Origin of the sequence: Raoultibacter timonensis, assembly GCF_900240215.1 — a bacterium.
GTDB classification, from domain to species: Bacteria; Actinomycetota; Coriobacteriia; order Coriobacteriales; family Eggerthellaceae; genus Raoultibacter; species Raoultibacter timonensis.
In genome coordinates this window covers 2,184,191-2,241,861 of sequence record NZ_LT964679.1, presented here as the reverse complement: position 1 = coordinate 2,241,861, position 57,671 = coordinate 2,184,191, and the positions used below count along the sequence as shown (strand labels likewise).

Genomic DNA, 57,671 nt, shown 5'->3' with positions numbered 1-57,671 from the left:
CACGACGTGCCCTACGCCACCTGGATCACTTCGGTGCATGAAAAAGGCAGCCGCATGGAGGCGGGCGACTGGTACGATTCGGCTATTCTCGGCGGTCTCGAGGCGCTGTCTTCGGGTATCACCTGCGTCGCCGACATCACGCCGACCGGCGCCGCCTGCACGGCCACCCAGAAGCTCGGCCTGCGCAGCGTGATCTACCGCGAGGTCGGTGCGCTCGACAAGCACCGCGTCGACTACGCGATGAGGCTCGCCGAACACGATATCGCCCATTGGAAAGAAGAGGTCGATTCGAGCCGTATCACCATCGGCATCGCGCCCTCGGCCCTCTATGTCTGCCACCCCTCGATGTTCGCCCGCGTCGCCGAGCTTGCGACCAAGCACGACATGCCGGTTGCCATGCACCTTGCGGGCAGCCGCGAGGAGTACAACTTCATCAAGTACGGCTCGTCGCCGTTCTCGGTGCACGAAATGGATCAGAAGCGCGGCTACGTGGAGATTCCGCCATGGCTTCCCACGGGCACGACTCCGATCCGCTATGCGCTCAACTGGGGCGCGTTCGATGCGCCCAACGTGCTCGCCATCCACTGCGTCCACATCGATGCGGAGGATATCGAGAAGCTGAAAGAATACAATGTGGCGATCGCCGCCTGCCCGCGCTGCAATGCACAGCTCGGCATGGGCGTCGCTCCGATCAGCGAGTTTCTGCGTGCGGGCCTGCGCCTTGGTCTCGGCACCGATTCGCCTGCGGCTACCGATTCGACCGATATGCTCGCCGAAATGCGCATCGGCATGCTCGTGCAGCGCGCGGTCAACGTGGGCAAGTTCCTCGATTCCCAGACCATGCTCGAGATGGCTACGATCGGCGGAGCGCGCGCCCTCATGCTCGACGATAAGGTCGGTTCGCTCGAGGTGGGCAAAGAAGCCGACGTTATCGCGGTCGACCTGTCCGGTTCGCATCAGACCCCGTCTTCCGATCCGGTTTCCGCCGTGGTGAACACCTGCAGCGGTGCGGACGTGCTCATGACCATGGTCGCCGGCACGATGCTGTACGAGAAGAATCACTGGCATGTGGACGTCGAGGTCGCCAAGAACATCGCTCGCGTGATCGAGATACGTGGAAAACTGAGGATGTAAATGTCGAACAAGCAACAAAAACTCACCGCTCAGCAGAGAAGCGAGCGCATCAAGGCCGCCCAAGAACGCGAGGCGCGAGCCAAAGAAAAGCGCGAGAAATCCGAGAAGCTCAAAAAGACCTTCATCGTGATCGTCGCCGTGATCTTGGTGCTGGCTCTTTCGCTTCCCACCATGGCGCTTATGGTGATGGGCGGCGGTTCGTAGGATCTTCGGCGTACTCGCAGCGGGTTACCCGTCTGTGGAATAATGCTCATGCGCGTTTCCGAGGGTATCGAACCGAGGGTTTGTGCTACTATGATTCGGTTAAAGATCGATGAGGTGCGAGCGTAGCAAGACGAGCTTGTGCCATGAGAATGTATAGGGGTTACCTTGTTTGGTATCAGTGGAATCGAGTTTTTCCTCGTGCTGCTGTTCGGGTTCCTCGTGTTCGGACCCGATAAGCTTCCCGCGATTGCGAAAACGATTGGAAAAGCAATCGGCAAATTCAGAAGCGCTCAAGAGGAGATGAACAAGGTCATCAAGACCGAGGTGTACGATCCTACCTCCGACGAGCCCTTCAAGAACCCGCTCGACGCTCTGTCGAAGATCAGCGAGGTCGGCAAGAAGGACGAGGAGAAGACCGAGAGCTTCTCGGAGCGCAAGGCGAAGTACGACAGAGAGCGTGCGGCGAAGAAGGCTGCCGAAGAGAAGAAGGCGGCCGCAGGCACGACGGCGGCCGCGGCCGGTGCCGCAGTAGCGGCCAAGAAGGCAACCGACGGTGCAAAGGCCGACGAGAAGCCCAAGCCGTCCGCCGACGAGTTGTACGGCAACAAGCCCGCAGCTGCCAAGAAGACCGCAACCTCGACGGCGGCCAAGGCCGATGCAAAGGCCGATGGGACCGAATCCGTTGCGAAGAAGCCCGCAGCAAGGGCTGCGGCGGCAAAGCCAACGGCTGCCAAGTCCACGGCGGCGGCGAAGAACTCGTCTGCCGCAACGTCGACCACCGCCGCGAAAACCACCGCTTCGAAAACGGCTGCGACCGCAAAGCCGGCCGCGTCGAAGACGACTGCCGCCAAGACCGCATCGGCGGCTAAGACTTCGACCGCCGCTACCAAGACCGCTTCTGCCGCTAAACCGGCGGCATCGAGGACGACCGCTGCGAAGGCGACTGCCTCCAAGGCGACTGCCGCAGCAAAGCCGGCAACGTCGAAAACCACGGCTGCGAAATCGGCCGCATCGAAAACGGCGGCCAAACCCGCAGCTTCGAAGACGGCGGCCAGGCCAGCGGCGAAATCCTCCGCAGCCAAGCCCGCTGCAAGCAGCAAACCGACGACTGAGGAAAAGGGGGAATAAGCTATGCCTATCGGTCCGGCGCGTATGCCCCTTTTCGACCATCTGAGCGAACTGCGCATGCGTCTTGTGCGCATCCTCGTTTGCTTGGCTGTGGCAGTGTGCGTTTTCTACCTGGCAACACCGACGATTTCCGAATTCCTGATCGCGCCCATCCGCGATTATCTTCCCACCGATCTTATAGTCATCGATCCGTTCGAGCCGTTTGCGCAGCGTTTCAAACTGGCATTCTGGACTTCGCTCGTGGCTTGCATGCCGGTAATCTTGTGGCAGATACTCGCGTTCTTCCTTCCAGCGCTCAAGCCCAACGAGCGCAAGTGGTTCGTCCCTACGTTCGCTGCGGCCGTCGCCCTGTTCATCTTCGGCACGGTGTTCTGCTACCTCATCATTCTCAACCCCGCATTCGAGTGGCTCACCGAGCAGGCGGTAGGCTGGGAGATCATGGCGCGAGCCAGTTCGTATCTCGATATCATCATCAAGTTCGAGCTCGGCTTCGGCTTTGCATTCGAGCTGCCGCTCATCGTGTTCTACCTCGTTATCTTCGACGTGGTGCCGTACAAGAAGCTCCGTAACAGCTGGCGTACCGTCTACATCGCCCTCATGGTCATCTCGGCCATGGTGACGCCCGACGCCTCGCCCGTTACGATGCTGCTCATGTTCGCCGCCCTCGTCGCGCTGTACGAAGCGAGTTTGTTGATCTCTCGTCTTGTGCTCGGTAAGCGCATCAAGGAGCAGACGGCGGCGTACGAGGCCGCCCAAGCCGAAGAGGCGGAATGGCAAGAGGAATACGCTGCCATGAAGAAGGAGCGCAAGAAAGACAAAGACTAACCTCGTGCGCTCGCGATAGGTTTGACTACGTTGATCGGTGTTGCGCTCGGCATAGGGCGCAACACCGATTACACTTTCAGGTACGAAACACCGCAGAGATGCCGCCGCGGGCGGATCGCTGCGAGAGCGAAAGGTTCATCACGTGCACGAATTAGGCATCATGACCGGCGTCATGGAATCGGTCGAGACCGCTGCCAAGGATGCGGGGGCCGATAAGGTTCTCAAGATCAGCCTTTCGGTCGGAGTTATGACCGAGGCGATCGAGGACGCGCTCCGCTTTGCGTTCGAGGCGCTCTCCGAAAACACCATCTGCGAAGGCGCTGAATTCGAGATCACCATGATTCAGCCCAAGAGCCTCTGCCTCGAGTGCGGCGTCGAATACGAGCACGATCGATTGCACATGCTCTGCCCCGAGTGCGGCAGCTTCGCAACCAAGCTGCTTGCGGGCAAGGAACTGCAGATCGATTCGATCGAGGTTGACATTCCGGATGACGAAGGCGGGGCCGACGATGTCGATGCCCTGGAACAGAAACCCGCTGACAGCGAGAGTGAAGGAGCGTAAAGCATGCAGATAGACATCAAGCAGCCGATTCTCGGCAAAAACGACGAGCTGGCGAAAAAGAACCGCGATCTGTTCGCTCATCACAACGTGTTCGTGCTCGATCTGCTCGCGAGCCCCGGTTCGGGCAAGACCTCCACGATCCTTGCGACGATCGATGCGCTTCGCGACGAGTTCAACATCGCCGTCATCGAGGGCGATATCGCTTCGAGCGTCGATGCCGAGAAGATCAAGGCCCAGGGGATCGCCGCCGTGCAGATCAACACGGGCGGTGCCTGCCACCTCGAAAGCGACATGATCCGTCGAGCGGTCGATGTGCTCGATCTCGAGCGCCTCGACCTTATCATCGTCGAAAACGTGGGCAACCTCGTATGTCCCACCGATTTCGATCTGGGCGAGAACATGAAGGTCATGATCCTTTCGGTTCCCGAGGGCGACGACAAGCCGCTCAAGTACCCGGGTGTGTTCCAGGCATCCGAGGCAGTTATCCTCAACAAGGTCGATACGATGCCCGTATTCGATTTCGATCGCGATGCGTTCTACGCTTCGGTGAACCAACTCAATCCCAATGCACCCATCTTCCCTATAGCCGCAACCAAGGGCGAGGGAGTCGCCGAGTGGGCCGAGTGGCTCGCCGAGCAGATTCGCGCGATTCAGTAGCAGTAACGCGCCGGCAATACGCTCGAAACCTTCGCAGCCTATACTGGATGCATTATGGCGGGCGGCTGTGCGGCTGTCTGTAGCTTGCGGCGTGGAAAGGCGGGAGCATGCAACCTCAGGAAATGTACGAAGCGTGCGTGGCGGCGCTCAGGAAGTACGCCGATAACGCCGGGTTCACCGATGCGGTCATTGGGCTTTCGGGCGGTATCGATTCGGCCGTCGTTGCCGTGATGGCGGTCGATGCCCTCGGCGTCGAGCGCGTGCACGGCGTACTGCTTCCCGGACCGTACTCGAGCGAGCATTCGGTCGAAGACGCCCAAGATCTGGCCGATAACCTCGGCATACGCGCGCAGACCATCTCGATTCTCGAGCCGTTCGAGGCGTTCGAGCGCGTGCTTGCCAAGCCGTGCGGGGGAGAGCTTACGGGGCTCGCCGCCGAGAACACCCAGGCGCGCTGTCGCATGGTGTGCCTGATGGCTCTCTCGAACGCATTCGGATGGATGCTCGTCAACACGGGCAACAAGAGCGAGGCGATGATGGGCTATTCGACGCTGTACGGCGATACCGCCGGGGCGTTTGCGCCGATGGGCGGCATCTACAAGACCGATGTGTACCGCATCGGCAGGTGGCGCAACGGCAAGGCCGCCCGGGACGGGTTGGTTGTACCCATTCCCGAAAGCACGCTCGTGAAGCCGCCGAGTGCTGAACTCGCTCCCGATCAGCAGGATGAGCGAAGCCTCGGCATCGCGTACGCCGATCTCGACGAGATCCTGATCGCCGTGCTCGAACACGGAAGGTCGGTCGACGAGGTTGTTGCGCAGGGGTTTTCCGAGGATGCGGTACGCGATGTGCTCGCAACGGTTGAGCGCTACGCGTTCAAGCGCGCCCTAGAGCCGCCGTATCCGAGCATTTCGTTCTACCGATAGCGCCTCTGGGCCGGATCAGCTGGACGAAGCGGTCTTGTCGGCATCGTCCTTCTGCTGTTCCGTCTGCGCATCTTCCGAAGCCAGCTCTTCGACGAGGGCTTTTCCGACGATCATGCCGAACGCCGCGTTCGAGGCAAGGCCGTTCGCGCTTTCGGCAGCGCACGATCCGCAACAGTATACGTTCGCAACGGGCAGCGAGGTCGCATTGACGAGCTGCCCCGCGTCGTTGGTTTTCAAGCCTCCGAGCGTCTTGTATCTGACGGGGAACTGCTTGATGGCGTAATACGGCCCGCCGACTTCCTCAAGAGCCGATTCGCGGCCGAACGCCCCGTCCTTCTTCGCTTCGACGGCTTTTTCGTACTCTTCGAAGGTGCCCTCGAGCGTCTCGGTCTGCACGCTTATGGCTGAGGCGAGATCTTCGAGTGAATCGAACGGCCCCACGATGCGTTTTGCGTACTTGCTCGATACCGAGGCAACGCTTCGGGAGAGGAGGCCTTCGGAGAGCTGCTTGCCGAACACCGTCCACCAGAAGCCGAATCCGAGCGATACGCATTCGGTGGCTGCTTTCCCTACCTGATCTTCTCGGGCGAAACGGACGCCCTGGGGCGAAAGGTTCACGGTCGGCCCGAATACGCCCCAGGCGGAAACCGGGGGGATGTCGCCGGTGAGCAACGCGGGCTGGCTCATATCGGCCGTCTGACCGCCGAGGGTCGCGCCGAGGGCGATGCCGTCGCCGGTGGATGATACGGTCAAGCATCCGATCGTCGTTTGGTCGGGCGTGTTATCGCTGATCATCTGCTGGTTCGAGCAGAACCCTCCCGATGCCAGGACGATTTTACGCGCCTTTACGTCGAGTACCGTACCTGCTTTGTCGGAGTAGAAGCGCATGCCTACGGGGTTGTTCGCGCTATCGAGGATGAACGCGGTTGCGCGCATGCCGAGGGTGAACGACACCCCTTTGCCCGAGAGTCCCTCCTTGATGGGGGCCATAACGCTTTCCATGTCGCCGATGCCCTTTTTCGGAAGCAGGATCGATTCGGTCGTCGCGCTCTTCGCGTACTCTTTCGGATCGGCGAACTTGGCGTGGTAGTCGTTTGCGGCGCGATCGATCCATTCGGTTTGCGCCATGACGAGGCTCTGCTTGAAGTGGAGGTCGTCGGTGTTGCCTTCTTCTTCGAGCTGCGCCTTGCGTTCCTTCCAGGCGTCTTCGGCCGTTTTCGTTATACCCGCCCCTTGCTGGACGGACGTGCCCGAAACGTAGAACAGGCCGTTCGCTTCGTAGCTTTCGCCGCCGAGCAAGTCGCGCTTTTCCACCACGAGGACCGAGCGCTTCTGTTCGATGGGATCCATGGCAGCCGAGAGACCGGCGATGCCGCTGCCGACGACGAGCACGTCGACCGTTTCCGAAAACGATATTGCGGGGGAGCCGACGACGTTTTCGCCCTGCGTCGGGTCAGCCGTTTTGGGAGCGACGATCTCGGTTTCGCATCCGAACAGGGCTCCGCCGATCGCCAGGGTGGCGGCAGACGCTCCGGCAAGCTTGAAAAAGTCGCGTCGTTCCATTGAGGCGATCGTGTTCCTTTCGGATGCAAGCCGAACAGCGCTTCGGCGATACGTGTACGAGGATCACCGAGTATAGGGCCCTGCGGGCGGGTTTGTCACCACCCGTTTTGCCGAACGTCGCAATGTCTCCATCAAAGCCTCGGCATACGGGATGAACGGTTGGCGGACGGCATGGGCGGGATCGCGGGCGCCTCGTTCAGCTGTTGCTCTGCTCGGGGCGAGGGGTGCCGCGCTGTGCCAGGCAAAAACGAGGTCTTCGGTGCCCGTCGTATTCCGTACATAGTTACAGTTTGAATATACTCTTGCCAGAGTATGGCGAAAAGCCCCTCATCTCACCTACTATACCCGTATGGAAGATTTTCTTATAAACAGTAAAAAGCTCACTGCCGCCGATTGGCTGTTCGATGCCGCCGTCGCGCTCGGTGCGTTCGCGTTCGGCTGCGCACAGCTTCTTTTGACGCTGTCGTCGGTCGTTATGCCCGATGAGCTTTTCCGCCAATTGCTCGGCATACCGAACTCCATGCCGCAGACGGGGGCGTACGTTGCCGTAGGCTTGACTACGCTGCCGCTTGTGGCGCGGCGCAAATCGCCTTGGCTCGTTTTCATCTTCGTGATGATAGCCTTTCTCGGAACGCAGAGCGTTTTGAACGGATATACGCTTGCCGTGCTCGGCCCGATCATCGCACTGTTCACGATAGCCCATGAGCGCGATCGCACTGAGGCCATCGTTGCCACCGTGCTCGCGGTTGCCTCGCTGCTCTTCATTGCGCCGCCGACGAAGAGCGAAAGCCTGGCCGATCTTATGCGGCTGCAGAACGTCACGTACATGGTAGCTGCCGCGCTCGGCGGTTTCGCTCTGCGCACCCATCAGGAATACGTGCTCGAAACCGAGCAGCGCGCCATCGCGGCGGAGAAGAGCCGCGAGGAAGAGGCTGCCCGCCGTGTCGAGGCGGAGCGCGTCCGCATCGCCCGCGAAATCCACGACATTACGGCTCACTCGCTGTCGGCGGTGAGCATTCAGGCTGCGGCGGCCGATCGCCTTATCGACAAGGATCCGAAAGCCGCCAAAGAGGCCATCGGCACGATCCGCGCAACCTCGAAGGACGCCCTCGAGGAGATACGTAGCATGATCGGCGTGCTTCGTAGCGGCGATGCCCAGGCCGAAACGGCTCCGACCGTGGGAACCGAGCGTATGGCCGATATCGTCTCGTACCTCGAGGATGCGGGCATCGAGGTGGACTACGACGATTCGGGCTTCGATCGCGAACGGGTTCCCGCCTATATCGATGTGGCGCTGTTCGGTATCGCCCGCGAAGCCGCAACCAACATCGTGAAACATGCGCAGGCAAGCCACGCTTCGATCCGTCTCGCCGTCGACGGCGAGACGGTGCGGCTTTCCGTCGAGGACGACGGGTGCGGGCGCAGCGACGAGGGTGCAACCGACGGGCACGGCATCGAGGGTATGAACGAGCGGGTGAGCCTGCTCGATGGCACGATAACCGCGCACAACCGCGCGGGCAAGGGATTTGCCGTGCGCGTGGGCATCCCTTTGACCGAAGCTGGGAGGAATCATGGCTGAAGAACTCATCGGGGGCTCCGACCTCTACAACGATAAATACCGGGAGATGCAGGAGCGCTTGCGCCAGCGCAGCGAAGAGGCTGCGCGCATGGCCGACGAGGCGCTCAGCCGCGGACCCGAGCTGCGCGTGGTGATCGCCGACGATCAGGATCTCGTGCGAAACGGGTTCAAGCTCATCCTCTCGTCGTTCGAGAACCTCAAGGTGGTGGGGGAGGCGAGCAACGGGCGCGAGGCGGTCGAGCGCGTGCGCGAGACGAAGCCCGACGTGGTGCTCATGGATATACGCATGCCGATCGAGAACGGCATCGAGGCGACGGCGGAAATCACCGCCGATCCCGAGCTGGCCGATACGCACGTCCTGATCTTGACGACCTTCGATATCGACGAATACGTGTACGACGCGCTTTCCGCCGGGGCGAGCGGGTTCATGCTCAAAGATTCCGAGCCCGACGATATAGCCGATGCCATCGAGGTGGTCGCCCAAGGCGATGCCCTCATCCAGCCTTCGATTACGCGTAGGCTCGTGGAAACGTTCGTCGAATCGCGCACGCGCAGGGTTCATTCCGAGACGTCGCTTTCGGTGCTCACCGAGCGCGAGCGGGAAATCCTCGCTCTTGTGGCGCGGGGCCTCACGAACGACGATATCGCGTCCGATCTCGTTATCTCTCCGGCAACGGTCAAAACCCATGTGGCTCGCATCATGTCGAAGCTCGGCGCACACGATCGCGCGCAGCTCGTGGTGCTCGCTTACGAGAACGGGCTTGTGGTGCCGGGGTCGTGAAGCTGGGGTACGATGTGTAGAGTCCTTGTGAAACCTAAGTCAAAGAGACTTAGGTTTTCTCAAATTGGGTTGCATTCCCTGCCGTTGGTGGTAATATACCGCATTGTTTAGCACTCGTTACTCAAGAGTGCTAGCACTCAGCTCAAACGAGTGGTTAAATAGAGCAACGTGACGTGATTCAGAAAGAGCCGATCGAAAGGAAGGCATAGATATGAATCTTAAACCATTGGGTGACCGCGTGATCATCAAGCCGGATGAGGCGGAGACCACGACTGCGTCGGGTCTGTACATTGCGTCGGAGGCCAAGGAGAAGCCGACGACCGGTGTTGTGCTCGCCGTAGGCGATGGCAAGCTCGACAAGGACGGCAAGCATCTGCCGATGCCCGTCGAAGTCGGCGACAAGGTTATCTATGGGAAGTTCGGCGGCACCGAGGTTACCGTCGACGGCGAGGACGTTTTGATCCTGCGTGCCGACGACCTGTATGCGGTCTTCGCATAAGCCTAGTTTTTCTGTATCCCTGTCAAACATACCGCCTTTTCGCCGCATCGATGCGGAAAGCGCGGGTTGCAGTAAGTAAATGAGAGGAAATGAGCACTATGGCAAAAGATATCAAGTTCGAAGCCGATGCGCGCAGCGCACTTGCGGCCGGCGTTTCCAAGTTGGCCGATGCCGTTAAGGTAACCCTCGGCCCCAAGGGCCGCTACGTCGCCCTCGAGAAGTCCTACGGCGCGCCCGTCATCACCAACGACGGCGTGACCGTCGCCAAGGAAGTCGAGCTGGAGGATCCGGTAGAGAACATGGGCGCCCAGCTCGTCCGCGAAGTTGCCGTTAAGACCAACGACGTTGCGGGCGACGGCACCACCACCGCAACGCTGCTCGCCGACGTCATCGTTTCCGAGGGTCTGCGAAACGTGACCGCCGGTGCCGATGCGCTCGGTATCCGCCGCGGCATCCAGAAGGCAACCGACGCCGTTGTCGAGGAGATCAAGAACACCGCAACCGAGGTTTCCGGCAAGGATCAGATCGCCAACGTCGGCACCATTTCCGCAGGCGATGCCGAGATCGGCGAGAAGATCGCCGAGGCTATGGACGCTGTCGGCAAGGACGGCGCGATCTCGGTCGAGGAGAGCCAGACGTTCGGTCTCGAGATGGACATCGTCGAGGGCATGCAGTACGACCGCGGCTACATCTCTCCCTACATGGCTACCGACATGGAGAAGATGGAAGCCGTTCTGAAGGACCCCTACATCCTTTTGACCGACCAGAAGGTCAGCAACATCCAAGACATGGTTCCGCTGCTCGAAGAGGTCATGAAGTCCGGTCGCCCGCTGTTCCTCGTCGCCGAAGACGTTGAGGGCGAGGCTCTGGCCACCATCCTCCTGAACAAGCTGCGCGGCACCTTCAACTGCGTTGCCATCAAAGCCCCCGGCTTCGGCGATCGCCGCAAGCGCATCCTCGAGGACATCGCCGCCGTCACCGGTGCGCAGGTCATCGACAAGGACTTCGGCATGACCATGGCCGATGCCACCATCGACATGATGGGCCATGCCAAGACCGTCAAGGTCACCAAGGACACCGCGCTCATCGTCGACGGTGCTGGCGACAAGAAGGCCATCGAGGATCGCATCCACCAGATCAAGGCCGAGCTCGATCGCGTCGATTCCGATTTCGACCGCGAAAAGCTCCAGGAGCGCTTGGCCAAGCTCTCCGGCGGCGTTGCGGTGCTCAAGGTCGGCGCTGCTACCGAAAGCGAGCTCAAGGAGAAGAAGAGCCGCATCGAGGATGCCCTGCAGGCAACCCGCGCTGCGGTTGAAGAGGGCATCGTCGCCGGCGGCGGCGTGGCTCTCGTGAACGCCATCCCCGCGCTCGACAAGGTCGAGACCGCCGACAAGGACGAAGAGGTCGGCGTCGGCATCGTGCGCAAGGCGCTCGAGGCTCCGATGCGCGCCATCGCTCAGAACGCCGGTTTCGAAGGCAGCGTTGTCGTCGAGCACGTGAAGAGCATGAAGGTCGGCGAAGGCCTGAACTGCGCTACGGGCGAGTACGGCAACATGATCGAGATGGGCGTCAACGATCCGGTGAAGGTTACCCGCACCGCGCTGCAGTCCGCTGCTTCCGTGGGTGCGCTCATCCTCATTACCGAGGCGACCATCAACGAGATTCCGAAAGACGGCCCCGATTTGTCCGCGCTCGCAGGCGCTGCCGGCGGCATGGGCGGGATGATGTAAGCGCTCGCTTACCGTTTTTACCGTAAAGCTTCAAACTCGGAAATTGGGCGGCCTTCGGGCCGCCCTTTTTTGAAGCGTCGAGGCATTGGGGCGTCGGTCGATGTGTACGGAAGCGCGGCGCCGCCGGATCCTGCGAAAAGCGCAAGAGCCCCTCGACGGGCAGCGCAGCGGTCTGCGCAGCGGATCGGGAGGTTTCGTGCAGCTTTTTTCGATTATGCGCTCTGCGAAAGGCAATTCGAGCGCCGAAAGAGCTTTTCTGATCGCAGATCCAATCAGCAACAGAGACCCGATGATGTATCGTCTCTCTGACCAGGCGTTATCGAGAGCATTCGGCGGGGCGGCGATCGGTGGGGTACCGTTCGGGCTGCTCGTCGTCGCATAAACGAAAAAAACTGCACTCAAGTCGCAGTTCAGCGAACGGGAATACAGCACCTAAACGGTTCCGCTCGTTTCGCCTTCTACGATCTGCGTGGGCGGGTTCGAACGCGCTACGTACCGTTTCGTACCGTTCTGTACCGCCTCATCCCCCTCGTTTACCCTCATATATGAATAATTCGAAAATAAGTATTGATCTGGCTTAATGTAGTGAAAAGACGTACTTTGTGAATAATGTATGACGAACAACGGTTTGCCCGATCGCATCGCTATCATGGGCAACGGACAATACGTTGTACGATACCCAGGAGGATCACATGTCTCAAGAAGCACGCAACCTGCCGGATCAATTCCGCCACTGCTCGAACCTCATGCGCCGCATGTACCACCAGAGCGGCCCCATGAACACCCGCCACGGACAGGGCAAGCTCATGCACTACCTGCTTGCCTTGGACGGCGCAACCCAGAAGGACCTCGCCAAGGAGATGCGCATGTATCCCGCGTCGCTCGCCGACGTTGTGCGTCAGGCCGAGTGCAACGGGTTCGTCACGGTTGCCCCGAACGCCGACGACTCCCGTTCTACGGGAGTGTTTCTGACCGACGAAGGTCGCGCCATCGCCGAGAAGCGGGCGGCGGCCAACGACCGTGTTGCCGAGGAAATCTTCGCTGATTTCACCGACGAAGAGCGCATGCAGCTTGAAGGCCTGCTCGCCAAGCTTTCGGATTCCCTCGAAAAGAAGGCAACCCAGGAAGACGATGAGGACCGTCGCTGCAACCATCGCAGCCGCCGCAGCCGTCGTTACGACGGTCATCGCAAGTGCGGTGGGCGTCGCATGCGCAAGAACGACCAGTTCGTTTCTCGCGGATAGGGCGGCGTGCCGTCGAATCGAATGCACGCAGTGAGAGCCGACCGAATCCGGTCGGCTCTTTTGCGTGTCGGGCACAGCGAGGGCCGCGGGAGGTTTGGAAGGTTCGGCGAACTCCGTTGTGCCGAGCTTGCGAAGCGTCGAACCAAGCGAACAGCGTTTCAGTCTGCGTAGTTGGCAAGAAACGGCGTTTCCTGGGCCAGATACGGGGTGCAGAGGTTCGTGTTGACGATCCATTCGTTGCAGGCCGGTTCGAAGAACTTGTCGATGTAGCAGAAGTGGTACGGGGTCGTCATGTACTTGCCCAAGAACGATCCCGGTTCGTCGAAATCGCACTCGAAAGCGTAGGCCCACGAATCGGACCCCGCCGACTCGACGATCTTTGCGAACTTGCAGTTGCGCAGTCCGGGAACATGCTCGGTCATGCCGTTCATATTGGCTTCCATCTTGGCAACCATGTCGGGGTTCGCGTCTTCGAGAAGGCTGAAGATGAGCACGCGGTGGCATTTCGAAACGCTTTTCTCCTGCAAGGTCAGCGTCCCGTCCCCGTAGGCGGCGAATTCGAAGCCCGCAACCACGGCGGTGTTCTCGAACAGCGTGTACAGATCATTCCAGGAAGGTTGGGCTTTCGCCTGGTCGTACTCGGCTTGGTTCTTGAATCCCAACTCGCAGAAGTAGTCGCCGCCGGGCATGGGCGGCTCGAGCACCGGTGCCGCGAGGTTGACGGTCGTAATCGCGCCTGCTGAGGCTTTAACGTCTGCGTCGAATGCCTCTTTCGCGGAAGCATCTGCCCCCTCGGCGAACGTGGCCATGAATACTGCGCTAAACATTGTTGAGCACCTCCATATACTCTTCGCTTGCGAAATACGAGCGATCGCGGGAAACCACGCGTTTCCTGACTGCGGCGCACCATTCGACGTAAGCGGGGTTGTATCGCGTTGCCGACGACATCGCCCAGCAGGCCACGGCGATGTCGTCGAGGGCCCATACGACCTGTACGGTGTTGGAATCGTTGTCGAGCCACATGGGGGGCGCGACCGTTGAGCTGACGAGCACCATGCCGGCGTCCTCCGCCATGGGGCGGTACGTTTTCATATAGTCGTCGAGGAATGACTTGCCGTCTCCCGGTTTCGGCATAAACGTATCGACGACGTACAGCTTTTCTTCCTGCGCCATCTCTGCTTGGCCCCCTTCGTCTTCCTCGGTTGCTTGCGCCCCGTTGGCGGGCTCGGGCGGCGAAGCCGTTTGTTGGGAGCAGCCGGCCATCGCGCCGAGCGATGCGACTCCTGCGGCGGCCCCAACCGCCATGAACGCTCTTCGGGAAATATCCGAACGCATATCGATCATAACCATCCCCTTTCCGATGATTGCGCCGACGCCGCATCGCGCGGGTGCCGACGGCGCTCGCTTTGGGCGAGCGATCCTGTAGCGGCGAACCGCTCGGTATGCATCGGATACGACGTGCCGCTTCCTTTCTGCTTGACAAATGCCGCCCGATACAACTAGGCTACATGGAGGTTTCTCCCAAAACCCAGCAGCCCACACGAAGCAGATTCGACTCGGTTCACCATACCTGCGGGTAGTGAGGCGGTCTGTCTCACGAAAGTGGCTAAACTGCCTTTTTCTGTCATCCGTAAGGTATGATTCGGGGGGAGGGCGTGGAGGGAAGGGCATGCAAGTAGACTTAAAGGCGGGGAAAATAGGGAAGAGGCAAGTTGCGAAAACGGCGCTTCTCGATGCGGTTATTTGGTTCTGGTTTCATCAGGTATCCTACCAGAGCCTGTTTACCCAGCAGGTGGATTGCCTCCCGGCGTTCGGGGTGTTCGGCCTTCTCGTAACGCTGGCGACAGGGGCGGGCATTATGCTCGCGCGCTGGGATCGGATACCGTTCGCGTTTCGGGTAACCGTCCCCGTCCTTGCCCTCGCTTCGACGGTGGCGCTTTTGCTCATCAGCCGGTTCTCGCTATCGGGCACGGTGTACGAGATGGTCGCCTTCCTGTTCTTCTCGGTCGCATGCTTCGGGTGCCAGCTCCTGCGCGTCGAAAACCTTGCGAAATGCGATGACGTGAAGACCCTTACTGCGGCGCTGGTCGGTTCGTTGCTTTTGTACTACGTGCTCAGCTTCGCGCTGCTGATCCTTCCCCGCATGGTGTACGACGCATTCGCGATTCTTGCCCCGCTTGTTCTGCTGATCGGGGCACGAAAGCCGCTGCGGGAAACCGAACGCGTCGGCAAGATTTCTAAAAAGACGTTTTTCCTCACCCCGAACCTCCTCGTGGTGATATTCGGGATAGCGGGGGGCTTCGTGTTCTCCAGCGGGAGCATATCCTCCGCCACGACGCTCGCCGATCTCTTGACGGCGCCGTCCCCATCGTTTCTCCTGATGCTTCTTCTCTATATGGAGTTGGGGGTAATCGTATCGTTCGGTTTGCGCTTCAGGAAGGCGATGTACTTCGTCGTGATGAACGTCGCGTGGGCGGTTGGATCGATGCTGGGAAGCCTTGTGTTTCAGCTTACACCCGCCGTGCCCGACTCGCTGTCGGTCGTCTTGTCGGTTGCCATCGTTGCGAGCTTCTTTGTATTCCAGAACACGTGGCTCAACGGGCCGAAATACATCGTCGAATCGAAAACGGTGGCTTCGGAGGATTTCGCTCGCGCCCAGGGTTTGTCGAATCGCGAGACGGAGGTCGTCCTGTTGCTTCTCGAAGGCAGAAGCCTGCGCTACATTCAAAACGAGCTCTACATTTCGGAGGGAACGGCGCGAACCCACGTGAAGCGGATATACGCCAAACTCGGGGTTCATTCGAAGCAGGAGCTCATCGATTATTTCAAAGCCAACGTGTGAGGCGGCGGGGAACGTGAAAAAGGCCGGCCCCAAAGAAGCCGGCCTCGGATGGCGAGAGGCTGCGGGCGCTGCCCGAACCGCAGCTGCGGTTCGGGCAGCCGACGAAGCTAGAGCCCGAGCGCGTGGTGGACGGCAACCCATCCCATAACGCCGCCCGATCCCAAGCTGATGCCGCCGCCGACGTAGCGACCGCCGGAAACGCCCGACGAGCAGTTGCCCACCGCGTAGAGTCCCGATATGGGCTCTCCGAGCGCATTGACGACCTGGGCGTTCTCGTTGATGGTGAGGCCGCCTGCGGTGCCGCAGGTTCCGGGAACGTAGATCGCGCCGTAGAACGGGGGCGTTGCCACCGGTGCCAGGCACGGGTTCGCGAGATCGGTGCGCATGCCCGCCATGACCGCGGTGGTGTTCAGATCGAGCTGTTTTTCACCTCGATGGTACACAGGGTCGATGCCCTGCTCGGCGTTCTCGTTGAAAGCTGCCAACTCGGCGGCGAGCCCGGCTGCGTCGACCCCGAGTTTCTCGGCAAGCTCTTCGAGCGTGTCCGCTTGAACGAAGTGGGCAGGAAACTCGCCGTCGGATCCATCGCTGCCGTACGTCTCGTCGAAATAGCCGCCGTCCATCGATCCGACCGTGTGCCCCGGGAGGGAGTAGGTGTTCCAGCATGCCGAGTCGCAGATGAAGTACGAGGGTATGTTGAGATGCTCCATTTCGCCGTTGTCGTAATAGGCGAAGGCCTTGTTGTAGGTGTCGTATGCGGTTGCCTCGTTGCCGATGCGGTGGCCTTTTCTGTTGACGACAACCGCGCCGGGAAGGCCTCGGTACATAGCCCAGTCGGTTCCCGCGATCTCCTGGGCGATCTCGTTGTTGGCGATCAGCTCTTTGGGGTCCTGTCCCGTCGTGAGAATGGCGGGAGCGCCCCAGCAGGAATCCATGTACGAAAGGTCGGCGCCTACTGCTTGGCCCATCTTGTGGCCGTCGCCCGTGTTCGTGGTGCAGGCGTTGGTGGCGAGTATTTTGAAGGGCAGATGCTTTGCGCGCATGTCTGCGTTGTGGTCGAAGCCGCCGGTGGCGAGGATGACGTGGTTGGCTTTGATGGCGATTTCGTCGCGCCCCGACGTCGCTCTGACGCCGATCACCGCACCGTTTTCGTCCGTGACGAGCGTGGTTGCGGGCGTTTCCATCATGATCTCTACGCCGGCATCGGTAAGCGCCGCCTTGAGCTGCTCCCACATTTGCGCGGCAACGAGGGCACCCGAAGAATCGGAGGCTCCCAGGCTCGCGCGGCCGAACGGGATCCATCCCGGAAGCGGCTCGTAGTAATCGCCGAACAGAGTCGAGGGCGTCCATGTCCATCCGAGCGCCTCGCCCGTCCATTTGAGAAAGTCGTTGCCGTTGTCAAGGAAACTGTTGATAACGGTTTCGTCCGCGCGCCCCTCGCTTGCGTTGAGGTAGTACTCGACAACCGCTTCCTTCGTATCGTTCACACCGGCTTCTTTTGCTGCATCGGACAGGGGGACGGCCATGCCGCCACCCGAGGTGGCCGCCGTACCTCCCCAGAACTGCCCCTTTTCGAGCAGGCAGACGGATTCCGAGCCGAGCTTTGCGGCGGCCAGTGCGGCAAAAGCACCTGTTCCCGAGCCGACTACGAGGATGTCCGCTTCTTTGTCCCAGGTGATATCTGCGCCTGACGGTGCGGCTTGCTCTTGCTGGTTGCTCGCGCATCCCGCAAGTACGCCGGCGGTGCCCAAGGCCATGCCGGACAGGGCTGCTGCTTTGAGAAAATCTCGACGTGCGATCGTTTCTTTACCCATGCTCTCCTCGCTTTCGTTTGCCGACGCATCGCGTCGGCCCCTTCCTCCTTGACGCCCTCGCCGAGGCTCGTGCGCATTGGGCGCACTCCGCATACCGATGCGCCTTTCCTCGATCGTTCGCAGGGCATGAGTGCACTGTACGCTGGGATTTCGAGAAGGTCTGTCTCACGAAAACGGCTATATGGGGCGAATGTGTCATCCGAAACGGATGAATCGAGCCCTTTTGCGAAAGTGTTCCCGGCCAAACCAGCCCGGGGCATTGCCGGGTACGCTCCGCTCGCAGGGTTTCGGACTCCGAGCTCCGATCGCTGGGTACGGCCTGATGCTCCGGCCCGAAATGCCGCGCGTTCGAGACGCTAGCTCGGGTTCACGAGGTTTCTGATCGTCACGAAGATGCCGACGAGCATCTCAACGATGGACATGCCAACGAGGAAGCCGCCGAGGAAATCCATCGTCTCGCTTGTTGAGGGGTCGGCCACCGATTGGCCGACGGTGAGGGTTACGAAGCCGAGCATGATAATGAGCACGCCAACAAGCACGCGCTTTTCGCGCTGCAGCTGCTCGACGGTGTTGAGCGCTTGGCGCACCACTTCTTCCGAGAGGGCGCTTTCGCGATCGCTTTCAATATCGTGGCCGTTGAGAAGCTCGCTCAACGTAACGCCGAGACGCTCGCAGAGGGGTTCCATGATCGAGCTGTCGGGCAGGCAGCGTCCCGTTTCCCATTTCGATACTGCTTTTCCCGTTATGCCGAGCTCTCCCGCAAGCTGCTCTTGCGTGATTCCGAGCGTCTTGCGCTTGAGGGCTACGAATCGGCCCGTTGTTCGTGCGTCCATGCACTTCCTCCTTGCTGTGATTCCATGATCATAGGCGGATGTGCGCGGCAATGCCATCCCCGCGAAGTAGAATATGGTAGAGAAGATTCGTTTTTTCGAACACGTCGTTGATGGGAGCTTCACGTGCCGATTATCCGGTTGTCGTCGTTGGGGGATTCGCGCCTCGATGCATATGCGCGGCTTACCGAAGCGCAGTTGCGCAATCGGCTCGAGCCCGAGAAGGGCATTTTCATCGCGGAGTCGATCAAAGTGATCGACCGAGCGCTCGCTGCGGCCTACGAGCCGATCTCGTTTCTCATGGAGGAGAAATGGCTTGATGCGTCGACGGGCGTTATCGACCGCGTTCAATCCGATGTGCCGGTGTTCGTGCTGCCTGCCGATGAGCTCAAACGTCTGACGGGTTTCGAGCTTACGCGGGGGATCCTTGCTGCGATGCGCAGGCCCGTGCTGCCGAGCGTCGAGAACCTGCTGGCTGATGCGCATCGCGTGGCCGTGCTCGAAGGCGTCGTCGACCATACCAACGTGGGGGCGATTTTCCGCTCGGCGGCAGCGCTTGGCATCGATGCGGTGCTCGTGACGCCGAGCTGCTGCGATCCTTTGTACCGACGTGCTGTGCGGGTTTCGATGGGAACGGTGTTTCAAGTTCCTTGGACCCGCATAGGAAGCACGGTGGAAGATTGGCCCGAAGCGGGGTTGGCTCTGCTGCGGAGCCTCGGGTTCGCCACGGCGGCATTCGCTCTGACCGACGAATCCCTTTCGATCGATGATGAGCGTCTTCATGCTTGCGATCGGTTGGCTATGGTGTTCGGTACCGAAGGCGACGGGCTTGCGCAATCGACTATCGCGCGTTGCGACTATACGGTCAAGATTCCCATGGCCCACGGAGTCGACTCGCTCAACGTCGCCGCCGCTTCGGCTGTGGCGTTTTGGGAACTGCGCGAGCGCTGATCGTCGCTTGCTGCTTCATGGCGTCCTCTTCGGGTGGCGCCGAGCGCGGGTTTTCTGCGGTTCGTCAACGGCCATGAGCTTGCTGCACGTAGATTCGATGGTTCTGCTAGAATACTCAGCCATGGAAATCATCTTACATATTTTGGAACACTCGGTGATCGACACGCTGCGGCTTGTACCGTTTCTGTTCGTTACCTATCTTGCTATGGAGGCGCTCGAGCATAAAGCGGGCGATAGGGCCGAAGCCGCCATCCGAAAGGCGGGGGCCGCGGGACCTGCGATCGGCGCAGTGCTCGGCGTGTTTCCCCAGTGCGGGTTTTCCGCTGCTGCCGCGACGCTGTATGCCGGGCGGGTGATCACGCTTGGAACGCTCATCGCCGTGTTCCTTTCGACTTCGGATGAGATGCTGCCCATCTTCATTGCCGAGCAGGTCGATCCCGCCGTTATCCTGAAAATCCTCGGAGCGAAGCTGCTTATCGGTTTGGTCATGGGCTTTCTCGTCGACGGGGCGCTGCGCATCGCCCGCCGCCGCGGTGCCGATGCGATGAGCATTCACGAGCTGTGCGAACGCGATCACTGCCACTGCCATGGCGGCGATGGCGGAATTCTCAAAAGCGCTATCAAGCATACGCTGCAGGTTACGCTGTTCATCTTCATCATCACGCTTGTGCTCGAAGCCGTTATCGAAGGCGTCGGCGAAGATGTGCTCGCCGAGTTCCTCGGTGCGAACCCGGGCCTTTCGGTGTTCGCCTCGGCGCTCGTAGGCCTCATTCCCAACTGTGCGGCATCCGTCGTCATCACCGAGCTGTACCTCGAGGGCACGCTGGCGGCTGGAGCCATGATGGCGGGGCTGCTCGTTTCGGCGGGCGTCGGTTTGCTCGTGCTGTTCCGCACGAACCGTTCCATTAAGCAGAACATCGCAATCCTCGCGCTTCTCTACGGCATCGGCGTGGTGTGGGGGCTTGTCATTTCGGCGGTTGGAATAACGTTCTAGGCGGCAGTGGCTTGCCATGGGCAAACGAATTGCTATAGTGGGCAGTAATCGATCAAGGCGAAACAGGAGGAGCCATGGCGAAGCTTGAAGCTGGTATGACGCGCGATGAGGCGCTCGAACTTTTGAAGGAGCACAACAAGGATCCGTTCCATATCGAACACGGCGAGACGGTTGAGCAGACCATGATGTACTTTGCGCGCGAGTACGATCCTGAAAACGAGGAGTTTTGGGGCATCGTCGGTTTACTGCACGACCTCGATTGGGAAGAGCACGACAACGAGCCCGAGCTGCATACCATCTACGCCGCGCAGGATATCGAGGCTGCCGGCGGCACCCCCGAGCTCATACGCGCTATCCAGTCGCATACGTCGGATTTCAACACCGATCTGCCCAAGCCGGAACTCATGATGGAGAAGATTCTGTTCGCGACGGAGGAACTCACGGGGCTCATCGGAGCTGCCATCGTCATGCGTCCCTCGAAAAGCGTCATGGATTTCGAGGTGAAGTCGCTCAAGAAGAAGTTCAAGGACAAGCGTTTTGCGGCGGGAGTCAGCCGCGAGGTGATTCGCAGCGGAGCCGAGATGCTCGGTTGGGAGCTCGACGAGCTGTTCGATCGCACCATCACGGCCATGCAGTCGTTCGCACCCGACAAGGACACGTTCGTTCCCGCCGAATAAGCGCCGCCCCGTTTGGCTGCCGGGCCCCCGCATGCGGGGGCCTTCTTGCTTTCGGGCTGCAATCGGGGTTTCATCAGAAATATGCGGGTGATGCAATCAGGCTTCCCATCTGGTACAATTCGCTAGTTGTATAGACGAGGAGGTATTCGATTGGACGGGATGACCGATACACTCATCAGCGTTACCGGCGCGATCAGCGAAGCGATGTACACCTACGTGCTCGTGTTCATGCTCGTGGGAGCCGGGGTGTATTTCACCATACGGACCAAGGGCGTTCAGTTCCGCTATATCAAGGACATGTTCACGGTACTGACCGAGCAGAAGCACGTGGGCGGTACCAGGAGCGTCTCGTCGTTCCAGGCTCTCATGGTTTCGACGGCGAGCCGCGTCGGCACCGGCAACATAGCAGGTATCGCCACGGCGGTTGCTACCGGCGGACCGGGGGCGGTTTTCTGGATGTGGCTCATGGCTCTCATCGGGTCGGCTTCGGCGTTTATCGAATCGACGCTTGCGCAGATGTTCAAAATCAAGGGCCCGGGCGGGGAATTTCGCGGCGGACCCGCTTATTATATCGAGCAGGCGCTCGGAAAGCGCTGGCTCGGCGTGCTGTTCAGTATCCTGCTCATCATCTGCTTTGCGTACGGGTTCAATGCGCTGCAGTCTTTCAACATGAGCTCGTCGCTCGAATACTACATCCCCGGCTACTCCGAATCGCAGGCGCCGCTGGCGCTCGCAATCGTGCTCGTCGTGTTCACCGCGTTCGTCATCTTCGGCGGTGCGCACCGCATCAGCTTCATGACATCGATCATCGTGCCTATCATGGCGATTGCCTACATCGCCCTTTCGGTATGGATCACGGCCACGCATATCGATGCGATCCCCGCGGTGTTCTCGCTCATCTTCGAATCGGCGTTCAACTTCCAATCGATCTTCGGCGGCTTTGCCGGGTCGGTTGTCGTGATTGGCATCAAGCGCGGGCTTTTCTCGAACGAGGCCGGCATGGGCTCTGCTCCCAACGCTGCCGCTGCGGCGTCGGTATCGCATCCCTGCAAACAGGGTCTCGTGCAGACCCTTTCGGTGTTTATCGATACGCTCGTAATCTGCTCATGTACCGCGATGATGGTGCTCGTGTTCTTCGTCGGAGGAGAGCCGGGCGATCTCAACGGCATGCCGCTCGTGCAACAGGCCATCAACTATTCGGTCGGCGAATTGGGCATCCATTTCATCACGTTCTCGATTTTCGCCTTCGCTTTCTCCAGCCTGATCGGCAATTATTTCTATGCTGAGAGCAATATCAAATTCATCAAAGACAACAAGATCGTCTTGTTCGTGTTTCGCATCACGTGCCTTGTCGCCATCTTCATGGGTGCGCAGTCGAGTTTCGATCTCGCTTGGAACGTTGCGGATATCGTGATGGGCGCCATGGCGTTCGTGAACATCATCTCCATCGTCCTGCTCGGCAAGTGGGCGCTTCGCGCGCTCGATGATTACACGGCGCAGCGCAAGCAGCATAAAGATCCGGTTTTCGTGGCCTCGAGCATTCCCGGTTTGCCTCCGACGCAGTGCTGGCACGAAACCGCCGAAGAGCTTGCCGAACACGACCGCGCTTTGCGTGTAGGCGAAGAAGAGGCCTAAGCGGGCGAAACCGCGCAAACCGCAACGTCTTCTGGTGCAGCGCCCCGAGCCGCTTTGGTTCGGGGCGCGTCTCTGCCCCGCTATCGCCATCGCAGATAGTCGTGTCGCCTTCGTTTGGGCGAATGGGCTTTCGCGCGCGGCGGCGCGGCGGCGGTCTCCGGTGACACGCGTTGCATCCGGCGGAGCGCTTTCCTGCGCTTCGAGCGGACGATTGCCGCCACTGCCAAAACGGCGAGTGCGATGAGCGCGGAAGCGCCGATCGCAAAGACCGCGGTTCCGTCTCCCGTCCTCGGCGCTGCCGGGCGCCCGTTCGCGCCCGCTTGAGGCACGGTGTGCTCAACGATGTTGCTGGTGTTTTCGAGAACGCCGCTCGATCTTGCGCGGTCGGCGGCGCTGAGCGCGAACGAGGCCTGGTTCTCTATCGATCGAACCGTCTGGGGAGCATCGACCGTTACGGCGAACGACAGCTCGAGCGTTGCCCCGGCTTCGATGCGCGGCACGAGCCATTCGATACGGCGATTGTTTTCGCCCAACGTACCGCCATCGGAAGCCGACTGCGGCACGTACGATGATCCTTCGGGTACGGGATCGCGAACGAGCACGTTTTCGGCGATCGCATCGCCGACGTTCGAGACGGTAAGCACGTAATCGATCTCGTCGTCGTTTCGCACGCTTTCGCCTGCTGGCGGTACGGATGACTTCACGACGTTCACGATGGGGCCGAAGGGCGATGCGGTGTTGACCGAGTGCACGGTGCGGGCGGTGGCGCGGTCGGGGTCGGGCAAAGTCGGATCGCCTGCGGTAACCGAGTCGGACGATGCCGAATAGAGCGCCTCGTTGACGATCCATTCAGGCGGGTTTTCACCGACACGAACCGAAAATCCGACCGACCGTTCGGTATCGGGTGCGACATCGGTAAGCACCCATTCGACATAGCCGTCGCGTTTTTCCGTGGCGATAACGAATGCGCCTCCCTCGCTTGCCGAGTCGAACAGATACGAGGCCCCTTCGGGGATGTAATCGCGAATCCGCACAGTCGGCGTTGTTGTCGCGCCGGTGTTCTTGACGGTAATCAGATACGCTATCTCGCTGCCTGCTTCTACGGCGGATCCCGATGCGGGATTGGCGGTCTTGTAGGCGGTCGTCTTGTATCCCTGTATCGGCTCGGGGTCGTGCGAGGGAAAGGCTACGGAAACTTCGTGTTCGACCGACGCGTCTCCCGTGTTGTCTGCCGAAGCCGTGGCGCTATTGCTCACGGTATCCCCAGGCTCCGCCTCCTCGTCGATCAGCGTTTCGTAGCGTATCGTCAGCTGGTCGGCGCTTGTCAGATCGAAGTCCGTTTCAACGGAAAAGCCCGTGAGCGTTTCGTTGCTGTCTGCCCGGTAGACGATTTGCGCGGAATCTATCGGTTCGTTGTCGCCGTTGCTTACGACAACCGACCCCTTGGCTATCGATGCCGATTCGGTCGATTCGAGCGCGTCGGTCACGCCGATGCTTCGTGCGGGCCCTGTTTCGTCGGTGTTGAAGATGGAGAGTTCATAGCGGGCCGTGCGGCCGGGGGAGTAGGTTTCACGATCGGACGTCTTCTCTATTTCGAGCGCGGTATCGTCGGGGTCTGCGCAGGTGATCGAGCAGCTTGCTTGTGCTCTCGGGGCGTCGTCCGCTTCGGTCCAGGCGGTATTGCTTACGGCCTTCGATGGGGTTTTCGCATTGAATCTCGCTTTGTACGAAACGATGATTTTCGACGAATCGGGAAGATCGGCGTTGGTGGTGATAACGAATCCGCTATGTCCGCCCACCCCGTTGTCGGCCCATGCGACGTCCCACCCGGAAAGGGTGCGACCACGTTCGTCTTTCAACGAAATCGAATCGTCGAGGATCGCAACGGCCCGAGCCCTGTCGGCGAGCAGATCGTCGCCGATGCGCACGTTGTGCGCGGTCTCCCCAGTCCGCAATTCGGCTACCTCGATCGTGTACTCTGCCACGTCGCCCACGTGGTAAAAACCGATATCAGCGGATTTCGATATGCCCAGAACGGGACCGGCGACCGAAACGGTTTCCGTATCGGTCGCGGGAAGGTTCTCGTCGCTTGTGGCCGTTATGCTGTTCGTGGCCGTTTTTGAAGCGAGCGCTTGATCGGTGATCAGGGCTTGGTATTCGATTCGGAAGGAGCGTTCGCGTTCGATATCGAGGGGATTGAGCGCAGCCGCTTCGATGACTGTGCCGCCGTTGTTGCAATCCCATATACGATGGTTTTGGCTATTGACAAGCGCCTTTCCTGTTTCGATCTTCCAGTTCTGCGAGCCGACGTTTTGGGCTATGCCGATTTGATCGGTGATGACGGCGCCGTCCTGATCGCTGACCACGATGGAATTGCGAAGCAGCTCCATGCCCGGTGTTTCGAGAACGTCCTCGAAAACCACGTTGCGGGCGACGGTTCCCCGTGCCTGGTTGGAGGCGTCGATGCGATACGTTACGATATCGCCTACTTGGTACGCGAGGGAAGGAGCCTGCTTGGCAACACTGAGGCGCGGCGAGTTTACCCATACGCGGGCAGCCGGCTCGGCCGTTACGGGTCCGGATGCGTTTTGCGCAAAAACTACGGCGCTGTTCAGGATCTCGCACCCATTTGCTTCTTCTGAGGGGATGCATTCGAAAACAAGCTTAACCGGCGTGTCGGCAGGCAGGTAGTTCAGCGACAGGGAGGATTCAAGCCGGTTTTCCGATGCCTCGACGGTGCCCGAGATCGTACGTTGCTCGGCTTCTCCATGCACTTCGTCGTCGCCGTGGACGGGATAGGGGGTTTGCGCTGATTCCCCATCGAGGTTGATTCCCTCGACGCGTACCGCGTCAGGCCCATCGACGATGGTGAGCCCCTCGGGCAGAGGAAGGCTTTCGAGCGTAAGGTCGCGCGCGATGGTCCCCTTTGGTTCGGCTGCTATCTTCACCTCGAAAACGACAGGATCGTCCACGCGGCGCTCGTAGGCGCTTCCGGTCAACGGGGAGACCAGCGCCTCTTCGGAGATGACCAGGCGGGGCGAGTTGATGAACACCTCGGCATCGTCAGACGTGGGGATAAGGGGGCATCCCGTGCTGCCATCGGGGATGTTTTGCGCATGGGCGTATACCGTATTGACCACCTCGGTTCCGTTTCCCTGCTCGCTCGCGATGGCGCGATACGATATATCGACGGTTTCTCCGAAGTCGAGCTCGTCAAGGGAAGCGGTCCAGCCCTCAGCCGTTTCGCTGACGGATGCATTTTCGCCTTCGGCTATCGCAACCGAGCCGGGTACGAGTTCGAGCCCTTCGGGAAGCGGATCCGAAACAGCCACCGTTTTGGCCCTTGCGTTCTTTTGCGTTTGGGTAAGCGTTGCGCGAAAGGTCACCTCGCTTCCGACGGGAAACTCATACTCGTTCGCGGTTGCAGGATCGGCTTCGACGTGCTTGTCGATATCGAGCTCGGGCGGCGCGAGCTCGGTTACAACCTCTTCGGTGGGTTGCTCGGTTCCGTTGATGATGGCCTTTGCGCTGTTGGCGAACCGCAGGGTGCCGTCGTCGGGATAGTCGATCACCTCGGTTTCGATTTCGAGATAGTACGTTTCGCCCATCATGCTCATCCCACTTTCGCAGAATTCTTTTGCGAACTCGAAGGAGACGGTCCTCGTGTTGTCGTCGAATGCAGCTGTACCTGCTTGAGGGAGTTCCTTGCCGCTTTCATCGAGCAGGCGTGCGCTTTCGAACCGAAGCGTGCCCGGTAACGTATCGACGATCGACATCGATTCGTAGCGGATGAAACTCGTTGCGCCGAGGTCGTTCACCTGTTGAGCGATGCGGTATGTGATCGTGTCGCCCAGACGGACATCGTGCGTTTTGTCGGCGATCTTCGTCGGAGCCGGCGGTTTAACCGAGGTGAGGGTCATGAAGTTGGTTGCGTACCACATACTACCGTTCATGACGGCCCCGTCGCCCGCGATGCCTGCCGTGCCGGACCACGAAGCGGTTTTGACTGCGTATGCTTTGGTTTCGATCGAATTCGACAGCTCGTTGTCGACGGCGAAGCAGACCGATCTCCAGTAGTACGTTTGCTCTCCGATCGTATCGGAGAAATCGATAGAGTCACCGTTTGAGTCGTATACGTCGGGGCAGCCGATAAACGTGGTGTAGCCATTTCCGTATTCGTCGGTCTTGTCGTAGAGCAGGCTGCCGGCGATGACGTCGTAGGGGGTCTTTCCCCCCTCGTAGTTGTAGAGCAGCGAGGCGTCCGGCGCTTCGTTGCTCACGTAGCGGGCGGACACTTTTTCGCTCGGCAAGGCGAACCCCTCCCCTCGGTTGAGCGATGTGGCTGTCACGTATATCGTGCCGAGTTCGATCGGCAACCCGGTTTGGGCTTCGAAGAACTCATAGTGCGCATCGAGCTCGTCGGTGCCGACGAAGAAGATTCCGTGGCTGAAGCACTTGGGTATCTGCACGAGCGGATGGCCGTTGTAGTGCGCTTGGTAGTCTCCCTGTTCGGCCACCGTGTTGCCGTCGCGAACCGTGTAGGTTGCTTTGATGGATACGGGAACGCTGAAGCTCGGATCGGCGATGTCCTTCATATCGCCAACGTAGTCATAGACGATGCTCACGCTGGCTCCATTGGCTGCGGAGGCTGTCTTGTCGCAGAGAAATCCGAAGCCCGGAATGCCTTCGGTTCTGCCGTAGACGTTCTCGATGGGTATCTGCATGGCGCGATAGGGCGAGTAATCTCGGTTTGGGTCGCGCTTCGCGGTGCTGTCGGTGAGGGCGATCATCGAACCGCCTGATGTAGTGAAATCAGGGATGGCGATATCGTTTTCGAGATCGAGCAGGTTGATGTACTTTCCCTCGTCGAAGAAAGTCGTTCTGTCGACCGAGACCACCCCGCTTGCCTGGAGCAGGTTTTCCTGCGGCGAAGCAGAGGCGACGGGTGGGTTTCCCGCGAGCCCCGCTGCGCAGATGAGCAGCGATACGAAGAATACGAGTATGCGGATCGGGTTTGCGGACATCGGCTTCCTCCTTGGTTCGCCGCGCACCTCGGCTGTAAGACGCGCGATACAGCAAGCCTACCGCGCGCGTCTTGCGCGGCGGTCTGAGGGATGAAGCGGGAACCTTGCACCGTTGAACATGAGGAATCCGGACAGTCTTACACGCATCGTCCTTTCGAGTGAGTTTTCCGCGATGCCTTTTGCGTCGGATTCGAATTAAACTGAGAATGATTTACCTCGATCCCGTCGTTTTGCCGGTGTCCGAAATATGTCGGATAATTCTCATTGACCGCATTAGAACTCGCGGCTAGAATAGATACTCGCATTTCGCGAAGGTACCCTATGGTTCCGCACGCTACGCGAGTGAAGATGGTGGGCCGTTAGCTCAGCTGGTAGAGCAGGGGACTTTTAATCCCAAGGTCGCGGGTTCGACTCCCTCACGGCCCACCATCTTCACTAGGCAAGCATATGCCGCGAAGGGCGACCCGTGTTTCCTTCGTTTCGGGAAACACTGTATACACTGGCCCATCGTCCAACGGCAGGACTCTGGTTTTTGGTACCAGCTATCTAGGTTCGAATCCTGGTGGGCCAGCCACGCAATCGATAATCGCCCGTAAGGGCGATTTTGCGTATAAGCCGATAGTCGATCGAATCGGGTCTCTATCCTAAAGTGCTTGGAGGGCTTCAGGATGGATGAGCGCCCGTTTCCAGGGGATTCTCTATGGGGGACTGCGTACGATCGCCGAATGACTATGGGTTTCCGTGTGCAGCCTATGTGTGCGCCCATAATGCGTGCTTGCATGGCTGCCTGCGTTTTTGATATCATCTACGTTTGTCGCTTAATGACCTATTTGCTTTAAGGAGCACTTTTGACCAAAGAAGATGTTATCGAGCTTGAGGGGACGGTCCTCGAGGCGTTGCCGAACGCAATGTTTAGGGTTGAACTCGAGAACGGGCACAAGATATTGGCTCATATTTCCGGCAAGATGCGTATGCACTATATCAAAATCCTGCCGGGGGATAAAGTAACCGTCGAGCTCTCGGTGTACGATCTTAATCGCGGACGCATCACCTATAGGTACAAATAAGCGGTTTCCTCCCGCGCATCGGGTTTCCGAATGTGCGGTTTTTGTGTGCTTGAGGCTAAGCATGCGTTGTTCTCGCGGTCGAAATCGTTCGGCGCGGGCTTATGGAGCAAACAATCACCTGCGGCTGGGTGTGGCTATACAGTAAAGAAGATAAGGGTCGCTTTAGACCTGCACAAACCGAAAGGAATTTATTATGAAGGTACGTCCTTCGGTCAAGAAAATGTGCGACAAATGCAAGATTATCCGACGCCACGGCAAGGTTCTCGTCATCTGCGAAAACCCGCGCCACAAGCAGCGTCAGGGCTAGGAAGAAAGAGGAGAAATAACCTATGGCACGTCTTGTTGGTGTCGACCTTCCTCGCGATAAGCGCATTGAAGTCGGCTTGACCTACATTTACGGCATTGGCCCCACCACCGCCAAGAAGATCATCGCAGATACCGGTGTCGATCCCGACATCCGCGTGAAGGATCTCAGCGAAGATGATCTGACCAAGCTGCGCGACTACATCCAGGACAACCTCAAGGTCGAAGGCGACCTGCATCGCGAGGTTTCCCAGAACATCAAACGCCTCATGGAGATCGGTTGCTACCGCGGCCTGCGTCATCGTCGCGGCCTGCCCGTGCGCGGTCAGCGCACGCACACCAATGCGCGTACGCGCAAAGGTCCCAGGAAGCAAATCGGCGGAAAGAAGAAGTGAGGTAACTAAGTGGCAGCAAAGAAGAACGTGCGCACGCGCCTCAAGCGTTCCGAACGTAAGAACATCGCCGTCGGCTCTGCGCATATCAAATCTACGTTTAACAACACCATCGTGAGCATCACCGATCCTCAGGGTAATGTGATCTCGTGGCAGTCCGCCGGTACGGTCGGGTTCAAGGGCTCTCGTAAGTCCACCCCGTTCGCAGCGCAGATGGCTGCGGAAGCGGCAGCGAAGACCGCCATGGAGCACGGCCTGCGCAAGGTTTCCGTGTTCGTTAAGGGTCCGGGTTCCGGTCGCGAGACCGCTATTCGCTCGCTTCAGGCTGCTGGCCTCGAAATCGCCAGCATTCAAGATTGCACGCCTATCCCGCACAACGGTTGCCGTCCGCGCAAGCGTCGTCGCGTTTAACTGAAAGGATCTACACATGGCTCGATACACAGGGGCGGACTGCAGATTGTGCCGCCGCGAAGGGACGAAGCTGTTCCTTAAAGGCGATCGCTGCTATACGGACAAATGTGCCTTGGAGCGTCGCAACTATGCGCCGGGCGAAGCCGGCAAGAAGCGCGTGAAGGAAAGCGAATATCGCACTCAGTTGCGCGAAAAGCAGAAGACCAAGCGTATTTACGGTGTGCTCGAGAAGCAGTTCCGTGGCTACTACGATCTCGCCAACCGCCAGCAGGGCGTTACCGGCGAGAACCTGCTTCGCATCCTCGAAAGCCGTCTGGACAACGTGGTGTACCGTCTCGGGTTCGCCAAGTCCCGCGCCGAGGCTCGCCAGCAGGTCCGTCACGGACACATCGTCGTCAACGGCAAGCGCGTCGACATCCCGTCGTACCGCGTTCGCCCGGGCGATCTCGTCGCCGTAGCTCCGAAAGCCAAAGATATGCTGGTCATCAAGAGTGCGCTCATCTCCAATGAGCGTGTGCAAGTCCCCGCATGGCTGGAAGTCGACATCGAGAAGCTGCAGGGTAGTGTGCTCTCCCTCCCGCAGCGCGATCAGATCGATCTCGACATTCGCGAACAGCTTATTGTCGAACTTTACTCGAAATAACATTGCGGCATAATTGAAGGAGGCTTACACAATATGACAGAGTTCATGAGGCCGACGGTAACAACGGAAGAGATCAACGAGACCGTTGCTCGTTTCGTTGTCGAGCCGCTTGAGCGTGGTTACGGTTACACATTGGGTAACTGCATGCGTCGAGTGCTCCTTTCCTCGCTGGACGGTGCGAAAGCAACCGCGATCCAGATCGAGGGGGTGCAACACGAGTTCACCACCGCTGAAGGCGTGATCGAAGATATTACCGACATCGTGCTGAATGTGAAAGGCCTGGTGTTTTCCGCACTTTCCGATGACATCGAAGAGGCGACTGCTCACGTATTGGCTGAAGGACCGTGTACGGTCACCGGTGCGGATCTCGATATCCCCACCGAATTCACGCTGATCAACCCCGAGCACGTCATCGCTACTGTTGCCGACGGCGGTCAGCTCGATATGACCATCCGCATCGGCGTCGGCCGCGGCTACGTTTCGGCTGAGCGCAACAAGCGCACCGAAGATCCTATCGGCGTCATCCATGTCGACTCGCTGTTCTCGCCGGTTCGTCGCTGCACGTTGAACGTGACCGACACCCGCGTGGGCCAGCGCACCGACTACGACAAGTTGGTGCTGGAGGTTGAGACCGACGGTTCCATCGCCCCCACCGAGGCGATCTGCCGTGCGGCCAACATCATCAACCAGTATATGGGCGCGTTCTTGAGCCTCTCCGATACGCTCGAAGAAGAGGAAGGCGAGGTTGCCTCGATCTTCGCTCCCGAAGGCCAGGAGAGCAACGCGGAGCTCGACAAGCAGATCGAGGATCTGGACCTTTCGGTTCGCTCCTACAACTGCCTGAAGCGTGCGGGAATCCACTCCGTGCGCCAGCTCGTCGAGTTCTCCGAGAACGACCTTTTGAATATCAGGAACTTTGGTGCGAAATCCATTGAAGAGGTCAAAGACAAGCTGATCTCGATGGATCTCAATTTGAAGCTATAGGAGTTAGATAACGATGAGACACTATAAGAAAGGTCGCAAGCTCGGTACCGACGCGAGCCATACCAAGGCAATGAAGAAGAGCCTGGTTGGTGCGTTGTTCCTGAACGACCGCATCAAGACGGTCGATGCGCGCGCCAAGGAGATCCGCGGCGACGTCGACAAGATCATCACCTGGGCGAAGAAGGGCGATCTTCATTCCCGCCGTCTCGCCATTGCGGCACTCGGCGACAAAGAGCTTGTTCGCGAGATCTTCGAGAAGGTTTCGCAGGGCATGTTTGCCGATCGCCAGGGCGGTTACACCCGCATCATGAAGCTCGGCAACCGCAAGGGCGACAATGCTCCCATGGTCATCATCGAGCTCGTGACCGAGCCCGTCGCCAAGGCCAAGAAGGACGATGCCAAGCCGGCTGCGAAGAAGTCCGCTGCCAAGAAGGCCGCTCCGAAGAAGGCCGACGAGGCCGAGGAAGCCAAAGAGGCTGCCGAAGAGCTCGAGCAGATCGAGGAAGCGGTGAAGGAGGAAGCCGAGACTTCCGTCGAGGCCGCCGACGAAGCCGGCGACGAGAAGGCTGCCGTCGAGGCCGCTGAGACCGCCGCCGAGGCTGCCGAAGCCAAAGAGGAGACTCAGGAAGCCGAGGCTGCTGCCGAGAAGAAGGCAGACGAGGCCAAGTAGGCGCCTGAGCTTGCAAGCGGCACATAGTTGAATCGAACGGGGGCTACGGCCCCCGTTTTTACGCTCGGAAACGAGTGCATCCGAAGCGGTGCATCATCATGCCATACTCGTTCATCCACATGTAGCAGCGTTACGAAAAGCCTGCCCGCAGAAGCCTGCCGCAAAGGATGCGAAAACAGCTTCAAGAGCAACGCAGGAGTTCCGAGTGCTCGCGATGGACGATTGAGGGGTTCGTCGGTCCCGTCAAAAAACCGGCATCCCAATACGTATCGTTGGGATGCCGGTGAAAAGAAGACGCCCTTATCGAGGGAACTGCCTAGAACGTCTCAAGGGCGTTGAGAACTGCGCGACGACCCGATGTGTAGGCAAAGGACGTACCGGTCGATGGTTTGGCGATGTTGTCCCTGCCCTGGATGCTGCAAAGCATCTGTCCGGTGCCGTACAATCCGGGGATGGGCGTTTCGCTCCAATCGAGCACTTCGAGGTTTTCGTTGGCGATCAAACCGCCGTAGCTGTGCGCGTACCTGAGGTTCATCTTGATGATGTAGTAGGGCCCTTCTCCAATGGAGGAGGCGATGGGGCGGTTGAACGCAGAATCGATACCGGCGGGGGCGTCTGCGTTGTACGATTCGATCGTCGCCTTCAAACCCTCGCTGTTTATTCCGGCTTCGGAGGCAACTTCGTCTACCGTGTCGGCGGTAACGATAAAGGGCAAGTCTTCACTTGCAAGCCACTTCTCCCAGGTATCGGGGGTGAATACGCCTCCCACTTCCCTGGTTCCCAGGGCATAGAAGACGTCGAACGATGCTTTGTCCAAGAAGAGGTAGGCGGTGGAATCGGGAAGGGATCGATACGCATTGACCTGCGCCGGCGCTGGGCCCATTTCGTTCATTATCCTGTTGCCGTCAGGTCCGATGATGATTCCTGCGGCATCCCTGAACGAACCCAATACAACGGAATACAATTGCGTGCCGGTTCCGGGCGAGAGCTCGAGGCCTCCGCCTTCGATAGACAGGTTGTCGAGGTACCGAAGCATGGCTCCACCGTACAGGGCAAGTCCCATTGCTTTGCCGTCCGAGGACTCCGAGCCGTAAAAATGACGTTTTTGAGCGACTCGTAGGGAAGCATGTCACGTCGCGCGCCAAAGCCTCCCGCAGCAAGAACGACGGCTTTGGCGTTGATGCGGTATTCGGTTCCATCCGCGGCTTCGGCGATAACGCCTACAACGGTACCGTTTTCCTTTATAAGCTCGGTAGCGGTCGTTTCGAGCAGCAACTCGACGGGGGATTCTTCGATTTTTTCCGTCAGGGTTTTAGCGATGCCCGGGCCGCCCCCGATGGGATAGCAGATTCGCGCAACGGGATACGGGGGGAAGAATTGTACCTCGTCTGAGAACTTGACTCCCATATCGGACATCAGCCAGTCGTAGGTTGCCCCGTTGTTCTCGGAGTACATTTTTGCCGTGGCAAGTACGTACGGGTCGTCGAGGTCTTTGGCGTAGCTCTCCAAAATCAACTCGGCATTGTCTTCAACGCCTGCGTCTTTTTGCTTTTGCGATCCGCCGATATTGGTGGCGGTAGCGCCCAGCGAGGCTCCGCCGGTCATCGGCATTGCCTCGAGCAAAACAACGCTGGCTCCTTTTTCGGATGCCGTGCAGGCCGCGCTTAGCCCTGCGGCACCTGCTCCAACGATGACGATATCGGCAGTCTTCTCCTGGTTTTTCGCTTCCGTGCCTTCCGAACCGTTCGAATCCGCAGATGCGGTGGTGGGTTCGGCGCTCGGGCTGCACCCGGCCAAACCTGCTAAAGCTGCGGCTCCGCCGGCGATAACGGCGGTTGATAAGAATTTCCTGCGATCCATTTCCATGGCGATCTCCCATCCCTTTTAACCTTGAAGCCATCTATGCGGTTTCCTGTTTGTGCCGCCTGGCATGTCGGTGGCATTGCTGTGTGCTTGTCTGGTCCAACTCGTTGGCAGCACGATTACCCCCTTTCTGCAGGTAAGAGAATAGGGGTCTCGAGATGATCGGTCTAGAAAGCGGGGCTACAGGTGTAGTCTCGGCTACAGCGTCCGATCGTGTCTGTGCTAGAGCGTGTTTTGATTGCTGACGGCTTGATCCTTCTTGTACGCCTCAAGGCGTTTTACGTCGGGAACGTTGTAGGCATTGTTGATCCTGCGGATGAGACCTTGGTTTTTGAGGGATCGCATGCACTTCGTCACCGTAATGCGATTCGCATTGACGAAATCCGCCAGCAGCTGGTGGCTGAGCGGAAACGCGATGAGCTTTCCTCCTTCGAAGTCTTTTCCATATCGGTAAGAGAGTTCAAGGATGGTGTCGCCGATCCGCCAAACGACGGATTCGTTTTTCCGATTGCTGTAGAGCTTTTTTATCGAAAGCATTTTTCTTGCGGCAACGCGGGCCGCATACTGGGAAACTTCTTTATCTCGTTCGAAAAGGTCTGAGAAATCCGCTGCGGAAATGAAGAGGGCCCGGGTTTTGATCTGGGCCTGAAACCCTGTTGGAAAGGGGATGCCCAGCAAAAGCGACGTTTCGCCGAGCAGTGTTTCCTTGTCTACGATCAATCCGAAAACCTTTTCACCGTTTTCCGTGAAGTCGACAGCGAAAACAAGCCCTTCGATAATGTAGTAGCAACCTCCTATCGAAGTATTGTGTTCGACCAGCATTTCGCCTGGAGCGAATTCTCGCTCGTCCCCAACGAGGAGAATGCTCTGAGGCACTGGCGGTGCATCGTAGAATAAACTGGAAAAGTGGGCTCCCATGGCTTCCGCCTTCTCTCGGTTCAAGTACTTGCCATTCTAGCGTATCGGGAGCATGCGGCGAAGCGCGGTAAAGCCGTCGTAGCTGTCGCCGAAGCGCTCGGGCGAGTGCGATTCGGGTGGATGCCGACGAGTTCGCGCTCTCGCATGCGGCTATTCAGGATAGCCGGCCGCTTGTCGACGCCGATGCGGGCTACCCCCGTTGATTCAGGTCGCCGCCGTGCGTGCTGTCGACGGATTTCCTTTGCTCACGACAAGCAAAGAAGCCCCGCGCAAGCTTCCGAAAGGGGCTTGCGCGGGGCTCGGTGCGCATATGGGTTCGGGCTGTTTCGGATTGCTAGATGCTACGGGCTACGATGTTGCCGGCATGTATGGCGCTTTGAATGTTCTTGGGTGCGTCGCATCCTACGGCATATGCCTCGATGCCGGTCGCGGCGATATCGTCGACAAGCGCGGTATTGCCTACCATGTCCCAGCACTCGATAACCGTTCCGCAGACGATTTCCTTGTCGAGGCCGCAATCCCGCATCGTGATCCTGAGGCCGCTATCGGTAACCTCGGTCGCATCGGCTTCGTTGTAGACCTTGACGCCCTTTGCGTACAGGTGGGGTAACGTGAACCTTCTCACCCAAGGCGATTGCTCGATGTCGAGAACGTCTTTGGCGCCGGGGTTCACGATGTCGACATGCTTTCCTTGCGCAATAAGAAACGATGCGATATCCACTGCCTGCAGGTTGCCGCCCACGATCACAACATCGTCGTCGATCTCGTTAAGATCGATAGAGCCTACGTCCATGACGTTAACGGAGGCGCTCGAAGAAAGCTTGCTTTCCCTTGAACCGCCGACGGCTACCAAGACGACATCGGGACCCTCGCTTTTCACGAAGTCCACGTCGACCGTCTGGCCGGTGACGGTCTGGACGCTTGCGATCTCAAGTTGGCGTGCTAGGTAGTCCTTGAGGTCGCCCATCCGCTCGTGGGTCCCCTTGTAGGCCTGCGCCGTTCCCAGCAGGCCGCCCAGAGAGTCCTTCTGTTCGTAGAGGGTGACGGTGTGGCCTCGAAGCGCTGCAATGCGCGCCGCCTCCATGCCCGCAGGGCCTCCGCCTACGACCATAACGTTCTTGCTTTTCTCGGCAGGCTCGAGCGCGTAGCCTTCCGGCATTTCTTCGGTGTAGGCAAACTGCGTTGTTGCATTCACGCGGCACATTTCCGCTTCGCCCAGTGGTTTCGCATGGCAATGGAAGCATTTCGTGCACGGGGCTATCTCGTCCCGACGGCCTTCCTCGAGTTTTTTGGGCAGTTCGGGGTCTACGACGAGCATGCGGTTCATGAAGACGAGATCGACGTCACCGTTTGCAACCGCGGCATTGATCAGATCGGGGGCAAGCCTCGCATCCATATTGCCCGCGCAGCCCACGGGGATGTCGACGACCTCCTTGATTTTCTTGGCGAGGGGAATGAATCCGCCGACGCCCGAGTGGCTGCCGTCCATCAGGCCTTCGAAGTGCTTCGCGTAATCGAACTGCGTGCCGAAACCCGTTGCCCCATCCATCTTGTAGCCCGTGTGGTTGCAATCGGGTCCGTAGCAGGTAACCTCTTGGCCGGGCACGCCTACGCGGACCTGGATGAAATCGGCGCCGGATTTTTCCAATTCCTGAGCCAGGTATTGCGCCTCTTCCAAAACGATGAATCCGTCGTTGTCTCCCAGGTTCGAATCCATCTCTTCTACGGCGTTAATCAGCGTCAGGATGGTGAAGTCTTCACCGCATTGGCTCCTGATCTCCTCGATGATCTCCTTGAAGAGACGGACGCGATTCTCGTTGTTCTGGGCTCCGTATTCGTCTTCTCTGAAATTGCGGCTCCTCGAGAGGAACTGGTTCAAGACGTCGGTGGTCGCGCCCTTCATTTCGACGCAGTCGAAGCCGGCGTTCTTCAGCCTGAGGGCGGCTTCCCCGCAGTCCTTCACGAGAGCCTTGATTTCCTCATTGGTGTAATCGTTGACCTGCGTTATGGGGGACAGCGGGGTGCCGAGGCCGAACTGGACGCCAACGTATGCATCGGCTTGATGGATCCGGTCGGCGATTTTCTGAGCTTCGAGAACGCCTTGTTCGCTGGGTTTTGAGCCGTTCGTGAGGCCGAAGGGGCTCAATGTTCCGGTTTCGAGAATGATGAGCGCGGTGCCTCCGTCGGCGATGAGACCGTAGTAGTCGATCGCGTTCTGGCTCATTTCCGTAGCGCCCTTCGGCATTGTGTCGGAGCCTGCTGCTGATTTTACGATGCGGTTCTTGAGGTTCATGCTCCCGATCGTGATGGGGCTGAAGATTGCCGACACGTCGCCCGAATAGCTATCGTACGAATCGTCTTGCGGGTTGAGTTCGACTACGGTGGACGGCGAAGGTACCGCCGAAGGGGCATTCGCCGCGTTTCCGCTCTCCGCCGAATTCGATGGTGCGGGGCTGCATCCCGTGAGGGACAGAGCCGATGCCGCCGTTGCGCCGATGGCCGCCAAGGCTGCGCCTCCCACAAAGCTCCGTCTCGAAATGCCCGTGGTTCCGATTGCCTCTTTTGAGGGCTTTTCCATCTGTGGACCTCCCTTGTACCCTGTATCATTGTTTTGCAGCGCTGCAGAAACGATGATATTGGTTGGGTTCGTGCGCGCTACCGCATGAATCAGGGGAAAATCGTCTCGCTTCTTGGATCACATCATTGATGTGATGCCTGAAATCAAAAGATCGAAGCGTTTGGCGCTTTGCGACATATAATGGTTGTCGGTTATCGGCCGGGATACGGGGATGGGCCGGTTTGCTATAGCGAAGAGGAGCAGCGTGGTAGTGGTCGCGAGAAACAAAAAGCAAGGCGGGGGGTTCCTATCGGGCTTTTCGCTGCTTGCCTGCTTTGCCATTGCGTTCTATCGGCTTGTCTATTGGAGTACCAACTCCGGGTCTTTCGCCCCGACGAACGACTTTCTGAACTTTACCGAAATGGCCGCGCAGGCTGTTGCCATGCTCGCACTGATCGTGCTCGACTATCGTTTCGCGTATACCGAGCGAACGGTCAATGCCTTCATCGTCGTTGCCGCCGCCGCGCAGCTCGGCGGAAGCGGATTGCTCTTTGCGCCGTACTATTTGGGGGATTTCGAATCCCAGGCGGTTGCAGTTTTCGGCGCCGTGTTCCGCGGGGCGGGAAGCGCCGTGCTGCTTTTGGGCTTGGGGCGCCTTTTGTGTTCGATCGAGCCGAAGCGCTCGGCGCTCATCATTGCGGGCGGGTATACGATTTTCGGTGTTATCTCGCTCGCTCTCTCGCTCGCGCCGCGCGACGTTATCGCGTTTGCGGCGCTCGTGTTCCCGATCGCATCGGGGTTTTGCTTGGTGTGGTGCAGCGAGAAAAACGCCGTTAACGTCGGCGAAAAGCAGATGGTTGATGCGGCGATGCTGCGAAGAATTCCCCTCGACACCGTGATCCTTTTGTTCCTCTGCGCCCTTGCGGGCGTTGTCAGCGGGGCTTTTACGCCGCCGAGCCTCATTGACCAGAGGGCTTTCAACGTGTTTTGGATGATCATCTACTTCGCTGTTTTCGTGGTCTATTGCGTTTGGGTATTCCGGTTCAAGCGCAACGATCCCGACGCCCTTTGGCCTTTCCTGGTACTCGTTATCTTCAGCGGCCTGTTTTTCTATTCTTCGTTCTCGGCAATCAACTCGGAGCTTGCTACGAGCTTCATGAGCGCAACCCGACGGACGCTCATGCTGTTCTGCTGGGTGTTCATGGCGGCTTCGATCTATCGGCAAAAGCTTCCGGCGCTGCTGTTTTTCGGCGCCGGCAACCTGGTGTTCTCGCAGCTTCCCGCCATGGTCGGCTACCTGATCGGGATATTCCACCCGATGCTCGACAGCTACGAGACATCGCTCGTCAACATAGCGATAACCGCGGCTATGGCGCTGGTTCTTGTAGTGGCGATCATCGTAGTGGTGATGAGGGCCAGGGTTTCGCAGGTTGTTTCGCCGGGCCAAGCGAGCTCGATCGATCCGACGGAGCGTGCGATTGCCGTCATTGCCGAGCAGTACGCGCTTTCTCCGAGGGAGTCGGAAATAGCCTTGCTGGTTGTCAAGGGCTACACGCTGCCGATGATAGGCGAGAAGCTCTTCATATCGACCGATACCGTTCGATCCCACTCCAAAGGGCTGTACAAGAAGCTCGGTATTCACAAAAAGCAGGAGCTTATAGCGCTTGTCGAGCGGCACGTATAGGAGTGCGCCAATCGGGGCATGGGGCATCGCGGGGACCGAGAGGTTGGTGCTGACTGGGTCTAAACGGGGGCGCGGCTTGCGCGGGCCGCTCGTTTAAAAGCACAAAAATCGCCGTTGTGAAGCTTTCTGTGCCCGATTCCCCCGCCTTCACATTTTTTGTCCTTTAAAAGACCAGATCAGAAGCTTGCTGATACAGTGATCTCAACCGTTACGCTCCAAAGCGGTTCCGCGCGTCTTCTGAGGCGGACAAAATGCTTCACATCGGCTTTTTTTGTCCGCTCGACAGTGTTTTGGCTGCATTGCGGCGGGTTGACGATGGGCTCGGAATTCGAAAAACGACGTGCATTTCGGGGGCTGGGCTGGCGGACGGCGGGCCATTGCGGCTTGCCTGCATGCTCCCGGGGCCGACGCCGACGGACGCTCGACCCGTCCAATCCTATAGACGAGCGCTGTCGTCGATGAAAACCGAGATGCCTGGGCTATACTTTGAGCAACGGCAACGGCAACGGCAACGGCAACGGCAACGGCAACGGCAACGGCAACGGCAACGGCAACGGCGGTAGGCCATGAACGAACCCGAATCGGATGGTATCGATCCTCTCTACATCTCGGATATCGAGACGTACGACCTGCTCTGCATCAACGAACCGGGACGGGAGCTGTTCGGCGTCAGCTCCGATGAGGATATAGCCAACTTCAGGTGCTATGAGTTCTTGCAGTATCACGATTCCCTGACGGGCCTTCTCAACCGCAACCGCTATATCCAGGATCTTGACGGCTTGGACGAGCGAAACCAACCGATCGGCGTTATCTTCCTCGACATCAACGGCATGAAGGAAGTCAACGATCGGGACGGCCATGCGGTGGGCGATCGGTTGCTTATCGAATGCGCGAATGCAATGCGCTCGGTGCTCGCCGACTTGTTCTCGCTGTACCGCATCGGCGGCGATGAGCTTGTCGCCATCGCCGTGGGTATCGCCGAAGACGATTTTTCCCGTTTGTCGACTGAGCTCGGCCGAACGTTCGAGGACGGTTCGCTTTGCCGCGCGGCCATCGGTGCACGCTGGGAGGAGCATCCCGAGAGCATTTCGGAGATGCTGTTCGATGCCGATGAGGCGATGTGCTGCGACAAGCGCACGTTCTATCGCGCGGCAACGCGCGGCTCCCACGGTGTGGGATGCGATCGGGTTGAAGGCGGACGGCGCGAAGAGGGTTTTAGCGTGCCGCTCCGCCGCAGCGATGCGGTTTGCTTTGATTGAGTGCTCGTGGATGGATACGGGGTGACGGCTTCATGTTCAAGATAGGGGAGTTTTCTCGGTTATCGCGCGTTTCGGTGCGCATGTTGCGCCATTACGACAAGCTCGGGCTGCTCGCTCCCGATGCAATCGATCCCGAGAACGGCTACCGTCTCTATTCCGTCGGGCAGCTGCGTCGTGCGAACAAGATCACGACGCTGCGCGATATGGGTTTTCTCGCTGAGGATATCAAGCGTTTGGTAGAGCTTGATGACGAGGGGTTCGTGTGCGAGCTCGATCTGCACGAAGAACGCATTCTCTCGGATATCGAACGGGGGGAACGGCGGCTTGCCGACGTGCGCAGCCTTCGCGATGCCGTGGTCGACGGATCGGCCGGCCTCGATTTCGAAGTGTCGCTCAAAGCGGTGCCGTCCTACGAGGTGATCGCGCTGCGCATGGCGCTTTCCTCCTACGACGAAGAGCGCCGTGCCTGGGAGGCGCTCGGTTCGTTCGTGAAGGAGCACGACGTGCCCGTATCCGACCCCTATGTCGAGTTCTGCGAGTTCGACAGCCAAAGCGAAGCGGACGAGGAAGGCGTGACGGTCGAGGTGGCGGTGGCGGTCGACGAGCTGCGCGAAGGCGAGGGTCCCGTCCGCTTTTACCGAACCGACGCCTTGCCCCAGGTAGCTTCGATTATGGTGTACGGTCCCTACGAGAACATCGCCCCGGTGTATACCGCGTTCGCTCAGTGGCTCGAGGGGCATCCCTTGTACGAGATGGCGGGCAATACCCGAGAGATCGCCCATCGGGGATGCTGGAACACCGAGGATCCGAGCGAGTATGTGACGGAATTCCAGATTCCGGTGCACCGCAGATCATCCGAGGGCTGATCGGTTACCGCTCGGCCGCGCGGTGCCCAGCGCGTTTTTCCGCTTTCGGCGGACGACGCGCCTTCAGCCGTTTTGCCGCCATGCGTCCGCATCGGTTGTGCGGGCGGCGAAATTACCCGTTGACCCTGACACGGTGTCAGCCTGTACGCTCCCGATACCACGAGAAAGGAGCGTTTCATGAGCACCATAGAACTCAATCCCATTGGCACCGTATCCGAGCGAGACGGCCTGTCGGCCATCGAGGTTGCCGAGGCGTATCGCCCTGGGCTTCGGGGGCTCGACGGATTCAGCCATCTCATCATCGTATGGTGGGCGAGCGGCGCCGACGAGCCCGAGTACCGTATGTTCCTCGATGCGGGCATGCCGTACCGCAAGGTGGAATCGCCGCTTGGCATCTTTGCCACCCGCTCACCCGTCCGCCCCAACCCGCTGTGCATCAGCGTTGTCGACGTTGCGGGAATCGATACCGAAGCGGGCATTATCCGCACACCGTATCTTGATGCCGAGCTTGGAACCCCCGTGATCGACATCAAGCCCTACACGCCGAGCATCGATCGCGTGGATGCTCCCGCAGTTCCCGATTGGTGCGCGCACTGGCCGAGGGACGTCGAGACGTCGGGCGATTTCGATTGGGGGGATGAGTTTCGCTTCTGATCGGCTGAGCGAACGCGGCGGCGATGGGGACTGTGAGGCTGCCGTGCCCGCCGGGCGAGTCGAGGCACCTCGCCCGCAGCGCCGATTCTGCGACGACGACTTCGTTATCCCAGATCGCATGTCCCCCAAAACGGGCCAATCTCGGTTTTCGCGAGGTAGCCCCGTTGCGGGGGATGTATGCCCCTTTCGGTTTTTCATAGAGTGCGCTCAGGAGGACGGGCTATCGGAGTCCGCTTGGGAAATCCTCTTGCACGTACGTCCGATGCATCGATGCGGCCCGAAAAGCATTGAAGTCGCATGCGGTCATCGGAATCGTGGAAACATCAGGAAGGGAGCTAGAACATGGAGATGGATCGTCGTAATTTCCTCAAGGGCGCGGGCGTGACCGCGGTCGGGGCCATGGCGGCCGCAACGCTCGGGGCCTGCGCGCCGAGCGCGGATGCCGGCAAGAAGGACGCGAGCGCGCCCGTATCGGCCGACGGCGAGGAATACCTGACCGCTGAAACGATGAAGAAGAAGTGGTCGTTCGAGATTCCGCCCGAGCCGATTGCCGAGAGCGACATCGCCGAAACCATCGAGGCCGATGTGATCGTGGTGGGAGCCGGCACGGCGGGTCTTATGACGGCGAACAGCGCCGCGGAAGAGGGCAAGAACGTCGTCGTCGTATCCGCTTCGACCAAGCCCACTTCGCGCGGCGGCTCGAACAACGCGGTGTACTGCAAGGCGTTCGAGGAGCAGGGCTACGAGAAGGTTCCCGTGTCGCAGTACCAGAAAGAGATCTTCTGCCAGATGCACAAGGTCGATCAGCGCAAGTGGTACCAGCACTACAACAACTCCGAAACGGCCATGAACTGGACGATCGACCTCATGGAAAAGGCGGGCTACTCGATCGACATCGAAATCGGCACGCCCGACGAGGAGGACAGCCTCTACCTGCAGCGCACGGCTGCCGTCGGTTGGAACCTCAACGGCCAAGAGCCTCCCGAGGAGGGCATGGAGGTCGTAACCGGCAAGATGCAGCCGCTTCTGGTGTACGAGCTCGCCCGGCATCTCACCGAGGATCTGAGCGGGACGATCTACTACAAGAACGTGGCCGAGCAGCTTGTTCGCGAAGACGAGAACACGGGCCGCGTAACCGCCGTCATCTGCAGGCGCGAAGACGGCACCTACGCCAAGTACGTCGGCAAGAACGCCATCGTGCTCGCCACGGGCGACTTCTCGGGCGATCGCGACATGATGCGCTGCTTCTGCCCTGAGACGGCCGACTTCGTGGACCCGAAGGTGTACGACAGCGAGCCGGACTACGACCAGGGCTTCAAGTACGGCGGCATCTACAAGGGTCAGGGCCAGAAGATGGGTCTTTGGGTCGGCGCCGCATGGCAGAAGAGCTTCCCGAACTGCACGATGGGCTCGTATTGGGCGCCCGGACCCCGCAACCTTTACACGAACCATCTCGGCCTGCTGCTCGACCGCGACGGCAACCGCTACATGAACGAGGACTGCATCGGCCCTATGGCCGCCGAGAACATCACGCTGCTTCCCGAGAAGAAGGCCTATGCCATCTGGGATGCGGGCTATGCGAAGCACGAAGCGGTTTCGGGCGACTGGACGGTCGATTCGATGATGACGGGCGAAGAGGCCATCGCCGCAGCGGTTGCCGGTTGGACCAAGACCGCCGAGGGCAACGGCCAGACCTACGTCATGGGCGATACGATCGAGGAGGTCATCGAGAAGCTCGGCCTTCCGAAAGAGACCATCGAGACGGTGAACCGCTACAACGAGCTTGCTGAAGCGGGCGTGGACGAGGACTTCCACAAGGATCCGCAGCATCTGCACCCGATCGCCGAGGGTCCGTTCTTCGGCGAGATGTGCGAAACGTTCGGGTTCCTTACGGTGCTCGGCGGCTTGAACACCAATGTGAACATGCAGGTATGCGATGCCGACGACAAGCCGATCCCCGGATTGTACAACGTGGGAACGATGGTGGGCGATATGTTCTCCGGGACCTACACGTTCATGATCGAGGGCGCGAACTACGGCATGACCTGCGTGACGTTCGGCTACCTCACTGGCAAGTACATCGCCGAGAACGAATAGCTTAGGCGCATTCGACGCCTTCCGTAGAGCCCCGACGCTTGCTTGCTGAAAGCGTCGGGGCTTGCGTACGTTGGCGCGGGTGCGGTTGGCGTTCGGGATACGGGTCGTTTTCAGGGCGGATGCGTGGCGGGTTTCGCGCCTCCGCTGTGCTGTAGCCTTAGCTCAGCTGTTCGATGGTGAAAAGCGAGGTGCGGTCTTCGAGGCGACTGTCGTCCATGAGCTTTTGATAGCGCTCCTCGATATCCTCAACGGGGGCTATGCGGTATCGGTGCGATTCGGTCGTGCCGTCATAGAACGTCGCCGTGATGGTGAGAACCGATTCGCCTACCATCTCGGCGGCCTTGGTTTGTACGAGAACGCCTAGTTGGTTCATCGCCTCGTTGTAGGCATCCATTTCGTCTTGGGTGAACCCCTCGTTCGGATTCTCGTCCGGGTTCTCTGCAAGGGCTTCATCCATGCGCTCAAGATGCTCGTCGAGCACTGCGGCCGACTCGACAAGATCACCTTCGACGGGAACGTTGGCCACGATGTAAATGAAGCCCTTGTCGGCGTTTTTCAGATCGTCGGGACCGACGGTAAAGCGGTAGCGCGTGAAATCTTCGGGGGGCGTGCTCCAATCCCGCGCGGGATCGAAATTGAAGTACACGCCTTCTCCTTCGAGCTCGTAGGTGAGCGAGGCGATGCCCGAGCCTTCGCAGGCGAGGTCGAAATATATCGAGCAGATGTAACCCTTCTTCATGTCCGTGTCGTGAATGAAATCGTTCTCGTAGGGGCTTGCATTCTCCCAGGCTAACTCGTCGAACGAGTACCAGCCGCCCCAGCTGGCGAAGTTGCCGAGAGCGAGCTTTACGTTGCCTGCGTTTTCGGTTGCTATGCCCGCAGCATAAGCGGTCAACGCGAACGATTTCTCATCGCTGCCGAGCATGCGATCGACGGCGGGCGTGAAAAAGAGGCATCCGAATACGATGGCGCCGATGCAGGCAGCCGCCGCGATGCGCCACGCGGGTCTTGTCGGGAGGCGCTTGCGCGTCGAGTGCGCTGCGGATGATTGGCTGCATGCCGAGCGCTCCTCGAGAATCGCCCGGTTAAGGCTTTCGCGGGCGTTATCGGGCAATTCGACTTCGTTCATGTGCTTGCGGTAGTCATCGAAAAGGTTGCGGTTCATGATTCGCTCCTTTCTGCTTCGTGGTGATGATGGCGGCTTGTTCGTTTGCGCCGAGGTTTTCCCGCAGCTGCTTGCGCCCGCGATGGAGGCGGGTACGCACCGTTGCAGGAAGAATGCCCAAGATATCCGCGATCGCTTCGGTCGAATACCCCTCGACATCGTGAAGGTGAACGACGATGCGAAGCTTTTCCGGCAGATGCGCAAGCGCCGCCCAGACGGGATGCTCGAAGAGCGCCTCGAGACCGGGATCGCAGACGGCGGACTCTGCAAACGACGCAACGTCATCGGTGGATTCAACGCGCCGTCTCCAGGCGCTGCGATGGTATTCTCTGCATCGGTTGGCGGTGACATGCAAAAGCCATGCCTTCATATGCTCGTCGTCGTGGAATTCGACGGTGCTCTTGAGCAGGCTGAGAAAGACATCCTGCACGACATCCTGCGCATCGGCGGCGTTGCGCAGGTGCGCGAGCGCGAGCCGATAGACGCTGCCCGCCAGGGTGTCGAGCGCATGCTTCATGAATTGTTCCGAACGCAATTGGTCGGTCATTGAAATCACCTCCTTGCATAATACATGCGGGAAAGCCCCGATTCGTTTCATCGGGGCGGGTTTTCTTGCGGGCACGTGGGACGATTTGCCAGTGCGGCAGTTGGTGGGCGTGCCGCCCGCGGTGCCGCAGCCGATCGTCGCATTGCTTTTCGCGTCCGCGCGGCAGTTAGCCGGAGCGCGGGCGGCACGGCATTGTGCCAGGCGGGTTGTACCGGGCTCCTACTCGCCGAGCGTTGCAGCGCGCTCGTGCGTCATCGCGATGAGTTCCTGCTTGGAGTGCACGAGGAACTTTTGATAGATTCTGCCCGCATGGGTTTTGATCGTCTCTTCCGCCAGGCAGAGCTCTTCGCCGATGGCCTTGCGGCTGTATCCTTTGACAAGCAGCGCATAGACCTCGGTTTCGCGTGCCGAAAGCCCGTGCTCGCTTGCGAGCACCTGTACGGCGAGCGCCTCGTTGGTTCCCGAGTCCGCCTTGTGATCCGAGCCGGGGCTGACGGCGCCCCAGCCGCGGCGCAGGTTCTGATTGCTCGTCATGTACAGCGCCGCGAGCACGAGTACGAACGCAACCGTTACGGCGAGCGCGGTCTGGTCGGGGGCGACGGCCTCGAACACGGTGCCGACGAGCTGGCCGGCCAAGAGGCACGCGGTGCTCGTGCCGACGATCCAGACGGGAGGCTGGTTCAGCCCCTTTGCGAGGTATGCGCACAGCGAGCAGCTGATGAGGTATTGGAAGCAGTATCCGACGTCGAGTACCGCCGCTCCCATCTCCACCATGCTCGGTGCGATGCCGAGCAGGAAGAATCCTGTGGCCATGAGCGGGAATCCGATGCGGTAAAACAGCAGATCGAAATCGCTTTTCAGCATAATCGAGCAGAAGAACACGAGTCCGATGGCTGCAAAGAATCCCAGCGAAACGAGCAGCGCAGAATTCTCGAAGGAATTTACGAGCAGGCTGTGCATGACACCGAGTGCGAGGCCCTGAAACGCCGAGGTAACGAGAAACTTCGTCGGCAGCTTCACTTCGGTTTTCATGCCGTGGCTGTACACGGCTTTGCGTGGTACCGCATCGAAGCTTTTCATGAGGCAGTACACCATCGGAATAGGCACGGCGACGATGGCGATTTTACCTGCCGCCAAGGGCAGCAACGAGAAGAAGTAAGCTCCTGCAGTACCGATGAGCAGTGCGAATACCAGGTGAAACAATGCTTGCTTGGGACCGATGTGGCCGAGAATGCGGCTTGCTTCGAGGTTGACGTTCGCGGTGCCGCAGCCGATGAGAATCGATCCGAGCAGATAGAGGATGACGGCGATGTCGTGATGGGTGTACGCGAACTCGGGATAGCATGTGAACAGCAATGCGCCGAAGGAAAGAACGGCACCGAGCGTAAAGGGGAACCAGCGGCGCATGCTCACCGCATTGATGCGTTTGTACAGAATGCTCCAGATGAGATAGGTGGCAACGCTCGCTACGAGCAGGACCGTTCCTTTCGGGAGCGGGAAGCCGCTGAGCGGTGACGGCTCGAGAAACAGGTACGGGCTTTGAAAGAGCAGCGTCGTCTGCATCCAGTACAGCCCGAACGCGATGCTGAGAAAAGGGTTCTTGGCGACGCTGCGTTTGACGCTTTCGAGCAAGCGTTGCCGTTCTTCCGCCTGGTTGATAACCGCAGGCGTGCGTTTCCCCATCGCGATGACCTCCCATGCCAAACCACCGAAAGGGTAAGTATAGCGCTTTGCATTGCGAATGGCGCGAACGGGAGTGCCGTTCGGCTACGAGACGGATCGAGGCGTTGTTGACCGCCTGTTTCTTTTGCCATGCAACCGTTTCATCTCCGTTGCCGCCCGTACGCCTACCGACCTGCGATAAGGCATACAATCGAATCAACAAAAACGAAGCGTTGCCGCAGATGGCGACGTAGCTCGAAGAGAATCCGACGAAAGGAGCGGGATCATGACCAAAGCAGGATTGGCCGATGCCGAAAAGATGCTCACGATGGACGACGACGTTGAGCGCAGGCGCGCCGCGGAAGAGCTTGAGCGCATGGAGGAGAGCATAAAGTTCGAAGCCGAGGCTTCCGTTGAATCCGCGGATGCGGTATGCGACGAAGCCGCTTCCGTCGAGGCGGCTGAAACCGCGGCGAAGGCCGAGGAGCTGAGGGAAGCAACCGAGCAGGAATTTGGCGACTAGCTCGTATGAACGATAGGCAAACCCCGTAGTGAACCAGAAGGAGATCATCATGGCTGATATGGATACGATGGTGAAGGATACCGCCACCAAGGCGGAGGACACCGCACACGATATGAAGAATGCCGCGAAAGACGCAGCTACCGATGCGAAGAACGCGGTGAAGGACACCGCACACGATGCTCGCAACGGCGTAAAGGATGCAGCGACCGACGCGAAGTCCGAAGCGCCCGAGGCGATGGATCAGGTCAAAGAGAGTGCAAGCGAGATGGCCGAGAACGTCAAGCACGCGGCTGAATCTGCCGCCGAGACGGTCAAGGGCGCAGCGCAGGATGCCGGCGAGGCCGTTCAGGACGCCTTCGAGAAGATCAAGGCGAAGTTCTAAGCCGAGATCGATTCCTCGAGATCCAAGGGCGCCTTTCGGGGCGCCCTTTTCTGCGGCGGGGAGAATTCCATCGGGAACCCCTCGATTCCTGAGCCGGTACGTTTTTGCATCTCGGTTGCGTTGAGGCGTTCGGGTCACCCGATTCCACTGCTTGGCGAGCGGTTGGAAAGCGGTTATGTCATACTGCTTGCATGCAGTTCAGCGTGAGCATCTACATACCCGGTACAACGCCTATCCATCGACTTGACGCGCGCGTCAAGCTTGTCTTGCTGCTCGCGTATTCGGTCACGCTGTTCTTCGTGCAAACGTGGGCGGGTCTGGGCGTATGCATGGCCGCTTGCCTCGCAGCCATGTTGGTTGCGAAAATTCCGCCTGCCCGCATGTTCTCATTGCTCGTTCCCGTGTACGTTATCCTTGCGTTCACGCTTGTCTTCAATAGCTTCGCGTTCGATATCGCCCACGTTGCAACGGGTTTCGGTGCAGGCGATGTTTCGGCTGGTGTGCTTGCGGGCATTTCACCGGTGCCGCTGATCGGTTCGTTCGGGTTCGTGCCCGAGGGGTTCGCTCGCGGTGCGTTCTATGCGCTGCGCATCGTGTTCCTTGTACTCGCAAGCTTCGTCGTGTGCTTTACAACCACCTCGAATGATCTGACCGATGCGCTCAACGACTTCCTCAAGCCCCTGCGGGCGTTTCGCGTGCCCACGCAGGATATCGCCATGATGGTTTCGATCGCCCTCAGATTCATTCCCGTGACTGCTGAGGAGTTTTCTCAGGTGCGTTCGGCGCAATGGGCTCGCGGCGCGGCGTTTTCCGACGGCACGGTAATGGAACGGTTGCGCGCATGGCAAACCGTGCTCATTCCCCTATTCGTGGGGCTGTTCCGTCGCGCTGACAACCTGGCTGTCGCGATGGAAGCGCGGTGCTACGGCATGGGCGATGTGCGAACCGAGCTCGATCCCCGGGAGTTTTCGGGGGCTTCTGTTGCGGTGCTGATCGCCGGTTTGGCCGCATGCGCGGCGCTCGCGGCGTTTCTGTAGCGACGCCTTGCCGCTGCCGTGGAACTTGTGAGCGAAATCGCCGATCATGTGCCGCCTTTCGAAGGTATTTAGTATCATGGCATCGTTTGCTAGGTTGCGGTATCGCATTTGCACGGCGAACCGTCACCCATACCAATACCAATGAGGAGGCAGTGCACATGAGCATCATCATCGATGTATTCGGCCGCGAAGTGCTCGATTCACGCGGTAACCCGACGGTGGAGGTCGAGGTCGTACTCGAGGACGGCTCGTTCGGACGGGCGGCGGTTCCCTCGGGCGCTTCGACGGGCGCATTCGAGGCCGTCGAGCTGCGCGACGGGGATTCCGAGCGCTATCTCGGCAAGGGCACGCTCAATGCCGTTGCTCATGTCAACGAGGAGATCGCCGATGCGCTCATCGGCATGGAAGCCGACGATCAGCGCCTCGTCGACGAGACGATGCTGTCAATCGACGGAACCGACAACAAGGGTAACCTCGGTGCCAACGCGATCCTCGGAGCATCGCTCGCCGTTGCCAAGGCTGCGGCCGAGGCGGCGGAGCTGCCCCTGTACAAATACGTCGGCGGCGTGAACGCGAGCCTGCTTCCGACGCCTATGATGAACATCTTGAACGGCGGCGTGCATGCCGACAACAACGTGGACTTCCAGGAGTTCATGATCATGCCGGTAGGCGCCCCCTCCTTCGCCGAGGCGCTGCGCTGGTGCGCCGAGATCTACCACACGCTCAAGAAGGTCCTGCACGACGCCGGCCTCGGCGGCGGCGTGGGCGATGAGGGCGGGTTCGCTCCCAACTTCAAGACCAACGAAGAGCCGCTCGAGTACATCGTGCGCGCCTGCGAAGCAGCCGGCTACGCGCCCGGCACCGACATCATGTTCGCGATGGACCCCGCTTCCACCGAGTTCTACAACGCAGAGAGCGGTAGGTACGTGCTGGCCGGCGAGGGGCGCGAGCTCACGAGTGCCGAAATGGTCGATTATTGGGAGGCGCTCGTCGACAAATATCCGATCATCTCGCTCGAGGACGGCATGGCCGAGGAGGATTGGGACGGTTGGAAAGCGCTTACCGAGCGTATCGGCGATCGCGTTCAGCTCGTGGGCGACGATCTGTTCGTTACCAACTCCAAGCGTCTGGCGAAGGGCATCGAGATGGGCTGCGCGAACGCCATCCTCATCAAGGTGAACCAGATCGGCAGTCTCACCGAGACGCTCGAGGCCATCCAGATGGCGAAGCAGGCCGGTTACGCCTGCGTCATGAGCCACCGTTCGGGCGAGACCGAGGACACGACGATCGCCGATTTGGCGGTTGCCTGCAACGTCGGCCAGATCAAGACCGGCGCACCCTGCCGCTCGGATCGCGTGGCGAAGTACAACCAGCTCATCCGCATCGAAGAAGAGCTCGATGCCGCTGGAACCTACGCCGGCATGGGCGCGTTCTACAACATCAAGCGCTAAGGCATCAGGCTGAGGAAGCGCACGATACAGAGCTACGCCGTCTTCGAAGGCGGCATTCGGCGAAGCCCCCGCTTGCGCACTGCGCGGGGGCTTCGCCCTGTGACGGCGCAGGGTCTGCGGAAGGCATGCAGCGCGCAGGGCCTGCGGAAGTCGCGCAGCGCGAGGTGTCGGCGAAAGGGCGCAGCATGATCAGCGTGCACTGCCTTGACGTGAGTGCGCTCGACCCTCGCGACCCCGATCTACTCGCAAGGGTTGATGCGCAGCGCCGCGAGCGCATCGAGCGGTTCGCGAAGGACGAGGACAAACGGCTTTGCCTCGGTGCCGGCCTCCTTCTGGTAGAGCACATCGGCTCGGCTTCGGTTGAGCGAGACGAGCGGGGTAAGCCGTTTCGTGCGGGAGGCCCCCCGTTTTCCCTGTCCCATAGCAAAACCATGGCACTGCTCGCCGTAGGGTCGATGGGGGCGGTCGGCTGCGATGTGGAGCATTGCCGTTCGCTGGACTACTTGATGATCGCGCAGCGCGCGTTCGCCGCAGAGGAGCTTCGGCAGATCGAGCGGGCGACGGATCCGTTCGAGATGTTCTTTCGAATATGGACGCTTCGTGAAAGCTACCTCAAGGCAACGGGGCAGGGCATCGCCGGCGATCCGTCGTCGGTGTGCTTCGAGGTTGCCGAAAAAGCTACGCTCATCAGGCCTGTTGCGGACAATTGGAAGTTCAGGGAGTTTTCGGACGTTGCGGGATACCGGATCGCCGTATGTGGAGAAGAACCGATAGGCGACGTGGAGATCGATGTAATGGGATAAAATAAGTATGCTATTACATAATCGACGAAAGGGCCGCCATGATCACGTTTCCCGAACGCTTTCGGACACTCGCCCAAATCCAGCCTGACAAGGTTGCGTTGGTATGCGGAGACGAGCGGATCACCTATCGCGAACTCGACGACCTTTCCGACCGGTTCGCCGGGGCAGTGGCGGCACGGGGCGCGGGGCGCGAGAAGATATACCCGATCATGCTGCCCCGAGGGATCGACTACCTGGCCGCAGCCATCGGCGTTCAGAAGGCGGGTGCCGCCTTCGCGCCGCTCTCGCTCGAATACCCAGCCGACCGCGTGACCTACATCGTCGGCGATTGCGGCAGCGATCTGCTGATCGACCAGGGCTTCGTCGATGCGGCACGCGATCACGAACCCCTGCGCGACTGCCCCGTAATCGATCCTCGCGACGCCGCCATGGTCACCTACACCTCCGGATCGACGGGCAACCCCAAAGGCATTCTGCACGAGCACGACGGGTTCACCCGGGCGATCGTCGCGGAGCTCCCGATTTCTTGCGAAGCCGGCGGCATCGAGCTGAGCGTCACTCCGTTCAACTTCGCCATCTCGATGGCCGATATCTTCGTGCCGCTGTGGGTGGGCGCAACCATCTGCATCCTCTCGGAGGAGGAGCGCAGGGATATCGCGGTGGTGGACCGCAGCATCGACGAATACGCGATCACGGCCACGGTGATGAGCCCCCAGCTGCTCAAGCGGCTTCCCGACAGGCCGAGCACGCTTCGTGCCGTCTGCTGCGGTGGCGAGCGGCTTTCGGGCGTGTTCCGCGAGCACGGAACCATCTACAACGGGTACGGGCTCTCGGAGCTGTTGAGCGTGGCGATCGCTTTTGAAGTGGACAAGGCCTACGAGAACACGCCTATCGGGTATCCGACGAAGGGCTACTCGGTGTACCTGCTCGATGAGGACGGCAACCAGGTTCCCGACGGCAGCGAAGGCGAAATTTGCATCGCGGGGCCGATCGCCCGAGGCTATATCGGCCTGCCAGAGAAAACCGCCGCAGCGTTTCGCGAGAACCCCTTTGCTTCGGGCCTGGGTGACGAGCGGCTCTTCATGACGGGCGATGTGGGCTATCGCGACGAAGAAGGCCGTATCGTGTACGTGAACCGCATGGACTGGATGGTCAAGGTCAACGGCCAGCGCGTCGAGACGGGCGAGCCCGAGGTTGCCATGGCGGCCGTCGACGGCATCGAGAACGCCGTCGTGAAGGCGTTCGAGGACAACGACGGGCAAACCTACCTATGCGGATACTACGTGCCCGAGAAGCAAGCGGGCCGATCGGATGCGGAATTCGACGCGCTCATCCGGTCGGAACTCTCGTCCAAGATGCCCGATTACATGATTCCCCGATTTTTGGTTCGTCTCGAAGCGTTCCCGCTCAACGTCAACGGCAAGGTCGACCGCAAGAGCCTGCAAGCTCCCGACGCCGCGTCGTTCAGTCAAGCCTACGTTGCCCCCGAAACGGCAAAGCAGAAGCGGATCTGCGAGGCCTTCGCATCGGTTCTCGGCATCGAGAACGTGGGAATCGACGATGATTTCTTCGCGCTCGGCGGCGATTCGATCAAGGTCGTCATGCTCCAGGCAGAGCTTGCGCAGGATGCGCTTGCGGCGCAGGACGTGTTCAGGGGGCGAACGCCGCGTGCGATTGCCGCGCAGCTCGGCAAGGGCGAGCAGGAAGCGGGTCTGTACGCTGATCTGGATTCGCTGCGCGTCGAGCGCGAGGCTTACCCTATGACCGACAGCCAGCTCGGCGTGTACCTCGAGTGTGCGCGCGATCCCGAAAGGCTCATGTACAACAACGCGATGGGCTTTCTGTTCGAACCCGATTGGGATATCGACCGGCGGCGTCTGCGCGACGCCGTTGTCGCCGTGATCGGGGAATACCCATTCATGCGCGTGCATGCCGCGCAGAAAAACGGCATAGCCTCGCTCGTCTACGACGCCGATTGCGCGATCGACGTGCCGATCACGGAAAAACCCGCGGCCACCACAGACGAGCTCATCGCCTCCTTTGCGCAGCCGTTCGATCTCGAGTGCGGTCCGCTGTTCAGGTTCGAGGTGTGCGCCTGCCGCGATGGCGTGGTGCTTTTGGGCGACATGCACCACATCATCGCCGACGGGACGTCGACAGCCCTGTTTTACGACCGGGTGGCGCAGGTCTTCGGCGGAAAGGACCTCGGAGCGCAAACCGTCGATTCGTTCATGGTCGCCAATGCGCACGAAGCCGCCCGAAAGTCGGGGCGCACCCAGCGGGATCAGGAGTTTTTCGATGCGATGCTCGACGGCGTGGAGGTGGATTCGAGTCCGATTGCCGATGACCGGGCCATCCTCGAAGAAGACCGGCCGGTCTCTCGCGGGGTGGACGTCTCGGTTCGAGACGAGAAAACGCTCGCTTCCATTGCCGCCTGCACGCGGGCGACGGGGATCACCGAAAGCTCGCTGTTCCTTGGGGCGTACCTGTATGCGCTCGCCAAATCGTCCGGGCAAAGCGAGGTTTTGGCCTGCATGGCCGAGAATGGGCGCCATGATCCGGCTTTGGGCGCCACGTTCGGGATGCTCGTCAAAACGCTTCCGCTGTACACGACGATCGACGAGACCGAGCGCACCGCTGCGTTCCTCGAGCGCATACAGGACCTTCAATTCTCATGCATGGAGCACGATCAGTGCTCGTTCGTCGAGCTGGCGGCGCGCCACAACGTCCGCTCCGACGTCATGTTCGTATACCAGGGTGACATGCTCTCGGGCATCGATCTGGACGGCCGCTTCGTCGCGATGCGGCGGGCGCCTCACGAGGATGCGATGGCGACGATCGCGCTCAGCGTGTCCAAGGGTTCTGAAGGCTACGAGCTGTCGTTCGAGTACCGTGCCGATCGCTACACCCGCGATACGATCGAGCGCTTCGGAGCCTTGATGGTTCGGATCGTCGAGGGCTTGCTCGAGGATCAAAACCTGAGCGAGATCGAGCTCTGCTCGCGCGAAGAGCTCGATCGGCTGAGGGCCCTCGACCGCACGGGCGTGCCCGACTACGACCATAACCTGACCGTCGTCGACCTCTTCCGCGCGCAGGTGGCCGCCCATCCCGACAACGAAGCCATCGTCTCGGGCGATAGGGTGCTCACCTACGGCGAGCTCGATCGCCGCTCCGAAGCGCTGGCCTGCGAGCTGGCAAAACGGGGCGTGCGCCGCGAGGTTCCCGTGGGCGTTCTCGTGAAGCGCAACGAGCAGTTTCCCATCTGCATCCTCGGCATACTCAAAGCCGGGGGCGCCGTGCAGCCGCTCGACGCGAAGTATCCCGAGGAACGCCTGCGCTACATGCTCGAAGATTCCGGGGCTCCCATCGTCATCGTCGACGAAACGCTGAAACCCCTCGTGCCCGAGCGGTTCGAAGGAGCGGTGCTCAATGCGTCCGAAGCGGTCGACCTCGCGCTCGATGCGTCGGTCGAGCTCGAAGGGCCCGCAGCGGATACCCTGTTCACGTTGCTCTACACGTCGGGGACGACGGGCAAACCGAAGGGCGTGATGCTCGAGCATCGCAATCTGGTGAACTTCTGCATGTGTCTGCACGAGCGGCTCGACCTCGGGCCGACCGACCGCGCCTCGGCGCACGGAAGCTTCGGCTTCGACGCCTCGATGCTCGAGTTCTACACGTACCTCACGAGCGGGGGATGCGTCTGCATCATACCCGACGATATACGCCTCGATCTTCCGGCGCTCCACGAGTTCATGCTGTCCAACCGCATCACCGTCGCGTTTTTCACCACGCAGCTGGGCAGGCAGTACGTGTGCGCGTACCCCGACGACCCGTTGAAAGCGCTTTTGTCCGGGGGAGAGAAGCATGTGCCGTGCGAGCCCCCGCGCTACGACTACATCAACGCGTACGGCCCGACCGAGTGCACGATATTCGTGACGGACTTCTCGATCGATCGGGAATACGATGTCGTTCCGATCGGCTTTTCGACGGGGGATAACGAACTCTACATCGTCGACGCGTTCAACAGGCCGCTTCCTGTGGGAGTACCCGGCGAGCTTGCCGTTTCGGGCAGGCAGGTGGCGCGCGGATACCTCAACCTTCCCGACAAGACGCAGGCGGCCTTCACCGAAAACCCCTTCTCCGACGAAGACGGGTTCACGCGCATGTATATGACGGGCGACGTGTGCCGAAGGCTGGCGGACGGCGCGATGCAGTACGTCGGCCGTGCCGACGAGCAGGTGAAGATCAGGGGTTTCCGCATCGAGCTTTCGGAGATCGAGAAGCGCATTCGGGATTTCGAGCCGGTTCGCAACGCGAGCGTCATCGCCTACGATCTGCCGGCTGGGGGCAAGGCCATCGCCGCGTACGTGGTTGCCGACGACCCCGTCGATGTCGGTGCCTTGAACGCCTTCATCAAAGAGGAGCTGCCCGCCTACATGGTGCCGGCGGTGACGATGCAGATCGAGGAGATTCCGCTCAACCACAACGGCAAGGTGGATAAGCGCAAGCTTCCCGAGCCGAAGGCGGCGACCTCGACGGCATCGGCGTCCCATCCGCTCACGAAACTCGAGCAGGAGCTGGTCGGCATCGTTGCCGACGCGACGGGAAACGATGCGATCGGCATCGGCGACGACCTGATGGCCTGCGGCGTCACCTCGCTTTCGGCCATCATGGTGGCCACGGAACTTGAGGAACGCTACGGCTGCCGCATATCGGTCGCCACCCTGCTCGAAGGCGGCAGCATCCTCTCGATCGAGGATGCGATCGTCGAGCACCTGCTTTCCTCGGTTTGCGCGGACGGCGCGCCGCCTTCCGACGGCAACGGCTCGGCTGCATCGCCCGCCGCCGTAACCGATGAGACGGGCGTAAACCGCGAGCGCGCACCCCTCTCTTCGGCGCAGCTCGGCGTGTACTACGATGCGATGAAGCGCCCCGAAGCCCTGACATACAACATCCCGACGCTCGCCACCTTGCCGCTTTCGGTTGACGAAGGTCGGCTCGCGGCTGCCCTCGTTGCCGCCGTCGACGCCCATCCGGTGCTCAAGGCACACGTCGAGTCGGCGGGATCGGTACAGGATCTCGTGCTCGACAACGACCGCGTGCTCGATGTGCCCGTCGTCCAAGAGGGCGAAGCATCGCTCAAGGCGCGCGCCCCGCAGCTTGCCCGTCCGTTCGATCTGCATGAGGGGCCTTTGTGCCGCTGCGAGATCGTACGGACCGAGCACCGCGTCGCATTGTTCTTCGATGCCCACCATCTCGTGTTCGACGGGTTCTCGCTCAGCGTGTTCCTGCGCGATGTGCGTGCCGCCTATGAGGGATCGCCGCTCGAAACCGAGGTCGTTCAGCTCGATGCGGCGCGGATCGAGCTGGAAACGGCGGACGGGAGCGCTGGCGAGGCCTCGCGGGCGTACTTTCGCGATCTCTTTTCCGAGTTCGGGGGCGAAGCGACCCGTATCGCCCCCAAGCTGGGCGGGCGTGTCGAAGACGGTGCGCTCGCGCGCGTCGAGGCTCCGTTTCGCGGCGGTGATCTCGATCGCTTCACGCGCGAGCGCCGCACNCCGTTTCGCGGCGGTGATCTCGATCGCTTCACGCGCGAGCGCCGCACCACGCCTGCACGTCTGTTCCTTGCCGCAACGGGCTACGTGATCGCACGTTACGCCGCTGAGCGCAGCGTGTACTTCTCGATGGTCAGCGCCGGGCGCGACGACGCCCGTATGCGCGCGGGCGTCGGCATGTTCGTCAAGACGCTTCCCCTTCATATCGGCGTCGACCCGGATGTCTCCGTCGCCGAATACCTCGAGGCGACGGGCTCGGCGATGGGCGAGGCGCTGGCCCACGCATCCTATCCGTTTTTGGAGATCGTCGGCGAGGCCGGCTACTCTCCCTCGATCGACTTCGCCTGCCAGCTCGGGCTCGAAAGCGAGCTCGCGTTCGAGGGCGTGCCCATCGAGACCGAGTTCGTGGGCGATCTGCGCCCGAAGTTCGACCTGTCGATCCATATCGAGGGTACCACGGCCTCGCCCGTCATCGCGCTCGAATACAACGACGCGCTCTTCGACGAGGCGTTCGCCGACGGGTTCGCGCGGGCGGTTGCAAGCGCGGCGCGGCACATGATGGCCGACCCCGATGCGCGT

The 57,671-nt window shown here is 59.9% G+C and carries 49 protein-coding genes and 2 tRNA genes (1 of these 51 cut by a window edge); 38 read left to right on the top strand and 13 right to left on the bottom strand.

The window, feature by feature from the left end; all coding sequences use genetic code 11:
• The 7 genes from C1722_RS09865 to nadE form a co-directional block, all read left to right on the top strand.
• Positions 1-1,134, top strand: the 3' portion of a protein-coding gene (locus C1722_RS09865) for an amidohydrolase family protein (protein WP_102379082.1). 222 nt of this gene lie to the left of the window's left edge; 1,134 of the gene's 1,356 nt are visible here — the last part of the coding sequence; the start codon falls outside the window, past its left edge; it ends in the stop codon at positions 1,132-1,134.
• A complete protein-coding gene (locus C1722_RS09860) occupies positions 1,135-1,338 on the top strand; it encodes a CASC3 protein CASC3 (protein WP_102379081.1) in 204 nt (67 codons plus the stop codon).
• Between the two features lie 165 nt (positions 1,339-1,503).
• Complete coding sequence (locus C1722_RS09855; RefSeq protein ID WP_102379080.1) at positions 1,504-2,466, top strand: Sec-independent protein translocase subunit TatA/TatB; 963 nt, start codon at positions 1,504-1,506, stop codon at positions 2,464-2,466.
• A 3-nt stretch (positions 2,467-2,469) separates the two neighbouring features.
• On the top strand, positions 2,470-3,291 hold the full coding sequence (tatC, locus tag C1722_RS09850; RefSeq protein WP_102379079.1) for a twin-arginine translocase subunit TatC: 822 nt from the start codon (positions 2,470-2,472) through the stop codon (positions 3,289-3,291).
• A gap of 142 nt (positions 3,292-3,433) precedes the next feature.
• Positions 3,434-3,853 (top strand): hydrogenase maturation nickel metallochaperone HypA, encoded by a 420-nt coding sequence (hypA, locus tag C1722_RS09845; RefSeq protein WP_102379078.1) that lies wholly within the window; start codon positions 3,434-3,436, stop codon positions 3,851-3,853.
• 3 nt (positions 3,854-3,856) lie between these two features.
• Positions 3,857-4,510 carry a hydrogenase nickel incorporation protein HypB gene (gene hypB, locus C1722_RS09840; RefSeq protein ID WP_102379077.1) on the top strand — a complete coding sequence of 218 codons (654 nt, stop codon included), beginning with the start codon at positions 3,857-3,859 and terminating at the stop codon, positions 4,508-4,510.
• A 107-nt stretch (positions 4,511-4,617) separates the two neighbouring features.
• A complete protein-coding gene (gene nadE, locus C1722_RS09835) occupies positions 4,618-5,436 on the top strand; it encodes an NAD(+) synthase (protein ID WP_102379076.1) in 819 nt (272 codons plus the stop codon).
• 15 nt (positions 5,437-5,451) lie between these two features.
• Here nadE and C1722_RS09830 read toward each other — a convergent pair whose 3' ends face one another.
• Positions 5,452-6,999 (bottom strand): FAD-dependent oxidoreductase, encoded by a 1,548-nt coding sequence (locus C1722_RS09830; protein ID WP_102379075.1) that lies wholly within the window; start codon positions 6,997-6,999, stop codon positions 5,452-5,454.
• A gap of 349 nt (positions 7,000-7,348) precedes the next feature.
• Here C1722_RS09830 and C1722_RS09825 point away from each other — a divergent pair, with 349 nt between their 5' ends.
• The 6 genes from C1722_RS09825 to C1722_RS09800 all read left to right on the top strand — a co-directional run bounded on the left by C1722_RS09825 (position 7,349) and on the right by C1722_RS09800 (position 12,832).
• On the top strand, positions 7,349-8,578 hold the full coding sequence (locus C1722_RS09825; RefSeq protein WP_102379074.1) for a sensor histidine kinase: 1,230 nt from the start codon (positions 7,349-7,351) through the stop codon (positions 8,576-8,578).
• Positions 8,571-9,359 (top strand): response regulator, encoded by a 789-nt coding sequence (locus C1722_RS09820; RefSeq protein WP_244411708.1) that lies wholly within the window; start codon positions 8,571-8,573, stop codon positions 9,357-9,359. The genes C1722_RS09825 and C1722_RS09820 overlap by 8 nt, the downstream gene beginning before the upstream one ends.
• Before the next feature lie 211 nt (positions 9,360-9,570).
• The gene (locus C1722_RS09815; RefSeq protein ID WP_102379073.1) at positions 9,571-9,858 is read left to right on the top strand and encodes a co-chaperone GroES; all 288 of its coding nucleotides are present in this window, start codon (positions 9,571-9,573) and stop codon (positions 9,856-9,858) included.
• Positions 9,859-9,956: 98 nt separating this feature from the next.
• Entirely contained in the window at positions 9,957-11,588 is a 1,632-nt protein-coding gene (gene groL, locus C1722_RS09810) for a chaperonin GroEL (RefSeq protein ID WP_102379072.1), read from the top strand.
• A 100-nt stretch (positions 11,589-11,688) separates the two neighbouring features.
• A complete protein-coding gene (locus C1722_RS09805) occupies positions 11,689-11,970 on the top strand; it encodes a hypothetical protein (RefSeq protein WP_102379071.1) in 282 nt (93 codons plus the stop codon).
• A 310-nt stretch (positions 11,971-12,280) separates the two neighbouring features.
• Positions 12,281-12,832 carry a MarR family winged helix-turn-helix transcriptional regulator gene (locus C1722_RS09800; RefSeq protein ID WP_102379070.1) on the top strand — a complete coding sequence of 184 codons (552 nt, stop codon included), beginning with the start codon at positions 12,281-12,283 and terminating at the stop codon, positions 12,830-12,832.
• A 158-nt stretch (positions 12,833-12,990) separates the two neighbouring features.
• On the opposite strand, the gene C1722_RS09795 is transcribed toward C1722_RS09800, so the two are convergent.
• Positions 12,991-13,659 (bottom strand): Dabb family protein, encoded by a 669-nt coding sequence (locus tag C1722_RS09795; protein WP_102379069.1) that lies wholly within the window; start codon positions 13,657-13,659, stop codon positions 12,991-12,993.
• The gene (locus C1722_RS09790; protein WP_102379068.1) at positions 13,652-14,176 is read right to left on the bottom strand and encodes a hypothetical protein; all 525 of its coding nucleotides are present in this window, start codon (positions 14,174-14,176) and stop codon (positions 13,652-13,654) included. Before C1722_RS09790 ends, C1722_RS09795 begins: the two co-directional genes overlap by 8 nt.
• A gap of 325 nt (positions 14,177-14,501) precedes the next feature.
• Between C1722_RS09790 and C1722_RS09785 the strand changes: the two genes are divergently transcribed.
• Positions 14,502-15,674, top strand: coding sequence for a response regulator transcription factor (locus C1722_RS09785; RefSeq protein ID WP_244411711.1), 1,173 nt, complete (start codon positions 14,502-14,504; stop codon positions 15,672-15,674).
• A 107-nt stretch (positions 15,675-15,781) separates the two neighbouring features.
• Here C1722_RS09785 and C1722_RS09780 read toward each other — a convergent pair whose 3' ends face one another.
• Both C1722_RS09780 and C1722_RS09775 read right to left on the bottom strand, forming a co-directional pair.
• Positions 15,782-17,488, bottom strand: coding sequence for an FAD-dependent oxidoreductase (locus tag C1722_RS09780; RefSeq protein ID WP_180995124.1), 1,707 nt, complete (start codon positions 17,486-17,488; stop codon positions 15,782-15,784).
• 356 nt (positions 17,489-17,844) lie between these two features.
• Positions 17,845-18,321, bottom strand: a complete 477-nt coding sequence (locus C1722_RS09775) for a helix-turn-helix domain-containing protein (protein ID WP_180995123.1) — start codon at positions 18,319-18,321, stop codon at positions 17,845-17,847.
• A 123-nt stretch (positions 18,322-18,444) separates the two neighbouring features.
• Here C1722_RS09775 and C1722_RS09770 point away from each other — a divergent pair, with 123 nt between their 5' ends.
• The 4 genes from C1722_RS09770 (at position 18,445) to C1722_RS09755 (ending at position 22,575) form a co-directional block, all read left to right on the top strand.
• Positions 18,445-19,269 (top strand): TrmH family RNA methyltransferase, encoded by an 825-nt coding sequence (locus C1722_RS09770; RefSeq protein WP_102379064.1) that lies wholly within the window; start codon positions 18,445-18,447, stop codon positions 19,267-19,269.
• Between the two features lie 154 nt (positions 19,270-19,423).
• A complete protein-coding gene (locus C1722_RS09765; RefSeq protein WP_244902518.1) occupies positions 19,424-20,263 on the top strand; it encodes a putative manganese transporter in 840 nt (279 codons plus the stop codon).
• Between the two features lie 74 nt (positions 20,264-20,337).
• The gene (locus C1722_RS09760) at positions 20,338-20,940 is read left to right on the top strand and encodes an HD family phosphohydrolase (protein ID WP_102379063.1); all 603 of its coding nucleotides are present in this window, start codon (positions 20,338-20,340) and stop codon (positions 20,938-20,940) included.
• Between the two features lie 159 nt (positions 20,941-21,099).
• Positions 21,100-22,575 (top strand): alanine/glycine:cation symporter family protein, encoded by a 1,476-nt coding sequence (locus tag C1722_RS09755; RefSeq protein ID WP_102379062.1) that lies wholly within the window; start codon positions 21,100-21,102, stop codon positions 22,573-22,575.
• A gap of 80 nt (positions 22,576-22,655) precedes the next feature.
• On the opposite strand, the gene C1722_RS09750 is transcribed toward C1722_RS09755, so the two are convergent.
• A complete protein-coding gene (locus C1722_RS09750; protein ID WP_102379061.1) occupies positions 22,656-27,599 on the bottom strand; it encodes a DUF11 domain-containing protein in 4,944 nt (1,647 codons plus the stop codon).
• 353 nt (positions 27,600-27,952) lie between these two features.
• Here C1722_RS09750 and C1722_RS09745 point away from each other — a divergent pair.
• From C1722_RS09745 to rplQ, 9 genes are all read left to right on the top strand, one after another.
• Positions 27,953-28,028 (top strand) — tRNA-Lys (locus tag C1722_RS09745).
• Between the two features lie 71 nt (positions 28,029-28,099).
• Positions 28,100-28,173 (top strand) — tRNA-Gln (locus C1722_RS09740).
• 274 nt (positions 28,174-28,447) lie between these two features.
• Positions 28,448-28,666, top strand: a complete 219-nt coding sequence (gene infA, locus C1722_RS09735; protein WP_102375564.1) for a translation initiation factor IF-1 — start codon at positions 28,448-28,450, stop codon at positions 28,664-28,666.
• A 193-nt stretch (positions 28,667-28,859) separates the two neighbouring features.
• Positions 28,860-28,973: a 50S ribosomal protein L36 gene (gene rpmJ, locus C1722_RS09730; protein ID WP_006363204.1), complete on the top strand. Its 114-nt coding sequence runs from the start codon at positions 28,860-28,862 to the stop codon at positions 28,971-28,973.
• A 22-nt stretch (positions 28,974-28,995) separates the two neighbouring features.
• Positions 28,996-29,364, top strand: a complete 369-nt coding sequence (rpsM, locus tag C1722_RS09725) for a 30S ribosomal protein S13 (protein WP_102379060.1) — start codon at positions 28,996-28,998, stop codon at positions 29,362-29,364.
• 9 nt (positions 29,365-29,373) lie between these two features.
• Entirely contained in the window at positions 29,374-29,772 is a 399-nt protein-coding gene (gene rpsK / locus C1722_RS09720; protein WP_102379059.1) for a 30S ribosomal protein S11, read from the top strand.
• Positions 29,773-29,788: 16 nt separating this feature from the next.
• Complete coding sequence (gene rpsD, locus C1722_RS09715; protein WP_102379058.1) at positions 29,789-30,415, top strand: 30S ribosomal protein S4; 627 nt, start codon at positions 29,789-29,791, stop codon at positions 30,413-30,415.
• A 33-nt stretch (positions 30,416-30,448) separates the two neighbouring features.
• Positions 30,449-31,399, top strand: a complete 951-nt coding sequence (locus tag C1722_RS09710) for a DNA-directed RNA polymerase subunit alpha (RefSeq protein WP_102379057.1) — start codon at positions 30,449-30,451, stop codon at positions 31,397-31,399.
• Between the two features lie 13 nt (positions 31,400-31,412).
• Complete coding sequence (gene rplQ, locus C1722_RS17685; protein ID WP_102379056.1) at positions 31,413-32,069, top strand: 50S ribosomal protein L17; 657 nt, start codon at positions 31,413-31,415, stop codon at positions 32,067-32,069.
• A 316-nt stretch (positions 32,070-32,385) separates the two neighbouring features.
• Here rplQ and C1722_RS09700 read toward each other — a convergent pair whose 3' ends face one another.
• The 4 genes from C1722_RS09700 to C1722_RS09685 form a co-directional block, all read right to left on the bottom strand.
• Positions 32,386-33,018, bottom strand: a complete 633-nt coding sequence (locus C1722_RS09700) for an FAD-binding protein (protein ID WP_342352764.1) — start codon at positions 33,016-33,018, stop codon at positions 32,386-32,388.
• A complete protein-coding gene (locus tag C1722_RS09695) occupies positions 32,961-33,935 on the bottom strand; it encodes an FAD-dependent oxidoreductase (RefSeq protein ID WP_102379054.1) in 975 nt (324 codons plus the stop codon). Before C1722_RS09695 ends, C1722_RS09700 begins: the two co-directional genes overlap by 58 nt.
• Positions 33,936-34,154: 219 nt before the next feature.
• Positions 34,155-34,850, bottom strand: coding sequence for a Crp/Fnr family transcriptional regulator (locus tag C1722_RS09690; protein ID WP_102379053.1), 696 nt, complete (start codon positions 34,848-34,850; stop codon positions 34,155-34,157).
• 334 nt (positions 34,851-35,184) lie between these two features.
• The gene (locus tag C1722_RS09685) at positions 35,185-37,428 is read right to left on the bottom strand and encodes an oxidoreductase (protein WP_102379052.1); all 2,244 of its coding nucleotides are present in this window, start codon (positions 37,426-37,428) and stop codon (positions 35,185-35,187) included.
• A 244-nt stretch (positions 37,429-37,672) separates the two neighbouring features.
• On the opposite strand from C1722_RS09685, the gene C1722_RS09680 reads away from it, so the two are divergent.
• The 5 genes from C1722_RS09680 (at position 37,673) to C1722_RS09660 (ending at position 43,967) form a co-directional block, all read left to right on the top strand.
• Entirely contained in the window at positions 37,673-39,091 is a 1,419-nt protein-coding gene (locus C1722_RS09680; protein ID WP_180995122.1) for a helix-turn-helix domain-containing protein, read from the top strand.
• A gap of 566 nt (positions 39,092-39,657) precedes the next feature.
• A complete protein-coding gene (locus tag C1722_RS09675; protein ID WP_102379050.1) occupies positions 39,658-40,350 on the top strand; it encodes a GGDEF domain-containing protein in 693 nt (230 codons plus the stop codon).
• A 32-nt stretch (positions 40,351-40,382) separates the two neighbouring features.
• The gene (locus C1722_RS09670) at positions 40,383-41,216 is read left to right on the top strand and encodes a MerR family transcriptional regulator (RefSeq protein ID WP_102379049.1); all 834 of its coding nucleotides are present in this window, start codon (positions 40,383-40,385) and stop codon (positions 41,214-41,216) included.
• Positions 41,217-41,393: 177 nt separating this feature from the next.
• Entirely contained in the window at positions 41,394-41,870 is a 477-nt protein-coding gene (locus C1722_RS09665) for a TrmO family methyltransferase domain-containing protein (protein WP_102379048.1), read from the top strand.
• A 342-nt stretch (positions 41,871-42,212) separates the two neighbouring features.
• The gene (locus tag C1722_RS09660) at positions 42,213-43,967 is read left to right on the top strand and encodes an FAD-dependent oxidoreductase (protein ID WP_102379047.1); all 1,755 of its coding nucleotides are present in this window, start codon (positions 42,213-42,215) and stop codon (positions 43,965-43,967) included.
• Positions 43,968-44,124: 157 nt separating this feature from the next.
• On the opposite strand, the gene C1722_RS09655 is transcribed toward C1722_RS09660, so the two are convergent.
• The 3 genes from C1722_RS09655 to C1722_RS09645 form a co-directional block, all read right to left on the bottom strand.
• The gene (locus tag C1722_RS09655) at positions 44,125-45,132 is read right to left on the bottom strand and encodes a hypothetical protein (RefSeq protein ID WP_102379046.1); all 1,008 of its coding nucleotides are present in this window, start codon (positions 45,130-45,132) and stop codon (positions 44,125-44,127) included.
• Entirely contained in the window at positions 45,110-45,679 is a 570-nt protein-coding gene (locus C1722_RS09650; RefSeq protein ID WP_102379045.1) for an RNA polymerase sigma factor, read from the bottom strand. Before C1722_RS09650 ends, C1722_RS09655 begins: the two co-directional genes overlap by 23 nt.
• Positions 45,680-45,898: 219 nt before the next feature.
• The gene (locus tag C1722_RS09645) at positions 45,899-47,362 is read right to left on the bottom strand and encodes a helix-turn-helix transcriptional regulator (RefSeq protein ID WP_146040643.1); all 1,464 of its coding nucleotides are present in this window, start codon (positions 47,360-47,362) and stop codon (positions 45,899-45,901) included.
• Between the two features lie 265 nt (positions 47,363-47,627).
• On the opposite strand from C1722_RS09645, the gene C1722_RS09640 reads away from it, so the two are divergent.
• The 6 genes from C1722_RS09640 to C1722_RS09615 all read left to right on the top strand — a co-directional run.
• A complete protein-coding gene (locus tag C1722_RS09640; RefSeq protein WP_102379043.1) occupies positions 47,628-47,864 on the top strand; it encodes a hypothetical protein in 237 nt (78 codons plus the stop codon).
• A 49-nt stretch (positions 47,865-47,913) separates the two neighbouring features.
• Positions 47,914-48,246 (top strand): hypothetical protein, encoded by a 333-nt coding sequence (locus C1722_RS09635; RefSeq protein WP_146040642.1) that lies wholly within the window; start codon positions 47,914-47,916, stop codon positions 48,244-48,246.
• Between the two features lie 203 nt (positions 48,247-48,449).
• A complete protein-coding gene (locus tag C1722_RS09630; protein WP_244902516.1) occupies positions 48,450-49,283 on the top strand; it encodes an energy-coupling factor transporter transmembrane component T family protein in 834 nt (277 codons plus the stop codon).
• A 158-nt stretch (positions 49,284-49,441) separates the two neighbouring features.
• On the top strand, positions 49,442-50,734 hold the full coding sequence (eno, locus tag C1722_RS09625) for a phosphopyruvate hydratase (protein WP_102379040.1): 1,293 nt from the start codon (positions 49,442-49,444) through the stop codon (positions 50,732-50,734).
• A gap of 185 nt (positions 50,735-50,919) precedes the next feature.
• A complete protein-coding gene (locus C1722_RS09620; RefSeq protein ID WP_180995121.1) occupies positions 50,920-51,537 on the top strand; it encodes a 4'-phosphopantetheinyl transferase family protein in 618 nt (205 codons plus the stop codon).
• A gap of 38 nt (positions 51,538-51,575) precedes the next feature.
• Positions 51,576-57,671: non-ribosomal peptide synthetase (locus tag C1722_RS09615; protein ID WP_146040641.1), on the top strand; the 6,096-nt coding region annotated here is incomplete at its 3' end.

Excerpts from the sequence above, each read along its gene's own strand:
- C1722_RS09860 (WP_102379081.1), top strand. The coding sequence starts at position 1,135 with ATGTCGAACAAGCAACAAAAACTCACCGCTCAGCAGAGAAGCGAGCGC.
- tatC (WP_102379079.1), top strand. The coding sequence starts at position 2,470 with ATGCCTATCGGTCCGGCGCGTATGCCCCTTTTCGACCATCTGAGCGAA.
- hypB (WP_102379077.1), top strand. The coding sequence starts at position 3,857 with ATGCAGATAGACATCAAGCAGCCGATTCTCGGCAAAAACGACGAGCTG.
- nadE (WP_102379076.1), top strand. The coding sequence starts at position 4,618 with ATGCAACCTCAGGAAATGTACGAAGCGTGCGTGGCGGCGCTCAGGAAG.
- C1722_RS09830 (WP_102379075.1), bottom strand. The coding sequence starts at position 6,999 with ATGGAACGACGCGACTTTTTCAAGCTTGCCGGAGCGTCTGCCGCCACC.
- C1722_RS09825 (WP_102379074.1), top strand. The coding sequence starts at position 7,349 with ATGGAAGATTTTCTTATAAACAGTAAAAAGCTCACTGCCGCCGATTGG.
- C1722_RS09820 (WP_244411708.1), top strand. The coding sequence starts at position 8,571 with ATGGCTGAAGAACTCATCGGGGGCTCCGACCTCTACAACGATAAATAC.
- C1722_RS09815 (WP_102379073.1), top strand. The coding sequence starts at position 9,571 with ATGAATCTTAAACCATTGGGTGACCGCGTGATCATCAAGCCGGATGAG.
- groL (WP_102379072.1), top strand. The coding sequence starts at position 9,957 with ATGGCAAAAGATATCAAGTTCGAAGCCGATGCGCGCAGCGCACTTGCG.
- C1722_RS09805 (WP_102379071.1), top strand. The coding sequence starts at position 11,689 with ATGTGTACGGAAGCGCGGCGCCGCCGGATCCTGCGAAAAGCGCAAGAG.
- C1722_RS09800 (WP_102379070.1), top strand. The coding sequence starts at position 12,281 with ATGTCTCAAGAAGCACGCAACCTGCCGGATCAATTCCGCCACTGCTCG.
- C1722_RS09795 (WP_102379069.1), bottom strand. The coding sequence starts at position 13,659 with ATGTTTAGCGCAGTATTCATGGCCACGTTCGCCGAGGGGGCAGATGCT.
- C1722_RS09790 (WP_102379068.1), bottom strand. The coding sequence starts at position 14,176 with ATGATCGATATGCGTTCGGATATTTCCCGAAGAGCGTTCATGGCGGTT.
- C1722_RS09785 (WP_244411711.1), top strand. The coding sequence starts at position 14,502 with ATGCAAGTAGACTTAAAGGCGGGGAAAATAGGGAAGAGGCAAGTTGCG.
- C1722_RS09780 (WP_180995124.1), bottom strand. The coding sequence starts at position 17,488 with ATGGGTAAAGAAACGATCGCACGTCGAGATTTTCTCAAAGCAGCAGCC.
- C1722_RS09775 (WP_180995123.1), bottom strand. The coding sequence starts at position 18,321 with ATGGACGCACGAACAACGGGCCGATTCGTAGCCCTCAAGCGCAAGACG.
- C1722_RS09760 (WP_102379063.1), top strand. The coding sequence starts at position 20,338 with ATGGCGAAGCTTGAAGCTGGTATGACGCGCGATGAGGCGCTCGAACTT.
- C1722_RS09755 (WP_102379062.1), top strand. The coding sequence starts at position 21,100 with ATGACCGATACACTCATCAGCGTTACCGGCGCGATCAGCGAAGCGATG.
- C1722_RS09750 (WP_102379061.1), bottom strand. The coding sequence starts at position 27,599 with ATGTCCGCAAACCCGATCCGCATACTCGTATTCTTCGTATCGCTGCTC.
- rpmJ (WP_006363204.1), top strand. The coding sequence starts at position 28,860 with ATGAAGGTACGTCCTTCGGTCAAGAAAATGTGCGACAAATGCAAGATT.
- rpsM (WP_102379060.1), top strand. The coding sequence starts at position 28,996 with ATGGCACGTCTTGTTGGTGTCGACCTTCCTCGCGATAAGCGCATTGAA.
- rpsD (WP_102379058.1), top strand. The coding sequence starts at position 29,789 with ATGGCTCGATACACAGGGGCGGACTGCAGATTGTGCCGCCGCGAAGGG.
- C1722_RS09710 (WP_102379057.1), top strand. The coding sequence starts at position 30,449 with ATGACAGAGTTCATGAGGCCGACGGTAACAACGGAAGAGATCAACGAG.
- rplQ (WP_102379056.1), top strand. The coding sequence starts at position 31,413 with ATGAGACACTATAAGAAAGGTCGCAAGCTCGGTACCGACGCGAGCCAT.
- C1722_RS09695 (WP_102379054.1), bottom strand. The coding sequence starts at position 33,935 with ATGGAAATGGATCGCAGGAAATTCTTATCAACCGCCGTTATCGCCGGC.
- C1722_RS09690 (WP_102379053.1), bottom strand. The coding sequence starts at position 34,850 with ATGGGAGCCCACTTTTCCAGTTTATTCTACGATGCACCGCCAGTGCCT.
- C1722_RS09685 (WP_102379052.1), bottom strand. The coding sequence starts at position 37,428 with ATGGAAAAGCCCTCAAAAGAGGCAATCGGAACCACGGGCATTTCGAGA.
- C1722_RS09675 (WP_102379050.1), top strand. The coding sequence starts at position 39,658 with ATGAACGAACCCGAATCGGATGGTATCGATCCTCTCTACATCTCGGAT.
- C1722_RS09670 (WP_102379049.1), top strand. The coding sequence starts at position 40,383 with ATGTTCAAGATAGGGGAGTTTTCTCGGTTATCGCGCGTTTCGGTGCGC.
- C1722_RS09665 (WP_102379048.1), top strand. The coding sequence starts at position 41,394 with ATGAGCACCATAGAACTCAATCCCATTGGCACCGTATCCGAGCGAGAC.
- C1722_RS09660 (WP_102379047.1), top strand. The coding sequence starts at position 42,213 with ATGGAGATGGATCGTCGTAATTTCCTCAAGGGCGCGGGCGTGACCGCG.
- C1722_RS09655 (WP_102379046.1), bottom strand. The coding sequence starts at position 45,132 with ATGAACCGCAACCTTTTCGATGACTACCGCAAGCACATGAACGAAGTC.
- C1722_RS09650 (WP_102379045.1), bottom strand. The coding sequence starts at position 45,679 with ATGACCGACCAATTGCGTTCGGAACAATTCATGAAGCATGCGCTCGAC.
- C1722_RS09645 (WP_146040643.1), bottom strand. The coding sequence starts at position 47,362 with ATGGGGAAACGCACGCCTGCGGTTATCAACCAGGCGGAAGAACGGCAA.
- C1722_RS09640 (WP_102379043.1), top strand. The coding sequence starts at position 47,628 with ATGACCAAAGCAGGATTGGCCGATGCCGAAAAGATGCTCACGATGGAC.
- C1722_RS09635 (WP_146040642.1), top strand. The coding sequence starts at position 47,914 with ATGGCTGATATGGATACGATGGTGAAGGATACCGCCACCAAGGCGGAG.
- eno (WP_102379040.1), top strand. The coding sequence starts at position 49,442 with ATGAGCATCATCATCGATGTATTCGGCCGCGAAGTGCTCGATTCACGC.
- C1722_RS09620 (WP_180995121.1), top strand. The coding sequence starts at position 50,920 with ATGATCAGCGTGCACTGCCTTGACGTGAGTGCGCTCGACCCTCGCGAC.